The 56,514-nt window shown below is 72.7% G+C and carries 51 protein-coding genes (2 of these 51 cut by a window edge); 21 read left to right on the top strand and 30 right to left on the bottom strand.

Translation table 11 applies throughout. The features are described 5' to 3' along the window. Window positions 1-252, bottom strand: the 5' portion of a protein-coding gene (paaI, locus tag OHB09_RS31275) for a hydroxyphenylacetyl-CoA thioesterase PaaI (protein ID WP_328923077.1). It extends 165 nt beyond the left edge of the window; only the first 252 of its 417 coding nucleotides appear in the window; the start codon lies at window positions 250-252; its stop codon lies beyond the left edge, outside the window. A gap of 316 nt (window positions 253-568) precedes the next feature. Here paaI and paaA point away from each other — a divergent pair, with 316 nt between their 5' ends. The 5 genes from paaA to paaE are packed head-to-tail and all read left to right on the top strand — an operon-like array spanning window position 569 to window position 4,390. Next, a complete protein-coding gene (gene paaA, locus OHB09_RS31280; RefSeq protein ID WP_006139944.1) occupies window positions 569-1,561 on the top strand; it encodes a 1,2-phenylacetyl-CoA epoxidase subunit PaaA in 993 nt (330 codons plus the stop codon). Further along, a complete protein-coding gene (gene paaB, locus OHB09_RS31285) occupies window positions 1,558-1,860 on the top strand; it encodes a 1,2-phenylacetyl-CoA epoxidase subunit PaaB (protein ID WP_006139943.1) in 303 nt (100 codons plus the stop codon). The genes paaA and paaB overlap by 4 nt, the downstream gene beginning before the upstream one ends. A 9-nt stretch (window positions 1,861-1,869) precedes the next feature. Further along, complete coding sequence (paaC, locus tag OHB09_RS31290; RefSeq protein ID WP_328922902.1) at window positions 1,870-2,712, top strand: 1,2-phenylacetyl-CoA epoxidase subunit PaaC; 843 nt, start codon at window positions 1,870-1,872, stop codon at window positions 2,710-2,712. Continuing rightward, complete coding sequence (paaD, locus tag OHB09_RS31295) at window positions 2,709-3,239, top strand: 1,2-phenylacetyl-CoA epoxidase subunit PaaD (RefSeq protein WP_328922903.1); 531 nt, start codon at window positions 2,709-2,711, stop codon at window positions 3,237-3,239. Before paaC ends, paaD begins: the two co-directional genes overlap by 4 nt. Continuing rightward, entirely contained in the window at window positions 3,239-4,390 is a 1,152-nt protein-coding gene (paaE, locus tag OHB09_RS31300; protein WP_328922904.1) for a 1,2-phenylacetyl-CoA epoxidase subunit PaaE, read from the top strand. The genes paaD and paaE overlap by 1 nt, the downstream gene beginning before the upstream one ends. 67 nt (window positions 4,391-4,457) lie before the next feature. Here the strand turns inward: paaE and OHB09_RS31305 are convergent, their stop codons facing one another. The 4 genes from OHB09_RS31305 to OHB09_RS31320 form a co-directional block, all read right to left on the bottom strand. After that, complete coding sequence (locus OHB09_RS31305) at window positions 4,458-6,530, bottom strand: iron ABC transporter permease (protein ID WP_328922905.1); 2,073 nt, start codon at window positions 6,528-6,530, stop codon at window positions 4,458-4,460. 4 nt (window positions 6,531-6,534) lie between these two features. Then, window positions 6,535-7,509, bottom strand: a complete 975-nt coding sequence (locus OHB09_RS31310; RefSeq protein WP_191853661.1) for an ABC transporter substrate-binding protein — start codon at window positions 7,507-7,509, stop codon at window positions 6,535-6,537. Further along, on the bottom strand, window positions 7,506-8,315 hold the full coding sequence (locus OHB09_RS31315) for an ABC transporter ATP-binding protein (RefSeq protein WP_234528452.1): 810 nt from the start codon (window positions 8,313-8,315) through the stop codon (window positions 7,506-7,508). The genes OHB09_RS31310 and OHB09_RS31315 overlap by 4 nt, the downstream gene beginning before the upstream one ends. Before the next feature lie 240 nt (window positions 8,316-8,555). Next, window positions 8,556-9,161, bottom strand: coding sequence for a TetR/AcrR family transcriptional regulator (locus tag OHB09_RS31320; protein ID WP_006139936.1), 606 nt, complete (start codon window positions 9,159-9,161; stop codon window positions 8,556-8,558). A 94-nt stretch (window positions 9,162-9,255) separates the two neighbouring features. Here OHB09_RS31320 and OHB09_RS31325 point away from each other — a divergent pair, with 94 nt between their 5' ends. The 4 genes from OHB09_RS31325 (at window position 9,256) to OHB09_RS31340 (ending at window position 13,460) form a co-directional block, all read left to right on the top strand. Then, on the top strand, window positions 9,256-10,164 hold the full coding sequence (locus OHB09_RS31325) for a carbon-nitrogen hydrolase family protein (protein WP_328922906.1): 909 nt from the start codon (window positions 9,256-9,258) through the stop codon (window positions 10,162-10,164). Next, window positions 10,161-11,543 (top strand): APC family permease, encoded by a 1,383-nt coding sequence (locus OHB09_RS31330; protein WP_191853664.1) that lies wholly within the window; start codon window positions 10,161-10,163, stop codon window positions 11,541-11,543. The genes OHB09_RS31325 and OHB09_RS31330 overlap by 4 nt, the downstream gene beginning before the upstream one ends. Before the next feature lie 189 nt (window positions 11,544-11,732). Further along, a complete protein-coding gene (locus OHB09_RS31335; RefSeq protein WP_040894967.1) occupies window positions 11,733-12,203 on the top strand; it encodes a cation:proton antiporter regulatory subunit in 471 nt (156 codons plus the stop codon). Between the two features lie 6 nt (window positions 12,204-12,209). Continuing rightward, a complete protein-coding gene (locus tag OHB09_RS31340; RefSeq protein WP_191892037.1) occupies window positions 12,210-13,460 on the top strand; it encodes a cation:proton antiporter in 1,251 nt (416 codons plus the stop codon). A gap of 99 nt (window positions 13,461-13,559) precedes the next feature. Here OHB09_RS31340 and OHB09_RS31345 read toward each other — a convergent pair whose 3' ends face one another. Both OHB09_RS31345 and OHB09_RS31350 read right to left on the bottom strand, forming a co-directional pair. Further along, a complete protein-coding gene (locus OHB09_RS31345; RefSeq protein WP_328922907.1) occupies window positions 13,560-15,080 on the bottom strand; it encodes a DEAD/DEAH box helicase in 1,521 nt (506 codons plus the stop codon). 220 nt (window positions 15,081-15,300) lie between these two features. Continuing rightward, the gene (locus OHB09_RS31350) at window positions 15,301-15,504 is read right to left on the bottom strand and encodes a cold-shock protein (RefSeq protein ID WP_030379203.1); all 204 of its coding nucleotides are present in this window, start codon (window positions 15,502-15,504) and stop codon (window positions 15,301-15,303) included. Window positions 15,505-15,846: 342 nt separating this feature from the next. Between OHB09_RS31350 and OHB09_RS31355 the strand changes: the two genes are divergently transcribed. From OHB09_RS31355 to OHB09_RS31365, 3 genes are all read left to right on the top strand, one after another. Beyond that, the gene (locus tag OHB09_RS31355) at window positions 15,847-17,493 is read left to right on the top strand and encodes a SpoIIE family protein phosphatase (RefSeq protein WP_191853666.1); all 1,647 of its coding nucleotides are present in this window, start codon (window positions 15,847-15,849) and stop codon (window positions 17,491-17,493) included. A gap of 344 nt (window positions 17,494-17,837) precedes the next feature. Then, window positions 17,838-18,899 carry a rhamnose ABC transporter substrate-binding protein gene (gene rhaS / locus OHB09_RS31360; protein WP_328922908.1) on the top strand — a complete coding sequence of 354 codons (1,062 nt, stop codon included), beginning with the start codon at window positions 17,838-17,840 and terminating at the stop codon, window positions 18,897-18,899. A 356-nt stretch (window positions 18,900-19,255) separates the two neighbouring features. Continuing rightward, complete coding sequence (locus OHB09_RS31365; protein WP_328727707.1) at window positions 19,256-20,131, top strand: SGNH/GDSL hydrolase family protein; 876 nt, start codon at window positions 19,256-19,258, stop codon at window positions 20,129-20,131. Between the two features lie 94 nt (window positions 20,132-20,225). Here OHB09_RS31365 and OHB09_RS31370 read toward each other — a convergent pair whose 3' ends face one another. The 3 genes from OHB09_RS31370 to OHB09_RS31380 form a co-directional block, all read right to left on the bottom strand. Then, window positions 20,226-21,074, bottom strand: coding sequence for a Cof-type HAD-IIB family hydrolase (locus tag OHB09_RS31370; protein ID WP_328922909.1), 849 nt, complete (start codon window positions 21,072-21,074; stop codon window positions 20,226-20,228). A gap of 115 nt (window positions 21,075-21,189) precedes the next feature. Beyond that, a complete protein-coding gene (locus OHB09_RS31375) occupies window positions 21,190-22,218 on the bottom strand; it encodes a polysaccharide deacetylase family protein (RefSeq protein WP_328922910.1) in 1,029 nt (342 codons plus the stop codon). 25 nt (window positions 22,219-22,243) lie between these two features. Continuing rightward, entirely contained in the window at window positions 22,244-23,266 is a 1,023-nt protein-coding gene (locus OHB09_RS31380; protein WP_328922911.1) for a glycoside hydrolase family 11 protein, read from the bottom strand. Window positions 23,267-23,646: 380 nt separating this feature from the next. Here OHB09_RS31380 and OHB09_RS31385 point away from each other — a divergent pair, with 380 nt between their 5' ends. From OHB09_RS31385 to OHB09_RS31395, 3 genes are all read left to right on the top strand, one after another. Next, the gene (locus OHB09_RS31385) at window positions 23,647-23,880 is read left to right on the top strand and encodes a hypothetical protein (RefSeq protein WP_093594740.1); all 234 of its coding nucleotides are present in this window, start codon (window positions 23,647-23,649) and stop codon (window positions 23,878-23,880) included. A gap of 116 nt (window positions 23,881-23,996) precedes the next feature. Next, window positions 23,997-26,540: a SpoIIE family protein phosphatase gene (locus OHB09_RS31390; protein ID WP_328922912.1), complete on the top strand. Its 2,544-nt coding sequence runs from the start codon at window positions 23,997-23,999 to the stop codon at window positions 26,538-26,540. Between the two features lie 157 nt (window positions 26,541-26,697). After that, window positions 26,698-28,617: an N-acetylmuramoyl-L-alanine amidase gene (locus OHB09_RS31395; protein WP_234528405.1), complete on the top strand. Its 1,920-nt coding sequence runs from the start codon at window positions 26,698-26,700 to the stop codon at window positions 28,615-28,617. A 75-nt stretch (window positions 28,618-28,692) separates the two neighbouring features. Here the strand turns inward: OHB09_RS31395 and OHB09_RS31400 are convergent, their stop codons facing one another. Together OHB09_RS31400 and OHB09_RS31405 are read right to left on the bottom strand one after the other, a co-directional pair. Continuing rightward, on the bottom strand, window positions 28,693-29,589 hold the full coding sequence (locus OHB09_RS31400) for an RNA polymerase sigma-70 factor (RefSeq protein WP_191891418.1): 897 nt from the start codon (window positions 29,587-29,589) through the stop codon (window positions 28,693-28,695). 61 nt (window positions 29,590-29,650) lie between these two features. Then, on the bottom strand, window positions 29,651-30,124 hold the full coding sequence (locus OHB09_RS31405; protein ID WP_093594750.1) for a carboxymuconolactone decarboxylase family protein: 474 nt from the start codon (window positions 30,122-30,124) through the stop codon (window positions 29,651-29,653). Window positions 30,125-30,426: 302 nt separating this feature from the next. On the opposite strand from OHB09_RS31405, the gene OHB09_RS31410 reads away from it, so the two are divergent. After that, window positions 30,427-31,326, top strand: a complete 900-nt coding sequence (locus OHB09_RS31410; RefSeq protein WP_191891417.1) for a DUF305 domain-containing protein — start codon at window positions 30,427-30,429, stop codon at window positions 31,324-31,326. Between the two features lie 300 nt (window positions 31,327-31,626). Next, entirely contained in the window at window positions 31,627-33,516 is a 1,890-nt protein-coding gene (locus OHB09_RS31415) for an arabinofuranosidase catalytic domain-containing protein (RefSeq protein WP_191891416.1), read from the top strand. A gap of 60 nt (window positions 33,517-33,576) precedes the next feature. Here OHB09_RS31415 and OHB09_RS31420 read toward each other — a convergent pair whose 3' ends face one another. After that, window positions 33,577-33,810: a hypothetical protein gene (locus tag OHB09_RS31420; protein ID WP_234527690.1), complete on the bottom strand. Its 234-nt coding sequence runs from the start codon at window positions 33,808-33,810 to the stop codon at window positions 33,577-33,579. Between the two features lie 126 nt (window positions 33,811-33,936). Further along, complete coding sequence (locus OHB09_RS31425; protein WP_191853675.1) at window positions 33,937-34,716, bottom strand: SDR family NAD(P)-dependent oxidoreductase; 780 nt, start codon at window positions 34,714-34,716, stop codon at window positions 33,937-33,939. Between the two features lie 152 nt (window positions 34,717-34,868). Between OHB09_RS31425 and OHB09_RS31430 the strand changes: the two genes are divergently transcribed. Continuing rightward, window positions 34,869-35,045, top strand: a complete 177-nt coding sequence (locus OHB09_RS31430) for a hypothetical protein (protein ID WP_006140083.1) — start codon at window positions 34,869-34,871, stop codon at window positions 35,043-35,045. A gap of 25 nt (window positions 35,046-35,070) precedes the next feature. Here OHB09_RS31430 and melA read toward each other — a convergent pair whose 3' ends face one another. The 5 genes from melA to OHB09_RS31455 form a co-directional block, all read right to left on the bottom strand. Beyond that, on the bottom strand, window positions 35,071-36,408 hold the full coding sequence (gene melA / locus OHB09_RS31435) for an alpha-glucosidase/alpha-galactosidase (protein WP_093594762.1): 1,338 nt from the start codon (window positions 36,406-36,408) through the stop codon (window positions 35,071-35,073). A 142-nt stretch (window positions 36,409-36,550) separates the two neighbouring features. After that, window positions 36,551-37,465: a carbohydrate ABC transporter permease gene (locus OHB09_RS31440; protein ID WP_006140086.1), complete on the bottom strand. Its 915-nt coding sequence runs from the start codon at window positions 37,463-37,465 to the stop codon at window positions 36,551-36,553. Next, complete coding sequence (locus OHB09_RS31445) at window positions 37,462-38,472, bottom strand: carbohydrate ABC transporter permease (RefSeq protein WP_006140087.1); 1,011 nt, start codon at window positions 38,470-38,472, stop codon at window positions 37,462-37,464. Before OHB09_RS31445 ends, OHB09_RS31440 begins: the two co-directional genes overlap by 4 nt. A 10-nt stretch (window positions 38,473-38,482) precedes the next feature. Further along, window positions 38,483-39,823: an ABC transporter substrate-binding protein gene (locus OHB09_RS31450; RefSeq protein ID WP_006140088.1), complete on the bottom strand. Its 1,341-nt coding sequence runs from the start codon at window positions 39,821-39,823 to the stop codon at window positions 38,483-38,485. Window positions 39,824-40,082: 259 nt separating this feature from the next. Next, window positions 40,083-40,940, bottom strand: coding sequence for an endo alpha-1,4 polygalactosaminidase (locus OHB09_RS31455; protein ID WP_328922913.1), 858 nt, complete (start codon window positions 40,938-40,940; stop codon window positions 40,083-40,085). Between the two features lie 322 nt (window positions 40,941-41,262). Here OHB09_RS31455 and OHB09_RS31460 point away from each other — a divergent pair, with 322 nt between their 5' ends. Next, window positions 41,263-42,036: a DeoR/GlpR family DNA-binding transcription regulator gene (locus OHB09_RS31460; RefSeq protein ID WP_040895096.1), complete on the top strand. Its 774-nt coding sequence runs from the start codon at window positions 41,263-41,265 to the stop codon at window positions 42,034-42,036. A 53-nt stretch (window positions 42,037-42,089) separates the two neighbouring features. Here OHB09_RS31460 and OHB09_RS31465 read toward each other — a convergent pair whose 3' ends face one another. The 6 genes from OHB09_RS31465 to OHB09_RS31490 all read right to left on the bottom strand — a co-directional run bounded on the left by OHB09_RS31465 (window position 42,090) and on the right by OHB09_RS31490 (window position 51,265). Next, window positions 42,090-43,745 (bottom strand): MDR family MFS transporter, encoded by a 1,656-nt coding sequence (locus tag OHB09_RS31465; RefSeq protein WP_319351275.1) that lies wholly within the window; start codon window positions 43,743-43,745, stop codon window positions 42,090-42,092. 241 nt (window positions 43,746-43,986) lie between these two features. Further along, the gene (locus tag OHB09_RS31470; RefSeq protein WP_006140095.1) at window positions 43,987-44,652 is read right to left on the bottom strand and encodes a TetR/AcrR family transcriptional regulator; all 666 of its coding nucleotides are present in this window, start codon (window positions 44,650-44,652) and stop codon (window positions 43,987-43,989) included. A gap of 336 nt (window positions 44,653-44,988) precedes the next feature. After that, complete coding sequence (gene gap / locus OHB09_RS31475; RefSeq protein WP_093594772.1) at window positions 44,989-45,987, bottom strand: type I glyceraldehyde-3-phosphate dehydrogenase; 999 nt, start codon at window positions 45,985-45,987, stop codon at window positions 44,989-44,991. Between the two features lie 118 nt (window positions 45,988-46,105). Then, a complete protein-coding gene (locus OHB09_RS31480) occupies window positions 46,106-47,062 on the bottom strand; it encodes a GlxA family transcriptional regulator (RefSeq protein WP_006140098.1) in 957 nt (318 codons plus the stop codon). Window positions 47,063-47,139: 77 nt separating this feature from the next. Further along, on the bottom strand, window positions 47,140-50,352 hold the full coding sequence (locus OHB09_RS31485) for a TIM-barrel domain-containing protein (RefSeq protein WP_040895174.1): 3,213 nt from the start codon (window positions 50,350-50,352) through the stop codon (window positions 47,140-47,142). A gap of 259 nt (window positions 50,353-50,611) precedes the next feature. Next, window positions 50,612-51,265 carry a TetR/AcrR family transcriptional regulator gene (locus OHB09_RS31490; RefSeq protein WP_006140100.1) on the bottom strand — a complete coding sequence of 218 codons (654 nt, stop codon included), beginning with the start codon at window positions 51,263-51,265 and terminating at the stop codon, window positions 50,612-50,614. 156 nt (window positions 51,266-51,421) lie between these two features. Between OHB09_RS31490 and OHB09_RS31495 the strand changes: the two genes are divergently transcribed. Together OHB09_RS31495 and OHB09_RS31500 are read left to right on the top strand one after the other, a co-directional pair. Beyond that, window positions 51,422-51,889: a cupin domain-containing protein gene (locus OHB09_RS31495; protein ID WP_191853679.1), complete on the top strand. Its 468-nt coding sequence runs from the start codon at window positions 51,422-51,424 to the stop codon at window positions 51,887-51,889. Between the two features lie 94 nt (window positions 51,890-51,983). After that, window positions 51,984-52,793 carry an alpha/beta fold hydrolase gene (locus OHB09_RS31500; protein WP_006140105.1) on the top strand — a complete coding sequence of 270 codons (810 nt, stop codon included), beginning with the start codon at window positions 51,984-51,986 and terminating at the stop codon, window positions 52,791-52,793. Window positions 52,794-52,857: 64 nt separating this feature from the next. Here the strand turns inward: OHB09_RS31500 and OHB09_RS31505 are convergent, their stop codons facing one another. The 5 genes from OHB09_RS31505 to OHB09_RS31525 all read right to left on the bottom strand — a co-directional run. Next, a complete protein-coding gene (locus tag OHB09_RS31505) occupies window positions 52,858-53,457 on the bottom strand; it encodes a TetR/AcrR family transcriptional regulator (protein WP_006140108.1) in 600 nt (199 codons plus the stop codon). 162 nt (window positions 53,458-53,619) lie between these two features. Then, entirely contained in the window at window positions 53,620-54,624 is a 1,005-nt protein-coding gene (locus tag OHB09_RS31510; RefSeq protein ID WP_050811183.1) for a bile acid:sodium symporter family protein, read from the bottom strand. Between the two features lie 104 nt (window positions 54,625-54,728). Further along, window positions 54,729-55,409 (bottom strand): hypothetical protein, encoded by a 681-nt coding sequence (locus OHB09_RS31515; RefSeq protein WP_191853680.1) that lies wholly within the window; start codon window positions 55,407-55,409, stop codon window positions 54,729-54,731. Then, the gene (locus OHB09_RS31520) at window positions 55,399-55,914 is read right to left on the bottom strand and encodes a SigE family RNA polymerase sigma factor (RefSeq protein WP_040895101.1); all 516 of its coding nucleotides are present in this window, start codon (window positions 55,912-55,914) and stop codon (window positions 55,399-55,401) included. The genes OHB09_RS31515 and OHB09_RS31520 overlap by 11 nt, the downstream gene beginning before the upstream one ends. Window positions 55,915-56,144: 230 nt before the next feature. Continuing rightward, window positions 56,145-56,514, bottom strand: the end of a protein-coding gene (locus OHB09_RS31525) for a glycoside hydrolase family 76 protein (protein ID WP_234527686.1). 1,499 nt of this gene lie beyond the right edge of the window; the window shows 370 of its 1,869 coding nt (coding positions 1,500-1,869); its start codon lies beyond the right edge, outside the window; the stop codon is at window positions 56,145-56,147.

Here is a 56,514-nt window from a genome sequence, read left to right on the forward strand (position 1 = left end):
GGCCACGAGGACGTCGCCCTCGTGGGCCGGGGCCACGAAGTCGATGCCCGCGCCGGCCGCCACGGTCACCGGGCCGCCGTTGCAGGCGCAGGCGAAGGCCGTGTCGGCGAGGAGGAACAGATAGCCGCCGTGCGCGATGCCGTGCCCGTTGACCATCGAGGCCGTCACCGTCATGCGCAGGACGGCGGTGCCCTCCCCGTACTCGACGATCTCGATGCCGAGCCGCCGGGAGGCCTCGTCCGCCTCGAACATCCTCCGCGCGGGATCCGGTTCCACCTGTGCGTTCCGTGTCACCTGCCGCCACCCGTCTCGTGCCGCCCTTGGCCGTCCGGCGCCGGGACGGCGCCCGACCGACCATTCGGTTTCGGACGGCACGGTCATGTAATCCAGCCATGTCGAGGGGTGTCAAGGGGTGGTGCGTGCCCTCGGGTCTTGCCAGGACCACGGGGTTTCGCCGTAAGATGGACCGAACGAACGGTCGGTTGGCGCAGGTGTCCGCGACCGCGCGCGGGGCGACCGCGTGGGGCCGGGCACGAGGCGAGAGGCACACGTGGCGGAAGGCGGGCAGATGACCACGACGGAATCCGGCGCACCCCCGGCACCGGGCGGCACCGGCCCGGCGGACCTCCAGGAACGCTTCGAGGCGACGATCGCGCGCGACCAGCGCGTCGAGCCGCGCGACTGGATGCCGGACGGCTACCGCAGGACGCTGATCCGGCAGATCGCGCAGCACGCGCACTCGGAGATCATCGGCATGCAGCCCGAGGCCGCCTGGATCACCCGCGCCCCCTCGCTGCGCCGCAAGGCGATCCTGCTGGCCAAGGTGCAGGACGAGGCCGGGCACGGCCTCTACCTGTACTCCGCCGCGGAGACCCTGGGCGTGGACCGCGCGGAGCTGAACGACCGGCTCCTCGAAGGCCGCCAGAAATACTCGTCGATCTTCAACTACCCGACGCTCACCTTCGCGGACGTCGGCGTCATCGGCTGGTTCGTGGACGGCGCGGCGATCTGCAACCAGGTCCCGCTGTGCCGCAGCTCCTACGGCCCCTACGCCCGCGCCATGGTGCGCGTCTGCAAGGAGGAGTCGTTCCACCAGCGGCAGGGGTACGAACTGCTGCGCACGATGACCCGCGGCACGAAGGCCCAGCGCGAGATGGTCCAGGACGCCGTGAACCGCTGGTGGTGGCCCTCCCTGATGATGTTCGGCCCGCCCGACGAGAACTCGCCCAACTCGGCGCAGTCCATGGCCTGGAAGATCAAGCGGCACAGCAACGACGAACTGCGGCAGCGCTTCGTCGACATGACGGTCCCGCAGGCCGAGGCCCTCGGCGTCACCCTGCCCGATCCGGAACTGCGCTGGAACGAGGAGCGCGGCCGGTACGACTTCGGCACCCCCGACTTCGACGAACTGGTCCGCGTCATCAAGGGCGAGGGCCCCTGCAACGCCGAGCGCATGGAACGGCGCCGCACCGCCCACGAGGAGGGCGCCTGGGTGCGCGAGGCGGCCGCCGCCCACGCCGCCAAGCAGGCGTCCCGGAGCAAGCGAGGAATGGCCGCATGAGCGACACCACGACCCCCAGGGGCGACTGGCCGCTGTACGAGGTCTTCGTCCGCGGCAAGCGCGGCCTGAACCACGTGCACGTCGGCTCCCTGCACGCGGCGGACGACCGGATGGCCCTCACCCACGCCCGCGACCTGTACACCCGGCGCAACGAGGGCGTCAGCATCTGGGTGGTGCGCAGCGACCTGATCACCGCCTCCACCCGCGAGGAACGGGACCCGTTCTTCGACCCGAGCGCCGACAAGGTCTACCGGCACCCCACCTTCTACGACATCCCCGACGACGTCCCCCACATCTAGGAGCAGGGCATGAGCGACGACCACGTCTATCTGTCCCTCGCCCAGGGACCGGACGCGGGCGCCGACGAGGGCGACGCCCGCTGGGCCTTCGGCACCGGCTTCGAGGACCCGCTGCACGGCGTGGACACCGCCGTGCCCGCCGGCCTCGACACCGCCGCGCTGGCCGCCCGCTGCCTGGCCCTCGCCGACGACGCGCTGGTCTCGGCCCAGCGGCTCACCGAGTGGACCACCCGCGCCCCGGAACTGGAGGAGGAGGTCGCGCTCGCCAACATCGCGCTCGACCTGCTCGGCCAGGCCCGGCTGCTGTACGCGCGCTGCGGCCAGACCGACGGCACCGGACGCGGCGAGGACGCCTACGCCTACTTCCGCGACGCCGCCGACTTCCGCAACGTCCGCCTCGCCGAACTTCCCAACGGGGACTTCGCGTTCACGATCGTGCGGCTGCTGGTGCTCTCCAGTTGGCGGCTCGCCGGGTTCCAGCGGCTCACCGCCTCGCCCGACCCGGTCCTCGCCGCCGTCGCCGCCAAGGGGATCAAGGAGCTCGCCTACCACCGGCAGTACGCCGCCGAGTGGGCCCTCCGGCTCGGGGACGGCACCGAGGAGTCGCACCGCCGGATGCGGGCCGCACTGGACGCCGTGGCCCCCTACCTCGACGAGCTCTTCGCCGCCTGCGACGTGCGCGAGGAGGTCACCGCCGTGCTCGCCCAGGTCACCGAGGCGGCCGGACTGCCCCCGTTCGAAGGGGCCGCGCTCCCCGGCGCCGGCCGCGAGGGCACCCACACCGCGCACCTCGCCCCGCTCCTCGCCGAACTGCAGAGCGTGGCCCGCGCCCACCCGGAAGCCGCGTGGTGACCGTGCGCACCCTCGACCCGCGCGGCACGGCCGCGGCCGCCGCCCGGCGCGTCGCCGCCCGGGTGCCGGACCCCGAACTGCCCATGCTCACCCTCGCCGACCTGGGCGTCCTGCGCGACGTACGGGTGGAGGAGGACGGGACGGTCGTCGCCGACCTCACGCCCACCTACTCCGGCTGTCCCGCCATGGCCGAGATGCGCGCGGAGGTGGCCGCCCGGCTGCGCGCCGCCGGACACCCGCGGGTCGAGGTCCGTACGGTCCTCGACCCGCCCTGGACCACCGACTGGATCACCCCCGAGGGCCGCCGCACGCTCGCCGCGCACGGCATCGCCCCGCCCGGCCCGGCGCCCCGGCCCGCCGGCGGCCCCGTATCCCTTTCGCTGTCGCCGACGCGGCGCGCGGTGCCCTGCCCCCGCTGCGGTTCGTCCCGCACCGAGGAGACCTCCCGCTTCGGCTCCACTTCGTGCAAGGCGCTGTGGCGCTGCCTCGACTGCCGTGAGCCGTTCGAGCACTTCAAGGAGATCTGATGGACGACGTGCTCCCTGGAGCCCTCGGCCCCGCCCGCGCGACGGGGACCGCCGCCCCGGGGTCGACGGTCACGGCCCGTCGACCCCGCCGCCGCCCCGTCTTCCACCCGCTGCGGGTCGCTTCCGTGGAACGGCTGTGCGAGGACGCGGCCGCCATCGGCTTCGAGGTGCCCGAGGAACTGACCGGGGATTTCGCCTTCGAGCCCGGGCAGTCCCTCACCCTGCGCCGCCGCGTCGACGGCCGCGACGAGCGACGCTCGTACTCCCTCTGCGCCCCCGCCGGGAGCGCGCCGCGCATCGCGGTGCGCGAGGTGCCCGGGGGACTGTTCTCCTCCTGGCTGGTCCACGAGGTGCGGCCCGGCGACACGATCGAGGTGATGACGCCCACCGGCGCCTTCACCCCGGACCTGACCGTGCCCGCCCACCACGTCCTGATCGCCGCCGGGTCCGGCATCACCCCGATGCTGTCCATCGCGGAATCCGTCCTGGCCGCCGACACCCGCTGCCGCGTCACCCTCTTCTACGGCAACCGCCGCACCGGCTCGGTGATGTTCGCGGACGAACTGGCCGACCTCAAGGACCTGTACCCCACCCGCTTCCAGCTCGTCCACGTGCTCTCCCGGGAGCCCCGCGAGGCGGAGCTGTTCACCGGGCGGCTGGACGCCGGCCGGCTCGGCACGCTCGTCGAGGCGCTGGTGGACGTCGAGGGCGCCGGCCACTGGTGGCTGTGCGGCCCCCACGGCATGGTGCGCGACGCCCACGAGGTCCTGGCCGGGCTGGGCGTGCCGGGGGAGCGGATCCACCAGGAGCTGTTCTACGCGGACGACGAACCGGTGCGTACCGCGCGGCACGAGGAGGCGCCCGTCGACGGCCCCGTCAGCCGGGTCACCGTCGTCCTGGACGGCCGGGCCACCACCTTCGTGCTCCCGCGCGGGGCGACCGTCCTGGACTCCGCGAGCCGGGTGCGGCCCGACCTGCCGTTCGCCTGCAAGGGCGGCGTCTGCGGAACGTGCCGGGCGCGCGTCACGGCGGGCGAGGTGGACATGCGGCGCAACTACGCGCTGGAACCGGCCGAGGTGGACGCCGGATACGTCCTCACCTGCCAGAGCCACCCGGTGACGGAGACGCTGACGGTCGACTACGACAGCTGAGGGCGAGTGTCAGCGGTGCGGGAGTCCTCGCGCCCCCGCACCCCTGACAGCCCTCGGGCGTCGGGCCTCACCGACGCCCTCGTACCAGCAGGTACAGGAAGTACGGCGTGCCGACCACCGCCGTCATCAGACCCGCCCCGAGCTGCGCCGGGGCGATCACCGTGCGGCCGAGCAGATCCGCCACGCACACCAGCACGGCTCCGAGCAGCACCGCGACCGGTACGACCCGCACATGCCGGCGCCCCACCAGGGAGCGCGCGGCGTGGGGCGCCACCAGGCCGACGAAGCCGATCGTGCCCGCCGCCGCGACCGCCGTGGCCGCGAGCAGCACGGCGAGCGCGAGGAACCCCAGCCGGGTCCGCCCGAGCCGCAGACCCAGCAGACCGGGCGTGTCCTCGTCGAGCGAGACGAGGTCCAGCTCCGTCCGCCGGACCACGGCCACCACGAGCGCCGGCACCAGCACCGCCGCCACCGGCAGCGCGTCCGGGAACGTGCGCCCGTAGGTGGAACCGGACAGCCAGGTGAGCGCCTTCGTCGCGTTGAACGGGTCGGTCAGCACGATCAGCAGACCGATCAGCGCCGTCGTCCCGGCGGACACGCCGACGCCGACGAGCACCAGCCGGTTCTGCGGGAACCCGCCGCGCGCGGCCAGCCCGAACACGAGGACGCCGGTCACGGTCGCTCCCGTGAACGCCGCGCCCGCCACCCCCCACGCACCCGCCGCCGGCACCGAGGTCACCAGCGCGACGGCGCCGAGCGCGGCCCCGCCGGTGACCCCGAGGACGCCGGGTTCGGCGAGCGGGTTGCGGGTGACGGCCTGCACGAGCGTCCCGGACAGCGCGAGCGCCGCCCCCGCGAGCAGCGCGGCCAGCACCCGGGGCACGCGGGTGTCCAGGACGTAGGAGACCGTCCGTCCGGCGCTGCCCCGAAGCCAGTTGACGACATCGCCGAAGAGCAGCTTGGAGTCGCCCAGCAGGACGGCGGCCACGACGACCGCGACGAGGACGAGGACGAGGCCGGCCACCGTCGCGGCGAACACCGTCCGGCCCGGGATGCGCAGCCGGTCCGGCGCGCCCGCCGAGGCGGTGTCCTTCACCCGCAGCGCCATGCCGACCAGGAACACCGCTCCGACGAGGCCGGTGACGACGCCTGTCGGCACGGCCACCGCGGACCGTGCGGGGACGAGGGCCCGCAGCAGCACGTCCGAGCCGAGCACGAGGCCCGCCCCGGCCAGCCCGGCGACCGGCACGAGCGCCCGGGCCCGGGTGAACGCCCGATGACGGCGGGCCAGCGGCCGCACCAGCGCCGGGGCGCACAGCCCGACGAAGCCGATCGGCCCGGCGAGGGTCACCGAGGACGCCGAGAGCAGTGCGGCGAGCACCACCACGGCGACGCGGGTGCCGCGCACGGGGACGCCGAGCCCGCGCGCGGCGTCGTCGCCCAGGGCGAGCGCGTCGACCCGGCGGGCCAGGAGGAGCAGCCCCGCGGCCCCGATCAGCGCCACGGGCAGCATCTGCAGCACGCCGTCGAAGCCGTTCTGGCTGATGCTGCCCTGGTTCCACTGGTAGAGGCCCTCGGTGCGCTGCGGGAACAGCAGCAGCAGCCCCTGGGTGACGGAGGTCAGTCCGAGGGCGAGGGCGCTGCCGGCCAGCACCAGGCGGACGGTGCCGCCGCCCGGCCCCGACAGGCCGAGGACGAGGGCGGCCGCGGCGAGCCCGCCGAGGAAAGCGACGCCGGAGGAGGCGAGCAGCGGGAGCGAGATCCCGGTGACGGTGACCACGCCGAGCAGGAGGTAGGCGCCGGCGTTGACCGCGAGGGTGTCGGGCGCGGCCAGCACATTGCGGCTGACCGCCTGCAGCGCGGCGCCCGCCATGCCGAGGGCGGCGCCGACGAGCAGTCCGGCGGCGGCCCGCGGCAGCCGGGAGGCGATGACGACCGACGCGTCCCCGGCCTCCGCGCGGCCGGTCAGTGCCTTCCAGACCTCCGCCGGGCCGACCGCCGCCGTGCCCTGGGTGAGGTCGACGAGGGCGAGCGCCACGACCAGGAGGGCGAGCGCGGCAGTCACCGCCGCCGCGCCGGCGGGCCGCGAGGCGGCGGCCGCCGGCGGGCGGGTGAGGGGTGGGGTCGAGGTGATGGTCACGGCACTACTTCGTCAGCGCGTCGACGACGGCGTCGACGTACGCCTCCATCGACTCCGGGCCGCCGAACATCCAGATGCCGTCGGGCAGCCGGGTCACGTGGTTCTTCCGGACGAACTTCAGCGACTTCCACACGGAGTTCTTCGCCAGTCCGTCCGCGAAGGGGTCCTCGCCGTCCTTGTCGTTGGCGATGTACGCGAACCGCACGTCACCGAGCGCGGTCAGGCCCTCCACGTCCGTGCTCGCGAGGCCGTAGTTCTTGTCGCCCTTGACGGTCCAGGCGTTCTTCAGCCCGATCCTCTCGCTGACCGCGCCGATGAGCGAACCACTGGTGTAGGGGCGGACCGTCACCTGGTTGGAGACGACGTACCCGTCGGCGAAGGCGTACTTCGTCCCGTCCAGGCCGGCCTCGGACAGTGCCTTCGTACCCTCGGCGATCTTCGCGTCGAAGGACTTCTTCACCTTTGCCGCCTTCGCCGTGGTGCCGGTGGCCCTGGCGACGAGGTCCAGGTTGTCCTCCATCTGCCCGATCGGGTCGGAGGCGTCCGCGGAACGCAGCGTCAGCACGGGGGCGACCTTGCGGAGCTGCTTGAGGACGGCGGAGGACAGGTCGGTGGTGGCGACGACCAGGTCGGGGGAGAGGGAGGCGATGGTGTCGGTGCTGGGCTCGCCCCGGGTGCCGATGTCCTTGGGCGAGTTCTTCAGCGGGACGGCGGAGTCGTAGTTGGTGTAGCCCTTCACATCGGCCACCCCGACGGGGTCCACCCCGAGGGAGACGATGCTCTCCACGGCACCCCATTCGGTGCCCACGACCCGCTTCGCCGGACCGTCGAGGGTGACCGTCGTACCGGTCGCGTCGGTGAGCGTGATCTTCGCGGAGGTCTTCGCGGCCGGGTCGGCGGCGGGTTCGGTGGTGCCGCACGCGGTCAGCGCGAGGGCGGCTACGGCGGTGGAGGCGGTGAGGACGAGGGAGCGTCTCATGACGGGGAGGGGAGCCTTTCATCACGGGTGTGGTGGCGGCCGAGCGCGCGGGTGCGCAGCCGCCCGGTGAGCGGATCGGTGCCGACCTCGATACGGATGCCGTACGTGCGGGTCAGCAGGTCGGGGACGAGGACGTCCTCGGGCGGGCCCTCGGCGAGCACGCGGCCCGCGCCGAGCAGGGTGATCCGGTCGGCGACGGCGGCCGCCTGGTCGAGGTCGTGCAGGACCACGCCGACGGCGATGCCGTGGTCGTCGGCCAGATCGCGGATCAGGTCGAGGAGTTCGACCTGGTAGCGCAGGTCGAGGTAGGTGGTGGGCTCGTCCAGCAGGAGCACGCCGGTCTCCTGGGCGAGACAGCTCGCGAGCCAGACCCGCTGGAGCTGACCGCCGGAGAGGTGGTCGGCGCCGCGGTCGGCGAGAGCGGTGACGCCGGTGAGGGCGAGCGCCCGGTCGACCGCGGCCGCCCCGCCCGGGTCGTGGCGGCCCCAGCGGCCCCGGTGGGGATAGCGGCCGAAGGCGACGAGGTCACGCACGGTCAGACCGCTCGGCGTGGGCCGGCCCTGGGTCAGCAGGGCGACGCGGCGGGCGAACTCCCGCCCGCTGAGCGCGAGTCCGTCGGCCGGCCCGTCCTCCTCGGGGGCCTCGAGGGTGAGCGTGCCGCCCCGCGGCCGCTGGAGCCGGGCCAGGGTGCGCAGGAGCGTGGACTTCCCGCTCCCGTTCGGGCCCACGAGCGCGGTCACCTCACCGGGGCGCAGGGTGAGGCCCGCGGCGTGGACGACGTCGACGCCGTCGTACGCCACGGTCATCTCTCGAGCCGTCAGTTCATGGCCGCGCGAAGAGAAGCCCGCGGCGGGCGTGTCACCTGCTGTCACGCGATGAAGGTTAGCCTACCCTTACTCATCTTTCGTACGGGTGGCCCACGGAGTGGGACGGGCCGCGCGGGCCGCATCGGGGTGCGCGCGGTGCAGGTCAGGGATGGCGCCGGAGGGCGGAGTGCGCAACTCCGTTCGTCTGGGCGGGAGTTGGCCGAAGGTGCTGTCGAGGGGTCACTCGTCCGGTTCGGACGTCCCCGTCATCAGCCGGGCATGGTGGAGCAGCCGCTCCTGGACCTCCTCGGCCGTCGCCACCCCGGAGAGGACGTCGATGCCGTACCCGTCCTCCAGAGCCACGAAGGAGCGGGCGAGGAAGTCGGCGGGGGCCGCCAGGCGGAAGTCGCCCGAGGCCGCGCCCTCCTCCAGGACCTGCCGGTACAGACCGGTCTGCTGGGCGAGGAAGGCGGTGTTGCGTGCGGCGACCGCCTCGACCCGGAAGGCCACGGGCAGCAGTTCGTACAGCAACCGGCTCGTCGTCTCGGCCTCGCCGGGGAACGGGATGCCGGACGTGACGCAGGCCGAGAGCCGCGCCCACGCGGTGTCGCACGCCTCCACGGCCTCGCGGCGCCGCAGCACATAGGTCTCGGTGCCCTGTGCGAACACGGCGGCCAGCAGGTCGTTGATGTCCGGGTAGTAGTACAGGACCGAGGCCGGCGTCAGTCCCGCCTGGGCCGCTATGTCCCGAAGCCGCGCGTTCGTCACCCCGCGCTCCAGCACGGTCCGTGTCGCCGCCTGTACCAGCTGTGCGCGTCGGGCGGTCTGGTTGCGGGGGCGCGGCATGCCGTCATCCTCTCACGCCCTGGTGGACGGGCCCTTGACGCCTCCGCATTCGTTAATCAAACTTCGTTTAACGAATCACGGAAGGCAGTTCCCCATGGCCTCACCCCTCCCTCTCGCGCTCGTCCAGGCCCCCGCGCCCCCGGCCGGGGACCTCGACTCCTTCGCCCTCGGGCTGGAGCGGCTGGCGCGGCAGCGGCCGGCAGTACGCCTGTACGTCTATCCCGAGCTCCATCTCGCCACCGCCACCCCCGGTGCCGTCCCCGGCGAGGACGGCCCGGCCCCCGAGGAACTGGCCCGGCCCCTCGACGGCCCGCTCGACCGGCGGCTCGGCGAGCTCGCCGGGGACCTGGGCGTCTGGCTCGCCCCCGGCAGCCTCTACGAGCGGGGCGCGGACGGGAACGTCTACAACACCGCCCCGGTGTACGCGCCCGACGGCCGCCGGGTGGCCGCGTACCGCAAGATCTGCCCGTGGCGCCCGTACGAGAAGGTCACGCCCGGCACCGAGTTCGTCGTCTTCGCGATGGGGGAGTACGGTCGGGTCGGCCTCACCATCTGCTACGACGCCTGGTTCCCGGAGATCACCCGCAACCTCGCCCACCTCGGCGCCGAACTCGTCCTCAACCTCGTGCAGACGCCCACCAGCGACCGCGAGCAGGAGACCGTACTGGCCCGCGCCAACGCCCTCACCAACCAGGTGTTCCTCGCGAGCGTCAACGCGGCCACCCCCACCGGGGTGGGCCGCAGCCTCCTGGTGGACCCCGAGGGCCGGGTCCGCACCCAGGCCCCCGCCGCCGAGGAGTGCGTGCTCACCGACGTGATCGACCTCGGCGAGACCGCCCGGGTCCGTCACTACGGCACCGCGGGGCTCAACCGTCCCTGGCGGCAGTTCCGGCCCGGCGACGCCCCGCTCGACCTCCCGCTCTACTCGGGCAGGATCGACCCCAGCACCTGGGGAGCCGGCCACGGCGGCTCACCCCTCACGGAACGGCACGAGAGCTCATGACCACCACCTCCGAGACCGGGACGACGCCGTCCGGTCGCCTGGTGCCCAGGCTCGGCCTGCTGTCCCTCGTCGTCTTCGGGCTGTCGTACATGGCGCCGGCCATCGTGGTGTCGACCTTCGGGGTCATCGCGGGCACCTCGGGCGGCGTGGCACCCACCGCCTACGTGGTCGCCACCGTGGCCATGACGCTCACCGCGCTCAGCTACGGCAAGCTGGCCCGCGACCACCCCGTCGCCGGCTCGGTCTACACCTACGCGCGGCGGCTCCTCGGCTCCCGCATCGGCTTCCTCGCGGGCTGGGCCCTGCTGCTGGACTACCTCTTCCTGCCCATGGTCGCCTGGCTGATCCAGGCCCTCTACCTCCATGTGCAGTTCTCCGCCCTGCCCACCTGGGCCTGGCTGGTCCTCGTCATCGCCGTCACCACCCTCGTCAACGCGCTGGGCATCGTCCTCGCCGACCGCGTCAACAGGGTGCTGCTCTCGCTGACCAGCCTCGGCCTGCTCGCCCTCGTGGTCGTCTGTGTCCACACCCTGGGCGGCTCCTCCGCCTCCGACGGGGCGCACGCGCTGTGGAACCCGGCGGCCTCCCTGGGCACCGTCACCGCCGCCGCCGCGATCGCCGCCTACTCCTTCCTCGGCTTCGACGCCCTCAGCACCCTCAGCGAGGAGGTGCGCGACCCCCGGCGCAACGTCCCCCGGGGCATCCTGCTCACGGTGCTGGTCGGCGGTGGCATCTTCTTCGTCCTCTCCCTGCTCCTGCAGTGGGTGCACCCCGGAGCCGTCTTCGAGGACGACTCCACCGCGGGCTACGAGGTGGCGATCATGGCCGGCGGCAAGGGCTTCGCCAACGTCCTCAACGCCGTCACCCTCATCGGCGGCATGGCCTCCTGCGTCGCCATCCAGGCCAGCACCAGCCGCCTGATGTACGTCATGGGGCGCGACGGGGTCCTGCCCCGGCGCACCTTCGGCGCACTGCACCCGCGGCTGCGCACCCCGCTGTTCAACCTGCTGCTCATCGCGGCGATCGGCCTCTTCGCCACCCAGCTCTCGCTGGAGACCGCCACCTCGTTCATCAACTTCGGCGCCTTCCTGGCCTTCACCCTGGTGAACGTCTGCGTCGTCGTCGCCTGGGCCGGGCACCGTCGCTCCGGCGGTCACCGGTCCGTGCTCGTGCACGTGGTCCTGCCGGTACTCGGCGCCGCGGCAGACATCTACCTGCTCACCAAGCTCAGCCACACCGCCGTCCTGCTGGGCCTGGGCTGGCTGGTCCTCGGCATCGTGTACCTGTGCGTCCTCACCGGCGGACTGCGCCGGGAGCCGCCGGAACTCCACCTGGAGGAGACCTCGCGCGAGGAGACCCCGGTCACCACACCGAAGTGATCCCACGGCGCACGAGCGCACCGACGTGGCCCCGGAGCAACCCTCCGGGGCCCCGTCCCACGTGATCGGCGCCCTGTGTCCGATATGTGCGTGCACCCCACAACTGGATGTCGATAGGTAGACTGTCGACCAAGTGTGGTTCAAGAGATGACAAAAACATGAAGGGGGACAGTGGTGGGCGCTCCACGTATGAGCAGTACGCCATTGCCGGGAATCGGCGTGCGGTACGACCTGACGACGCGGGAGAGGCGGCGGCTCTCGGTGGTGGCCCACCGCGACGGCGCACGGACCTTGAGCGCCTATCGCACGGACGACCCCGACGCCTGCGCGCTGTCGGCGAGGCTCAGCGCGGGTGAGGCGGAAGCGCTGGTGGACGCGCTGCGTCCCGAGCACCACAGCCCCAATCTGCTCTCCACCACCGAGCTCGGGCTGGTCGCGGAACGGGTCGAACTCTCGGCCACCTCGCACTGGAACGGACGCCTGCTCGGCGAGACCCGGATGCGCACCGAGACGGGCGTCTCCATCGTCGCCGTGCTGCGCCGGGCCGAGGCCATCCCCTCGCCCACCCCGCACTTCCGGCTGGCGGGCGGGGACGTCCTCATCATGATCGGGACCCGTGAAGGGGTCGATGCCGCCGCGTCCATACTCGGACGGGAGTGAGCGCCTGTGCACTCTTCTCCTGTCTTCCTGATCGAATTCGGCTGCATCATCCTCGGGCTCGGCCTCCTCGGCCGCTTCGCCGCCCGTTTCCAGTTCTCGCCCATCCCGCTCTACCTGCTCGCCGGACTCGCCTTCGGCCAGGGCGGACTGCTGCCGCTGGGCGCCAGCGAGGAGTTCGTGGCGATCGGCGCCGAGATCGGCGTCATCCTCCTGCTGCTGATGCTCGGTCTCGAGTACACGGCCAGTGACCTGGTCTCCAATCTCAAGACGCAGTACCCGGCGGGACTCGTCGACGCCGCGCTCAACGCGCTGCCGGGCGCGATCGCCGCGCTGCTGCTCGGCTGGGGGCCGGTGGCGGCGGTGGTGCTCGCCGGAGTCACCTGGGTGTCCTCCTCCGGGGTCATCGCCAAGGTGCTCGGCGACCTCGGACGGCTCGGCAACCGCGAGACGCCGACCATCCTCAGCATCCTGGTCCTCGAGGACCTCTCGATGGCCGTCTACCTGCCCATCGTCACCGCGCTGCTCGCCGGATCCGGGCTCGCCGCCGGCAGCCTCACCCTCGCGATCGCCCTCGGCGTCGCCGGTCTGGTCCTGGTCCTCGCCGTGCGGTACGGGCGGCTGGTCTCCCGCTTCGTCTCCAGCGACGACCCGGAGAAGCTGCTGCTCGTGGTCCTCGGCCTCACCCTGGTGATCGCCGGCCTGGCGCAGCAGCTCCAGGTGTCCGCCGCGGTCGGCGCCTTCCTCGTGGGCATCGCGCTCTCCGGAGAGGTCGCCGAGGGTGCGCACCATCTGCTCGCCCCGCTGCGGGACCTGTTCGCCGCGGTCTTCTTCGTCTTCTTCGGCCTGCACACCGACCCCTCCAGCATCCCGCCGGTACTGCTGCCGGCCCTCGCGCTGGCCCTGGTCACCGCGCTGACGAAGATCGCGACGGGGTACTGGGCCGCCAAGCGGGCCGGGGTCTCGGTGCGGGCGCGCTGGCGGGCGGGCGGCACGCTGGTCGCGCGCGGCGAGTTCTCCATCGTCATCGCCGGGCTCGCGGTGACCGCGGGCATCGAACCGTCGCTGGGCCCGCTGGCCACGGCGTACGTCCTTATCCTGGTGGTCATCGGCCCGCTGACGGCACGTTTCACGGAACCGATCGGCCTGCGGCTGACCGGGCGCCTGCGTCCCCCGGTCAACAAGGGCGAGGCGGTCGCGGGCGATGCCGCCGCCCACGAGGCGCTGGACGCGTCCGAGGACACGGCGGCCCGCCCCTGACGGGGACGCCACGAGACACGCCGACGGCCCCGCACCCCCCGAAGGGGGCACGGGGCCGTCGGCGTGTCAGGGACACGGGGGCACCGGGTCCGGCGTGGCTCAGCCTCGCCGGCCGCCGCCCCGGGAGCCGGAGCCGGAGCCCGCGCCCGGGCTGGGGCGGCCGCGTCCCGTGCCGCCGCGTCGGCCGCGACGGGGCGCCGACCCGCGCCGGCGCTCCTCCGGCGCGGCGGGCGCCGGGAGGACGACCGGCACACCCGAGGGCTCGCGCGCCCCGGTGATCCGCTCCCACTCCGCCGCCACGGGCTCGTCGGCCCGCACCCGCGTCGTCCGCGGCGTGATCCCCGCGTCCGCCATCAGACGGGTCATCTCCCGCCGCTGGTGCGGGAGCACCAGGGTGACCACCGTGCCGGACTCGCCCGCGCGCGCCGTGCGCCCGCCGCGGTGCAGATAGTCCTTGTGGTCGCCCGGCGGGTCGACGTTGACCACGAGGTCCAGGTCGTCGACGTGGATGCCGCGGGCCGCGACGTTCGTCGCGATCAGCGCGGTGACGTTGCCGTCCTTGAACTGGGCCAGCGTGCGGGTGCGCTGCGACTGCGACTTCCCGCCGTGCAGCGCCGCGGCGCGCACCCCGACCGCCAGCAGCTTCTTGGCCAGCCGGTCGGCCGCGTGCTTGGTGTCGAGGAACATGATGACGCGCCCCTCGCGCGCGGCGATCCGCGCCGTGGTGGCGTGCTTGTCCTCGTCGTCCACGTGCAGCACGTGGTGCTCCATCGTGGTGACCGCACCCGCCGCGGGGTCCACGGAGTGGACCACCGGGTCGTGCAGGTAGCGCCGCACGAGCCGGTCGACGTTGCGGTCCAGGGTCGCGGAGAACAGCAGCCGCTGGCCGTCCGGGCGGGTCCGGTCGAGCAGCGCGGTGACCTGGGGCATGAACCCCATGTCGGTCATCTGGTCGGCCTCGTCCAGGACGGTGAGGGCGACACTGTCCAGCCGGCAGTCGTCGCGGTCGATCAGGTCCTTGAGGCGGCCGGGCGTGGCGACCACGACCTCGGCCCCGCCCCGCAGCGCGCTCGCCTGCCGGCCCAGCGACACGCCGCCGACCACCGTGGTGAGCCGCAGCCCGAGGGCCTTGGCGTAGGGGGTGAGGGCGGCCGTGACCTGCTGCGCCAGCTCCCGGGTGGGGACGAGGACGAGGGCCAGCGGATACCGCGGCTCGGCCCGCTGCCCGTGCGTACGGGCCAGCAGCGCGAGCCCGAAGGCGAGGGTCTTGCCCGAGCCCGTCCGCCCGCGGCCCAGGACGTCACGTCCGGCCAGCGAGTTCGGCAGCGTCGCGGCCTGGATCGGGAAGGGCGCGGACATGCCCTGCGCGGAGAGGGTGGTCAGCAGCCGCGCGGGCAGGTCCAGCTCCTCGAAGGACTCGACCGCCGGGAGCGCCGGGGTGACGGTCGCCGGAAGGGCGAACTCCCCGTGCGGGGCGGAGGCGCGTCCGCGGCCGCCGCGGCCGGAACCCTGGCCCCCCGAGCGCGGGGCGCTCCCGGAAGCCTGCTGGCCTCCCGCCCGCTGGGGACGGGGCCGACGGCTGCGGGCGGAACGGTTGTCGGTACGGGCAGGACGATTCATGCGGGCCTTCCTCGATGCGGCACGTATCGAGGAATTCCCGCGGCACGAGGGTGCCGTCGGCCGGCCGGTGACCGGCCGTGGGGGAATCGCAAGAATGAGCCGAAGAGACGTCGGACGGACGCCGACGGATATGGGGACGAGCGAATGAGCTGAAGACATACAACGGGCTGGGACCCGCACCCCAGGAGTGCGGGTCCCAGCCGTAAAGAACGCCTCGGCGTCAGGCAGGAACGATGTTCTCGGCCTGCGGGCCCTTCTGGCCCTGCGTGACGTCGAAGGTCACCTTCTGGCCCTCCTGAAGCTCACGGAAGCCGGAGGTGGCGATGTTCGAGTAGTGGGCGAAGACGTCGGCGCCGCCACCGTCCTGCTCGATGAAGCCAAAACCCTTTTCCGAGTTGAACCACTTCACGGTGCCAGATGCCATGTTGAATCTCCTTTGGGGCAGTGCCCGGAGCCGCGTGTGCGGACCGGCGCCGCAGCGACGATTTACCCGACCGAAGACTCGGAAGACCCCGGATGCAATGAAATCCGAAGGCCCCGGAAACGAAAAAAGTGCCCGTCGACGAAGGTCGGAAGAGCACTCGAAGCCTCTGGTAACCAAAACTGCAACAAGGTCAACGGTAGCACAGTTCCGGCCGGGCGCCAGTGCGGCCACGAGTCCGGGACCAGCGGGGGAGTGCTCCGCAGGGCTCTCCGGCGTGCCCTCCGGGGTGTGCCGGGCCCGCGCCGACGTGCCCTCCGGCGCCGGAGGCGGAGAATGGCAGAGATGTCCGGAATGAAAGTCGATGGTGGAGACGGCCTCGGTGACGGCGCGGGGACGGCGCTCGCCGGGGTGCCCGCGTTCGTCGGGGTCGGCGGTGTCGTGTGGGAACCGGCGGCCGGCCGGCTGCACTGCGACGCCACGGCGAGGGCCGTGCTCGGCCTGACCCGCGAGGAGTGCGAGGAGCACCCGGAGGCGCTGGCCGCCCGGGTGCTCGCCCAGGACATGCCCAGGGTGTTCGCCGAGGCGCGCCGCGCACTGGACCGGGAGACCTCCTTCAGCCTCTACTTCCGGCTGCGGCACGCCGAGGGCGATGCCCGCTGGACCCATGCGCAGGGCCGGGTGGTGCGCGACGCCGAGGGGCACCTCCAGCGCGTGGTGGGCGTCGTCCGCGACGCCCGGCCCGACGTGGAGGCCCGTGAGTCCCACACGGCGGACCCCACCGGCGCCCGCCACGCCGACCTCGTGCAGCAGCTCACCACCGCGCTCACGCAGGCCGCCACCGTCGAGGAGGTCACCGAGGCCCTCGTGCGGGCGGGGCTGCTCGGACCCGCGGCGGTCCGGAGCGTCGCGGTGTGCTGCGAGGACCACGGTCATGTGCTGCTGCTGTCCTCCCGCGGCTTCCCGGCCCCGGCGGTGCGCGCGCTGCGCATGAGCCGGGTGGAGGACCCGCTGCCGCTGAGCGAGGCGATCCGCACGGGCCGGCCCGTCTTCCTCGACCACGCCGCCCTGCTCGACGGATACCCGCAACTGCGCCGCCTGCTGCCCCCGCACGACCGCGTCGGCTACGCCGTCCTCCCGCTGACCGCCCAGGGGCGCACCTTCGGCGCGGTCGGTCTGGCCTCCGAGGGCGGCGCCTTCCCGCCGCAGCTGCGCACCGTGCTGCTCGCCCTCAGCGGGACGATCGCCCAGTCGCTGCAACGCGCGCTGCTCTACGACCGTACCCGGGAGATGGCCGCCGGGCTGCAGACCAGCATGCTCCCGGCGCGGCTGCCGCAGACGTCCGCACTCACCCTCGCCGCCCGGTACCGCCCGGCGCCGTTCGCGCACGAGGTCGGCGGCGACTGGTACGACGCCGTGCACCTCTCCCACGGCCGCACCGCCCTCGTCATCGGCGACGTCCAGGGGCACGACGTGCACGCCGCCGCCGTGATGGGGCAACTGCGCACGGCCCTGCGGGCCTACCTCGCCGAGGGGCACTCGGCGCGGGCCGCGCTCAGCCGGGCGGGGAGGTTCCTCGCCGAGCTGGGCACGGACCGCTTCGCCACGTGCGCCCTCGCCGTCCTCGACCCCGCCGCCGACGAGGCCGAGGTGGTCCGCGCCGGGCACCTCGGCCCGCTGGTGCGGCACGCGGACGGGCACTGCGCCTGGTACCCGGTGCCCGGCGGCATGCCGCTCGGACCGTTCCCGGAGGAGGACAGCCCCAGCACCCGCATCCCGTTCGAGGCGGGCGCCACGATGGTGCTGTGCACCGACGGCCTGGTGGAGTCCCGGACGGCCGACATCCAGGTGGGCAAGACGGCACTGCTGCGGTGCCTCCAGTCCGCGCCCGCCCCGCTCGAGACGCTCGCCGACCACCTGCTCACCGCCGTCGCCGATCCCGCCGGCAACGCGGACGACATCGCGTTGCTCCTCGCCCACCGCGCGGAGTGAGGGTCACCACCTCACCGCGCGCCGGGGACGGCGCATTTCGGCCGTTCGCCGCCCGGCCGGCATCCGGCGGTCTCCGTGGCGGGTGCCGTGCCCAGCACGGCGGGTCCTCGCTTGAACGATTCACGCGGGGCGGGAAAGTGCTGCTTTGGACGGCTCCTCCAGGTGTCGTGAAGCAGCCTCCGGTGCAGGGCGTGTGAGCGCACCTTCACGAGTTCCGACCAGTATCGCTTCAAGATCGTTTGACGCGTGTCAGTCGGCCTGTCTACCGTCCGGTAGATCACATTGAAACCTTTCACGCCGTGTCAGCGCGGCATAACTCCCAGCTTCCGTAGAGGACCTGCGTCATGCGCTCGCCGAACGTCCGTCGTACCTGTGTCGCCCTGGCCGCGGCCGTCTCCCTCACCGCGGCGCTCACTGCCTGCGGCGCCGAGGGCGACGGCGACCGGGACGCGACGGCGGAGCCCGACTCCTCCACGAGGACGGGCCTGACGGTCGCCTTCCTGCCCAAACAGCGCGACAACAACCTGTACTTCACCAACGCCGACCTCGGTGCCAAGACGGTCGTCGAGGAACTCGGCTCCGTGTACGAGGACTTCGGCTCCAGCAACGCCACCGACACGGTCGGACAGAACTCGTACATCAAGATGCTCAGGCGGCAGGAGGTCGACGCCCTTGCCGTCTCCGCGGTGCATCCGGCCAAGCTGTGCACCGAGTTGAGGAAGGCGATGAAGCAGGGTGTCACCGTCGTGACCTACGATTCCGACACCCGCCCGGAATGCCGCGACGTGTTCGTCTCCCAGGCATCGGCGGAGGACCTCGGCCGCACCCAGGTGCGGCTCATGGCCGAACAGATCGGCGACCGGGGGCGGATCGCGATCCTGTCCGGCTCCGAGGGCGCGGAGAACCAGAACTCCTGGATCGACTGCATGAAGGACGAGCTGGACAAGCCCGAGCACAAGGACGTCGAGCTGGTCGAGATCGCCTACGGCGACGACGACCCGGACAAGTCCGCCGAGGAGACCCGGCGCCTGCTGCGGAAGTACCCCGACCTCAAGGGCATCATCTCCCCGACGACCATCGGCATCGAGGCCGCCGCGCGCGTGGTCTCCGGTTCCGCCGCCCACAAGGGCAAGGTGCGGGTCACCGGCCTGGGCACGCCCAACGAGATGCGCGCGTACGTCGAGGACGGCACGGTCGAGGCGTTCGCACTGTGGGACCCGGCCAAGCTCGGCGAGCTCACCGCCCGCACGGCCCTCGCGCTGTCCTCCGGGCGGATCACCGGCAGGCGCGGCGAGACCTTCAAGGCCGGCGACATGGGCGAGTACACCATCGACGAGGACGGCGTGATCACCCTCGGCAAGCCGCAGGTGTTCGACAAGGGAAACATCGAGCGGTTCGACTTCTGAGCGGCGCGCCGTTCCCGCGTACGGGTGGGGCACGCGCCCTGACGTGGCGTCATTCGGGGCATCGGCCACGGGGCGCCGCGTCGCGGGGCCGGAGGCATGCCTGCTCGTGGAGGATTGAAGAAGTCGTGTCGCGCTTGTTGACGCCGAGTCGAACAAGGCGCAGATTACTTCTCGGTAGAACCGTTCGGTAACCGCACGGCCCTTCTGCCGTCCTCCCCGTCCTCACCGACGGCGCGCCCGGCGTCCCCGCGCCCGGCCGCCGCCGGCCTCTCTTGAGCCGCCGAGTTCCCCACCCGTACGCCGCCGGGCACCGCCGTGCCCGGATCCGGCCTGCCCGACTCCGAGGAGAGAGCAGAATGCCCAGACGTGCACTCCGCCGTGCCCTGACGGCCGCCGCCACCGCAGTGAGCGCACTGGCCGTCGGCCTGGCCGCACCCAGCGCCCACGCCGCGACGCCCCTGCCGTACGTCGCCCTCGGCGACAGCTACAGCGCCGGATCCGGCGTGCTGCCCGCCGACCTCTCGGCCCCCCTGCTCTGCCTGCGCTCCGAACTGAACTACCCGGGCGTCGTCGCCGAACGCACCGGAGCCGCCCTCACCGACGTCACCTGCGGCGCCGCCCAGACCAAGCACTTCACCCAGGCGCAGTACCCCGGTGTCCCCGCCCAGCTCGACGCCGTCAAGAGCGACACCCGGCTGATCACCCTCACCATCGGCGGCAACGACAACAACACCTTCATCGGCGCCATGCTGGCCTGCGGCACCGCCGGCATCGCCACCGTCGGACTGGGGCACCCCTGCAAGACGCTGTACGGCAGCACCTTCGACGACCAGATCGACGCCCACACCTACCCCGACGTCAAGGCCGCGCTGCAGAAGATCCGCGCCAAGGCGCCGAACGCCCGGGTCGCCGTGCTCGGCTACCCCTGGATCATGCCGGCCACCGCCGACAGCTCCTGCTTCGTGAAGATGCCCATCGCCTCCGGCGACGTGCCCTATCTGCGCGCCCTCCAGGGCCATCTGAACGCCGTCATCGGGCGCGCCGCGCGCGAGACCGGAGCCACCTTCGTCGACTTCTCGAAGACCTCCGAGGGGCACGACGCCTGCGCGCCCAGCGGCACCCGCTGGATCGAGCCGCTCCTGTTCGGCACCAACGTCGTTCCCGTGCACCCCAACGCCCGCGGCGAGCGTGCGATGGCGGAGCAGACTGTGTCGGCCCTCGGTCTGGGCTGACCCCACCGACGGGTGGCCCGCCGCCGCACCACGCCGGCGGCGGGCCACCTCCCGAGGCGACCGGTGCCGCCCTCCGGGCGGACGCCGGGAATCGTCAGACCGGCCCCAGCAGGGCGGCCAGGGTGCTGACCACGCCGTTCTCGGTGTGCGCGGGCGCGAGATGGCGGGCCCGGAGTCTGATGTCGGGGTGGGCGTTGGCCATGGCGAAGGACCAGGTGGCCGTGTCCATCATCTCCAGGTCGTTGAGGTAGTCCCCGAAGACCACCGTCTGGTCCGGTGTGATGCCCAGCCGCCCCTGGAGGCCGCGCACGGCGGCGCCCTTGTTCGCGCCCGGGTTCATCACGTCGACCCAGCGCTCCCCGGAGAGGACGACCTGGTGGGTGACGCCGAACGGCTTCAGCGCGGGCGCCAGACCCTCCTCCGCCCGGCCGAAGTCGTAGAAGGCGAGCTTGATGAGGTCGTCGTCGACGGCGGTGACGTCCTCCACCTGCTCGAGCCGTGCGTAGTAGGTGCGTACCTCGGCGAGGAAGGCGGGGTCGGTGCGCTCGACGTAGGCGGACCGCTTCCCGCAGACCACCGTGCCGGTGTCGGCGCCCCGCGCGGACAGTTCCCGCACCGTGCCGACGGCTTCGGTGACGACGTCGCGGTCCAGCACGTCGGAGCTGAGCTCACGGCCGTCCTGGACGACGTAGGTACCGTTCTCGGCGATGAAGACGGTGTCGGCGGGCGCCCGCCGGAACTGTGCGCGCAGTGTGGCGTACTGGCGGCCGCTGGCGGGACAGAAGACGATGCCGCGCCGTTCCATCCGGCTGAGCAGGGGCCAGAAGTCCTCGGGTATGCGGCCTTCGCCGTCCAGCAGGGTGCCGTCCATGTCGGTGACGACGAGCCGGATGCCCGGTCCGGCGGCGGGCGGCGGGGACGGCGGGTGGTGCGGGGGGTTCATGGACGTCCTGGGTGGGGGGTGTGCGGTCCTCCAGTGTAATAAGGGGTGTTTTCGCAGGTGGGTGGGGGGTGCGGGAGGGCTCCGCGCAAGCCGGCTTGCGCGGAGCCCCGGGTGATCAGGACGTGCTGCAGGTGACCGTCGGCCAGGTCCAGTTGCCGTTGGTCTGGATGGTGACGCCCCAGTTGTTGCCGCTGCCGTTCGGCTTGGCGGTCAGTACCTGCGAGCTGGGGTAGCTCGCGCTGATGTTCCAGGTGGACAGGATTCTGGCGGGGGAGGGCACGTTCATGGTGACGGTCCAGTTGCTGGAGCCGCTCACCGAGACGTTGAGGTTGTAGCGGTCGCTCCACTTGTCGCCGGCGGACAGGGTGGCGTTGCAGCCACCGTTCCCGCCACCGCCACCGCCACCGCCACCGCCACCGCCGCCCGAGCCGCCCCCGTCAGGGGCGACCGCTCGGCCGGTGGACGGGGAGATCATGCCGGCGCACAGCCCTTTGGAGGCCAGCGTCTGCGCGATGCGCGGGATGGCCGAGAGGGTGTTCCCGGGCCACTCGTGCATGAGGATGACCTGCCCGTTGCCGAGCCGGTTGACCGCCTGCACGATCGCGTCGGTGCTCGCGCCGTTCCAGTCCTGCGAGTCGACGTCCCAGATGACCTCGGTGAGCCCGTACTTGGCCTCGACCGACTTCAGGGTGGAGTTGGTCTCCCCGTAGGGCGGCCGGAACAGCTTGGGCGTGCCGCCACCGGCGTTGGCGATGGCCTGCTGGGTCCGGCCCACCTCCGAGTCGATCGCCGACTGGCTCTGCTGGACGAGGTGCGGGTGGGTGTAGCTGTGGTTCCCCACCCACATGCCGGCGTTGATCTCGGCCGCCACCTGGGACGGGTACGAGGCCGCGAACTGGCCCTCGTTGAACATGGTGGCCCGCAGCCCGTTCTGCTTCAGGGCGTTGAGCAGGGCCGGGGTGTGGTCGTTGGACGGACCGTCGTCGAAGGTGAGTCCGACGTACCCGTTGCAGGTCGCCGCCGGGGCGGCCTGCGAGGGTGCCGCGTCGACGACCGCCGTGCCCGCCACGGCCAGCGCGACGACCGCCGCTCTGGCGACCAGGGAACGCAACGCCGGTGGTGCCGTTGCTCCGGTGGTTCTCATGGGACCTCCTCTCGTTCCGCGCGTGTCAGCCGGCGCTGCAACTGACGGTCGGCCAGGTCCAGTTGCCGTTGGTCTGGATGGTCACACCGAAGTTGTTGCCGCTGCCGTTGGGTTTCGCGGTGAGTACCTGGGAGCTGGGGTAGCTCGCGCTGATGTTCCAGGTCGAGAGGATCTTGGCGGGGGAGGGCACGTTCATGGTGACGGTCCAGTTGCTGGAGCCGCTCACCGAGACGTTGAGGTTGTAGCGGTCGCTCCACTTGTCGCCGGCGGACAGGACGGCGTTGCAACCACCGTTTCCGCCGCCGCCGCCGCCACCTCCTCCGCCACCGCCACCGCCGCCTCCGCCACCGGTGTCACCCACGGTGATGTTGGAGTTGCCGCTGCTCTGGTAACCCTCGGTGGCGAGGATCATGTAGTAGTTGAAGCTGCCCATCGGCATGCCGTGGGCCTGCCAGGCGTCGAAGTGGTTGCCGGTGGTGATGGTGCCGCCGGTGCGCTTGGACTGCCGGACGCTCCAGTACTGGTTGAACGTCTTGTTGTCGCCCTCGATCGAGGGGGCGTTGTAGCGCGTCGTCTCGTAGATGTCGTACGTGCCGCCGTCGCTGTTGACCGTGCCCTTGTAGTTGCCGGTGGGCCGGAAGGTGCCCCAGTTGTCGACGATGTAGTACTCGACGAGCGGGTTCGATGTCCAGCCGTAGAGCGACAGGTAGGCGTTGCCGGACGGGTTGAAGCTGCCGGAGTAGGTGACGGCCCGGCGGCTGCCGTTGCTCCAGCCCTTGCCCGCGACGAAGTTGCCCGTGTTGCTCCAGGAGGTGCTGTAGTTCCCGCCGGACCCGGTGTTCATGGAGACGGTGCCCGGGGCGTCGGTCCAGAACGAGTAGTAGTAACCGCCACTGGTGCCGGTCTGGTTCGAGGTGATGGTGTCGGCACTCGCGGTGCCCGACAGCATCAGTGAGGCCACGGCGGCCAGGGCGATGGCCCAGGCTGCCCTGACCAGCAGGGTGAGGCGGCCGGCTTTTCGGCCTCTGGGATGGACGAGCGCGTTCATGTCCGTGCTTCCTCCTGGGGGAGTGGCTGGTGGGGGGTGGGCGGCGCCGGCACGGCCCGTGGGGCTCAACGGCGAACAGTGTTGGCCCGGCCTATTCGACTGTCAATAGTTTCGGTGGCGTTAACGAAACGTTCGGAAGTTTCGCAGGATCCCGGGTGGAGTAAGCGCTGGTCATGTCTTGTGTCGAGCCGACCACCTGGAAAGTCATACTTATCGTCCCGTGTGCTCGACTGGGTCCCGGTCACCTGTATGCGAAACTTTCGAGGCCGCTCGGGTGCCGGTGGGACGTGCCTTTCCCCGGCTTCGGGGGGCCGGTGCATGGAAACCCCGGGGTGCAGGGAACGATGGGGTGAGGACACAGGCGGGGGCGGAGGAGCGCGGTGAGCGAGCGTCGGGACCAGGACTGGACCGCCATGACCCCCGGTGACTTCGACCGGGACGCGCCCCTGTGCCTCAACGTGGGGACCGGGCCCACCCCCGTGCCGGCCGAGCCCGACGAATACGGCACCGCGCCTCTCTTCGGCGACGAGGCACCCATGAGGCGCGCCGCGCCCCGGCCCGCCGGACGCCGCGGCACCCGCGATCCCCGCGGCCGGCAGGGCCGGCTCTTCTAAGGGCTGTCCCGCCAGGGATTGCGGGACAGCCCTTGGGGCACGTTTCGAGAGCCCCGCCCGGCCTGCCACCTTCCGTCCGAAAGGTCCGTAAGGCCCGCCGCGCCTATATTGGCCTGGTGATCAGTCGTCTGGATTACCTGCGCGCCGCCGACGACAGTGTCACCGACAGTGACGTCCTCCGGCTCGCCCTGCAGCACGCCATGGCGGAACTGGGCGCCCTCGGCGGATGCGTCCACGTGCGCGGCGGCGGGGGAGAGTTCCACCTCGTGTCCTCGGCCGGCCTGCCCGCGGCGTCCGTCCGCGCCTGGGAGGTGCTCCCCGCCGACAGCGCCTCCGCGACGGCGCGCGCGGTGAACTGCGACGGATGCGCCTGGGACCCGCCGGGCAGCCGGCCGGCCGACGCCCTCGCGCCGCCGGCCGGCTCCGCCGGACGCGCCGCCGTCCCGCTGCACGACGCGGAGGAGGGGATCGGCGCGCTCACCCTGCTGACCGGCCACCGCGGGCAGCCCTCGGCCGAGGACTGGCGGTTCCTGCGGCAGATCGCCGGCTGGGTCCGCGCCCGGCTCACCGCCCGGCCCCTCCCCGGCCTGGCCGCCCCCGCCCCCGCCCCCGCCCCCGGGACGGGCCCCGCCCCGGAGGCCACCGTGCCCGACGGGGCACACACGCTGGCCCGCGCGTTGTGGGAGGCCGAGGACGCCGTCCTCCGCGTCGACACCGCCTGGCGGATCACCGCCGCCAACCCCGCCGCCCGTGCGTTGCTCGGCTCCCCCGACGAGGTGGCGGCCGACCGTGTCCTGTGGCGGGAGCCCGGTCCCTGGCGGACGCCGGACGCCGAGGAGCGGTGCCGTCTCGCCCTCGCCCGGGGGCACGCCGCCGGCTTCGACGCCGTCCTGCCCGCCACCGGCCGCTGCCACCACGTGCGCGTGCTGCCCGCGACGGACGGGGCGGTCGTGCACGTCATGGAGGCGGGCCCCTGGCGGCTGCGCCAGGCCGACGAGGTGGCAGCCATCCGCGACTCCGCCGAACGGGCCCGCAGGACCGCCGAGCTGACCGCCGCGCTGGCCGCCGCCCGCACCCCCCAGGACGTGGTCGAGGCGGTGGCCGCGCGCGTGCTGCCACCTTTCGCCGCGCAGGGGCTGCTGGTCCTCGTCCGCGAGGGCGACCGGCTCGCGTACATCGGGTCCGTGGGCTACCCGCGTGCCTTCCTGGAACACATGGGCGGCACCCACGGCCTGCCCCTGACCGGCCGCCTCCCCGCCGAACGGGCACTCCTGCGCGACGAGCCGCTGTTCTACTCCTCCCGCGAGGAGTGGCTCGCGGACAACCCGCACGGCGAACGGCCGCCCAGCACCATGCAGGCCTGGGCGTTCCTGCCGCTCACCGCCTCGGGGCGCACCTTCGGGGTGTGTGTCATGGCCTTCGACGCCGAACGCCGCCTCAGCCCCGAGGAACGCACCCTGCTCCTCACCGTCAGCGCCCTGGTCGCGCAGGCGCTGGAGCGGGCCCGGCTGTCCGAGGCCGAGCTCACCCGGGCCCGCGAACTCCAGCGCGACCTGCTGCCCCGGCACCTGCCCCGCCTGCGCGAGGCCACCGCCACCGCCCGCTACCTGCCCGCCGGACAGGGCGCGGACGTCGGCGGCGACTGGTACGACCTGATCCCGCTCTCGGCCGGGCGGGTCGCCCTGGTGTGCGGGGACGTCATGGGGCACGGGCTGTCCGAGGCGGCCACGATGGGACGGCTGCGCACCGCCACGCACACCCTGGCCGCCCTGGAACTGCCGCCGGACGAACTGATGGGACACCTCAACGACATCGTCGCCGAGATCGGCCCCGACGCCTACGCCACCTGCCTGTACGCCCTGTACGACGCCACCACCGGCAACTGCACCGTGGTGCGGGCCGGCCATCCGCCGCCGCTGGTGGTGCACCCGGACGGCCGTACCGCCTACCCGGACATCCCCGACAACCCGCCGCTGGGCGGCGCCCAACCTCCTTTCGAGACGGCGGAACTGGCGCTGCCCGCCGGCACGCTGCTGCTCCTCTTCACCGACGGCCTGGTCGAGTCGCCGCAGCGGGACCTCGACGAGGGCATGGACGAGCTCGCCCGGCTGGTCGAGGGTGCCGACCGCCGCGATCTCGACCGGCTCGCCGACCTGCTGGTCGAACGGCTCCTGCCCGGCGGACAGCCCGTCTCGGACGACGCCGCGCTGCTGGTGGGGCGCCTGCACGCGCTGCCCCGGGCGGACATGGCCTCCTGGCGTCTGCCGGACGGACCCCGGGCGGCCGGCGAGGCCCGCCGGCACGTCCGCGAGCAATTGGCGACCTGGCACCTGGACGAGCTGACCGTCACCACGGAACTGCTGGCCAGCGAACTCGTCGGCAACGTGGTCCGGCACGCCAAGGGTCCCATCGGCTTCCGGCTGCTGCGCACCGGTGCCCTGGTGTGCGAGGTGAGCGACGCCAGTCTCACCATGCCGCGCATCCGGCGCGCCTCCGAGACCGACGAGGGCGGCCGGGGCCTGCAACTCGTCAGTGTGCTGGCGGAGCGGTGGGGCAGCCGGTTCACCTCCTCCGGCAAGACCATCTGGACCGAGCAGCCGCTGGCGCCCTCGCAGGACACGGTCGTGGCGGCATTGCTCTCCCTGGCGGACGCCGACTGAGCGCACCCCGTGCGCCGCGTGGGGCGGCAGGGGCGGGGGCCGGGCGTGTACAGTCCCAGGCGCGTCAACAGCCCTGCGCCGCACGCGTGTTCATCGGCAGGCGGTGCGGCGGTGGCGCGCGAACCCCCACGAGCGCACGGAAGCCAGGTACCGCAAAGTGCATGAACGCAAGCCGCGTTGGCGGCTGCCCCTGACCGTCACGGCCGGTCTGCTGGCCGCGGCGGGACTCGCCACCGTCCCGCCCACCGCCCTCGCGTCCTCCTCGGAGTCCGCGGCGAACGCCCCGGCGCGGAGCGCGGACTCGGCTCGCCAGAGCGCCTTCGCCCGCGCCGCCGCCGAGTACCGCGTCCCCCTGCCGGTCCTCCTCGCCGTCGCCTACCACGAGTCCGCGTGGGAGGCCCCGCGGGGCGAGCACAGCACCAGCGGCGGCTACGGCCTCATGCACCTGACGGACGTGACGCCCAAGATGATGGCCGAGGGCGACGCGGGCGCGGCCGGCCGCGCCGACGTCAAGAAGCTGGCCGCCGACCCCGCCCTGCACACCCTGGACGCGGCGGCCGGGCTGACCGGCCTGGCCGCGAAGGCGCTGCGCGAGGAGCAGGAGGCCAACATCCGGGGCGGTGCCGCGCTGCTCGCCTCCTACGCGAAGGACACCGTCGGCGGCACCCCCTCCGACCCGGGCAAGTGGTACGCCGCCGTGGCGCGTTACAGCGGCTCCGGGGACGAGCGCGCCGCCCGCGCCTTCGCCGACCGGGTGTTCGCCACGATCAAGGCGGGCGCCGAGGAGAAGACCGCGGACGGAGAGCGCGTACGCCTGTCCGCCGCGCCGGACGTCCGGCCCGCCACCGGCCAACTGGCCGCGCTGGACCTGAAGAGGACGACCGCCGGTGACACCGAGTGCCCGCCGGAGCTCGACTGCGCCTTCCTCCCGGCCGCCTCGGCCAACGGCCAGGTCTCGAACCGGCCCGCCAACGGCATCCGGATCGACTCGATCGTCATCCACGACACCGAGTCCTCCTACGAGTCGGCCATCACCACCTTCCAGCAGCCGGGCGGCGGTTCGGCGCACTACGTCATCCGCTCCTCGGACGGTGCCGTGACCCAGATGGTGCCCACCAAGGACCTGTCCTTCCACGCGGGCAACTACTCGGTCAACATGCACTCGCTCGGCATCGAGCACGAGGGCTACGCCGCCGCCGGGGGCACCTGGTACACCCAGACCGAGTACGAGACCAGCGCCGCGCTCGTCAGGTACCTGGCCGACCGCTTCGACATCCCCCTGGACCGGCAGCACATCATCGGCCACGACAACGTGACCGGCCCCAACTCCGCCCTCGTGTCCGGCATGCACTGGGACCCGGGCCCGTCCTGGGACTGGGGTCGCTTCATGCGCCTGGTCCTTGCCCCGCCGGCCGGCAGGCACGGTGTGGGCCCGGTCGGCACCGCCGTGACGATCACGCCCGAGTACGCGCACAACGAGCAGACCGTGCAGGTGTGCCCCTCCGACGACCCCACGGGGAACACCCCGGAGTGCACCGAGCGGACCCAGCCGTCCAACTTCGTGTACCTGCGCACCGAACCCAGCGCCACCGCCCCCCTCTTCGGCGACCAGGCCCTGCACGCCGACGGCGTCGGCACCGACCGGGTCAACGACTGGGGCAGCACCGCGCAGGCCGGCCAGCAGTTCGTCGTCGCCGGGCAGAAGGGCGACTGGACGGCCATCTGGTTCAGCGGCGCCAAGGTGTGGTTCCACAACCCGCACGGCTGCAACACCACCCCCGCCCGCGGTGTGACGCTGGTCGGCGCGGCGGGCACCTCCCCGGCGGCGGTGTACGGGACGAGCTACCCGGACGCCGCCGAGTACCCCGACAACCTCTCGCCCTCCACCCAGGCCCCGTTGAGCTTCTACCAGGTGCCGCCGGGACAGGCCTACGTGGCCACCGCGCAGGCCGAGCCCACCGACGACTACTTCCCCTCCAGCGGCCGGGTCGTCACGGGCGGCAAGAAGATGTACACCATCCAGTACAACCACCGCACCGCGCTGGTCTACGAGGGGGACGTGACCGCGAAGCGGTGACCGAGGCACCCCTGCCGGAACGGACCGGGACCCCCACCTCGCCGAACGGGCGGAGCGGGGGTCCCGGGCCGTTCCTCAGCCGTCCAGCGAGGCCACGTAGGGTGCCAGCTTCTCGGGGTTGAGAATCCACAGGAGCCGCTCGATGCCCTCCGCCGAGACGTCGGCGGACAGCAGCGCCTTCGCCTCCCCGCCGGACGAGACCAGCACCGCCGGACGGCCGTTGGCCTCGACCCACCGCACCTCGGCGCCGGGCCAGAACCGCGGTGCGAAGGCCACGAGCACCTTCGCCACCCGCGTCCGACCGACGACCGGGACGCGCGCCGCGTTGCGGATGCCGCCGCCGTCCGAGTAGTGCACGACGTCGGCGGTGAGGACCCGCTCCAGCGCCGCCAGGTCGCCCGTGCGGGCCGCCGCCAGGAACACCTCGAGGAGCCGCCGGTGCTCCGCCGGGCTCACCTGTTCCCTGCGCTCGGCGGCCAGGTGGCGGCGCGCCCGGCTCACGAGCTGGCGGGCGTTGGCCTCACTGGTCTCCAGGATCTCCGCCACCTGCCTGTGCGGGTAGTCGAAGGCCTCCCGCAGCACGTACGCGGCCCGCTCCACCGGGTTCAGCTTCTCCAGCAGGAAGAGGACCGCCAGCTCCACGGCCTCCGCGCGCTCCGCGCCCACCTGCGGATCGGCCCGGGTGTCCAGCGGCTCGGGCAGCCACGGACCGACGTAGGTCTCCCGCCGGGCCCGGGCGGAGGTGGCCCTGTTGATGGCCAGCCGGGTGGTGACGGTGGCCAGGAACGCCGCCGGTTCGCGCACGCCCGTACGGTCGGTGTTCTGCCACCGCACCCAGGCGTCCTGGAGGATGTCCTCCGCCTCGGCGGGGCTGCCGAGCATGCGGTAGGCGATGCCGAAGAGCTGCGGCCGCGCCGCGAGGAACTGCCGGGTCGCCAGGTCCAGGGAGTCGGCCTCGGCCTCGGTCCGCATACTCGTTCCTTCCGGCGGCGGGGGCGGCCATCGTATCCCCGCCCCCGCCGGCCCGGGCGGCTCAGCCGAACTGGCCGGGCCGGTAGCCACCGGCCGGCTGCTGGTTGATCACGTTGATGCGGTTGTAGGCGTTGATGACCGCGATGAGCGAGACGAGCGCCACGAGCTGCTCCTCCTCGTAGTGCTTGGCCGCGTTCGCCCACACCTCCTCGGTGACCCCGCCGGAGGCGTCGGCCAGCCGAGTGCCCTGCTCCGCCAGCTCCAGCGCGGCCCGCTCCGCCTCGGTGAAGACCGTGGCCTCGCGCCAGACGGCGACGAGGTTCAGCCGTACGGAGGTCTCCCCGGCGGCAGCGGCGTCCTTGGTGTGCATGTCGGTGCAGAATCCGCAGCCGTTGATCTGACTGGCGCGGATCTTCACCAGTTCCTGGGTGGCGGCGGGCAGACCCGATTCGGCGGCCGCCCGGCCGGCCGAGTTGATGTGCTTCAGCACCTTGCCGCCGAGCGGACTGGCGAAGAAGTCGAGCCGCGATTCCATGGTGTTCTCCTGATCGGATGACGGGTTACGCAGAGCTGACCGGACAGCCCGGCAGGGTGTGACACGGCTCGGGGAAGAAAAGGCGCTCCGCGCCGCGGGGCGCCTCTGCCGACGCCCCCGAATGGGTGCCGTGGGCGGGCGGCGCCGGTGCGGCGTGCGTACGTTCGGTGGCGGGCCGACTACCCTGCGCACGCCCTCTCCGGGTGCCCGGGACGTGGCCCCGGGCGGGTGACCGGCCCGTCTCCCATCCCGCTCGCGCACGGGACTCCTCCGTGCGCCGGCCCGGCGGAAGGTTCTCGGAAGTGGCGATATCCCTTGTCCGGCGCGTCACGGTGGTGGCGGCGTGCACGGCGTCCCTGCTCCTCACGGCTGGTACGGCGGCGTGGAGCGTGCCCGCCGCCCCCGTCCTCGCGGTCCCGCACGGCGGCCCGACCCCGCCCGGCGGCGACAGCGGGGAGAGCGCGGTGATGCCGGCCGATCCCATGGCCTACGAGCTCGGCCGCATCCTGGCGTCTCTGGACGCGAAGGAACTCGAGACGACGTTCCTCGCCCAGCTCGTCGCCCAGCACCGGGTCGTCGTCGACCTGGCGAAACTGGAGGTCGAGCGAGGCACCGACGGCGCCGTCCGGGACCGGGCCAGGGCCCTGGTCACCGACCAGGGAGAGCGCGCCGAGCAGGGCGTGAAGTGGCTGCGCGACTGGTACGGCCTGACGCCGGAGCAGGCCGCGGAGAAGGCGCCGGCCGAGGCCCGCGAGGCGATGGCCGCCCTCCGTGAGGGCATGGCCCGGATGGTGGAGGAACTGCGCGGGGTCGACAAGGGCGCGGGCTTCGACACCGAGTTCGCGCGCCGGATGGTGTCCCTCGCCTCCTCCGCCGCCGTCGAGTTCCCCGCCCCGCAGGCGCGCGCCACGCACCCGGAACTGCGCGAGGCCGCGGCCTCCGGCATGACCTCCCAACTCGCCGGCGTCACCGCGCTGATCGGCTGGCTGACCGGCCAGGTCGCCGACGCCCAGGAGAACGGGACGCTGCCGACGCCGCAGACGGCGCCGGCGCCCCAGGGTCTCGCACACGCCGGGGCCGGGGGCACCCAGACGTCGGCGGCCCTGCCGGCGGTGGCCGGCGCCGCGTTGTTCGCCTGCGGGGCGGGTCTCGGCCTGACCCTGGCGCGCCGCAGGCGGGCGGCGGCCGTACGCCGGGGCTGAGCCCCACCGCGTCGCCGGCCCTCGTCCCCGGCCCGCATCCCCGGCCCGCGCCCCGGCTCCTCGCGCGGGCCGGGGCGTGGGCCCCGTCCCACGAGCCGCCGAGGCCGAACATTTGGAGACACTTGCAAAAGTCTGGACAAGGCCAAAGCAACAAATCTTGACGAGAACAACCGCCGCGCGTACGTTCCGCAACGGCCACAGGTGCGTGAAGTCGGCCTGGAAGCCCGCCCGTTGGAAGCTTCGCCCCCACCTTCCGTCGAGGAGTGCGCCGTGCGCGGAACGAGCCGCATTGTCATGCCTATGTCCAGACCCAGCTCCTCCGTCGCCTCCGGCCCGCCGGGGAACACCCGCCGCCCGGCACGCCTGCGCGCCCGCCTGCTGTCGGTCCTCGCCGCCCTCGGGCTCGCCCTCGGCGCCCTGGTCGGCCTCCCGGGTGCGGCCCAGGCCGCCGGCTCCCTGCCGTGCGACCTCTACGGTGACGCCGGCACCCCCTGCGTCGCCGCCCACAGCACGGTGCGCGCCCTCTTCTCCTCCTACAACGGCCCGCTCTACCGGGTCACCCGTGTCTTGGACGGTGCCGCCACCGACATCGGACTGCTGGCCCCCGGCGGCTACGCCGACGCCGGACGGCAGGACACCTTCTGCGGCGGCACGAGCTGCCGCATCACCCGGATCTACGACCAGACCTCGCGCCACAACGACCTCAACCCCGGCCCCGCGGGCACCGCCGGGATGGGCGCGGACCGCGGCGCGGACGCGAGCGAACTCGCCGTCACCGCCGGCGGCCACAAGGTGTACGGCATCTTCACCTCACCCGGCGTCGGCTACCGCTCGACGGGCGCCGCCTCCGGCGTCGCCGTGAACGGGCAGCCCGAGGGCGTCTACATGGTGGCCAGCGGCACCCACGTCGGCTCCGCCTGCTGCTTCGACTACGGCAACGCGGAGAGCACCCCGGCCGACACCGGCAACGGCCACATGGACGCGGTCTCCATCGCCACCACCTGCTACTTCGCACCCTGCACCGGATCCGGGCCCTGGGTCGAGGCCGACCTGGAGAACGGCATGTTCCAGGGCGACAACGGCTCCAACACCGCCAACCGCGGCAACAACAGCACCTATGTGACGGCCGTGCTGAAGAACAACGGGCAGACCCGGTACGCCCTCAAGGGCGGCAACTCCCAGTCCGGCGGGCTGACCACCTGGTGGGACGGCGGGCTGCCCACCCGGGGCGGCTACAAGCCCATGCACCAGGAGGGCGGCATCATCCTGGGCACCGGCGGCGACAACAGCAACTGGAACATGGGCACCTTCTTCGAGGGCGCCATGGTCGCGGGCTACCCGAGCGACGCCGTCGAGAACGCGGTCCAGGCGAACATCGTCTCCGTCGGCTACTCCGGCCAGACCAACGTGCCCAACGGCCCCCAGGGCACCATCACCGGGCCCGGCGGCAAGTGCGTCGACGTGGCGGCCGACGACACCGGGGTCAACGGCGCCGCCGTGCAGCTCTGGGACTGCCAGTCCTACGCCGAGGACCAGCACTGGACCCACAACCCCGACGGCTCCCTCTCCACGATCAGCCGCTGCCTGGACGTCGTGGGGAACAGTTCGGCGAACGACGCCAAGCTGGAGCTGTACGACTGCAACGGGGTGGGCGGTCAGAAGTGGGTGCAGCAGGCGGACGGTTCGCTGCGCAATCCGCAGTCGGGCCGCTGCCTGGACGCGCCGGGCGGCGCCACCGGCAACGGGACCCGACTGCAGATCCACGACTGCAACGGCTCCGCCGCGCAGAAGTTCTCGGTGAACGCCGGCGCGCCGGTGGGCGGGCCTGGCGGTAAGTGCGTGGACGTCGCCGCCGACGACACCGGCGGCAACGGCGCCCCGGTGCAGCTCTGGGACTGCCAGACCTGGGCCGTCGACCAGCACTGGTACCACGCCTCCGACTCCTCGCTGCGCACCCTCGGCCGCTGCCTGGACGTCGTGGGGAACAGCTCGGCGAACGACGCCAAGCTGGAGCTGTACGACTGCAACGGGGTGGGCGGTCAGAAGTGGGTGCAGCAGGCGGACGGTTCGCTGCGCAACCCGCAGTCGGGCCGCTGCCTGGACGCGCCGGGCGGGGCCACCGGCAACGGGACCCGGCTGCAGATCCACGACTGCGACGGCTCCGCCGCGCAGAAGTTCGCCCTGGGCTGAGGGCGACCGGCACCGGCAAGGGGTACGGCGCCGTCCCGGTGCCGTACCCCCGCCGTGCGCTCAGTGCCCGGTCCCGGCGCGCACCGCGTGGCCCACCTTCGCCCGCAGCGCGACGAACGCCTGAGAGCCGCGCGTGCCGATCTGCCCGCGGTCGGCGGGCAGTTCGACCGTGAGGTCGAGGACGACATGGGCGCCGGGGCCGGGGGAGAGGACGACCACCCGGTCGCCGACGTAGACGCTCTCGTCGATGTCGTGGGTGACCAGGACGGTGGTCGTGCCCTCCGCGCGGTGCACCTCCCGCAGCAGGTCCTCCAGGTCCTCCCGGGTCTGCGCGCCCAGCGTGCCGAACGGCTCGTCCAGCAGGAGCGGAGCGGGGCCGGCACACCAACGCGCGGGCCAGGCCGCTCGGCGGCCCGAGGCTCAGTGGACCGAGAACCCGCCGTCCACGAACAGCGACTGCCCGGTGACGTACGCGGAGGCCGGCCCGGCCAGGAAGACGGCCGCGCCGGCGAAGTCCTCGGCCAGGCCGTTGCGGCCGGTCATCGTGCGCGCCGCGAGCTCCGCGACCTTGTCCGGGTCGGACGACAGCCGCGCGTTGAGCGGCGTCATCACGAAACCCGGCACGAGCGTGTTGCAGGTGACGCCGTGGGGCGACCACGCCTCGGCCTGCGAGCGGGCGAGCGACTCCAGCGCGCCCTTGGAGACCCCGTAGGCGCCGCTGTGCACGAACGCCCGGTGCGCCTGCTGCGAGGTGACGTGGATGATCCGCCCGAAGCCCCGCTCGGCCATGCCGGGCCCGAAGCGCTGCCCCAGCAGGAACGGCGCCTCCAGGTTCACGGCCAGGGTGGTGTCCCACACCTCCGTGTCCAGCTCGTTCATCGGGGGCCGCAGGTTCACCCCCGCACAGTTGACGAGGATGTCGGGCTCGCCGAAGACTCCGGCCGCCTCCTCGGCGGCCGCGCGCACCCCCTCGCGGTCGGTCAGGTCCGCGCTCACCCAGTCCGCCCGGCAGCCCTCGGCCCTCAGCTCCTCCACGGTGCCGGCCAGCCTTGCCTCGTCGCGCGCCACGATCACCACCCGCGCCCCGGCCCGGGCCAGTGCCCCGGCGACGGCGCGCCCGATCCCGGAGCTGCCGCCGGTCACCACGGCCACCCGGCCGTCCAGCGCGAACAGGGTGGAGAGGTAGTCCTTCGAGGTCATGCGCGCAGCCTAACCGGGCCGCCGCACGCGGATCCGGCAAGGGGGGCGGGAGACCGCCGCTCATGCCGGGGTGGGTCGCTTCCTCGGATCAACAACCCATATTTGAGCGGCAGTTGAGGGTCGTACCCGGAGTAACAAGATCGAATCTCCGCATGCATCCTTCGCAGAGCCCTCTCGAGCGGGCCCGTCTGGACTACGAGAACCACCTCGGGGCGTGCCGGCAGTGCGACCGGGACCGGACACCGTGTGCCGCGGCGAAACACCTGCGGCGTATCTACAACAACCTCAGCAGGGCGGCCGAGCGGGAACGGGCCCGCCACCGCCCGTGAGGGGCGGGGGCGGGCCCGTGGCACGTCAGTGGCCGAGCGTCGCGCGCAGCGAGGGCTGCAGCAGGTCGGCGTGGGCACGCACCATGTCGTCGCACAGATCCCAGATGCGCTCCACAGGCAGCGTCGCCGCGGTCGCCGGGTCCGTCATGGCGGCCTGGCGGATCGAGCGCGGGTCGTCCTCCAGGGCCGCCCGCACCACCAGGTCGTTCATGCTGAGATAGGTACGGTTCAGCGCGGCGCACTGGGCGGGCAGCGCCCCCACCCGCGTCGGCTGGACGCCCCCGCCGTCCACCAGGCAGGGCACCTCCACGGTCCCGGAGGCGGGCAGGTTGTCGATCAGCCCCCGGTTCGGGACGTTGCCGTAGACGGTGCGCGGGGTGCCCGTGGTGATGCTGTGGATGATCTGCGGGGCGTACTCCATGGTGCCCTCGACGGTGAGCGGTTCCCCCTTGGCGAGGGCGTCCCGCGTCTGCTCGTACTCGGCGATGTTCTCGTCGACGATGCCGAGATAGGCGCCCACCGGCAGCCGCAGCCGCTCGATCTCGCTGTCGTGGTGCAGGTACCACGGCACGTACTCCGAGGAGTGCTCGCTGGTCTCCGTCGGGTAGAAGCCGAGCCGCCGGTACATGTCCACGCGGACCCGGCGCCGCAGCTGCGGGTCCTCGGCGATCAGCGCGTCCAGCTTCGGGTACAGGTCCGTCCCGCCGTGCTCCAGCCGCAGCAACCACGCCTGGTGGTTGACGCCCGCGGCCCGGTAGGTGACCTCGTCGTACGGGACGCCGAGCAGGTCGGACAGATCGCGGACGGTCCAGTACACCGAGTGGCACAGTCCCACGACACGTGTCAGCCCGGTGGCCTGCGTGAGGTACTGGACGTTCATCGCCATCGGGTTGGTGTAGTTCAGCAGCCACGCGTCGGGGCACACCTCGGCGATGTCCTCGCCGAGCGACTTCAGCAGCGGGAAGGTGCGCAGCGCACGGAAGATGCCGCCGACGCCGAGCGTGTCGCCGATGGTCTGGCGCAGTCCGTAGCGGGCCGGGATCTCGAAGTCGGTGCGGGTGGACTCCCGCATGCCGACCTGGACGATGTTGATGACGAAGTCCGCGTCGGTCAGCGCCGCGCGCCGCTCGGCATGGGTGGTGATCCGCGGCCGGGCACCGCCCTCGCCGTCCTGCCCGGTGAGCTTGTCGGCGATGAACTGGGCGGCGCCGCGCGCGGTCTCGAGCCGTTCGGGGTCGATGTCGTGCAGGGCGATGTGCGCGCCCCGCAGCTCGGGGAAGGCCAGCAGATCGGCCAGGAGGCCCTGGGTGAACACGACGCTGCCCGCGCCGATGAAGGCGATCTTCGGGGTGGTGAGGGACATCAGGTTTCTTCTCCGTTGCAGGCGCCGGCGGAGCGGGCCTCGATCGGGGTGGTCCGGGCGGCGGATGGTGTGCCGCCGGGAAGGAGCGGGTCGTAGGGGCGCGGCGAAGCCGTGCCTCGCGCGGGCTCGGCCCTGCGCGGGCTCAGCCCTTCAGGCCGCTGGACGTGATGGACTGGATGAAGGTCTTCTGCGCGGCGAGGAAGGCGAGCAGCACCGGCAGCACGGTGAGCACGTTGCCCGCCATGACCGCGGACCAGCGGGTGTGGTGCTGTCCCTGGAAGGTCGTCAGGCCGAGCTGCAGCGTGTACTGGGTGTCGTGGTTGATGGCGATCAGCGGCCAGCTCAGGTCGTTCCACGTGGTGAGGAAGGTCAGCACCGCCACCGTGCTCAGGGCCGGCCGGGACAGTGGCAGCACGATCCGGAAGAGCACCCGCAGCCGCGAGCAGCCGTCGAGCCAGGCCGCCTCCTCCAGCTCCCTGGGCAGGGAGAGGAAGAACTGGCGCAGCAGGAACACCGCGAAGGGCGTCACCAGCGAGGGCACGATCAGCGCGCCCAGGGTGTCGATGAGCCCCATGCGCTTCATCACCAGGAAGGTGGGGATCATCGTGAGCTGGAACGGGATGGCCATGGTGGCCAGCATCATGCCGAGCAGCAGCTTGGAGCCCGCGAACCGCATCCGCGCGAAGGCGTAGCCGCCGAGGGCGCCCAGCACGAGGTTGGACACCACCGCGGTCACCGACACGATCAGCGAATTGGCGAACCAGCGCGGGAACATGGCGTTGCCGACGACGTACCGGTAGCCGTCCAGATGGATGCCCGAGGGCCACAGGGCGGGCGGGAAGCGGTTGATCTCCGCGTCGCTCATGACGGAGCTGAGGACCAGCCAGATCAGTGGCACGGCGAACAGCAGGCACAGCGGTGCGAGCAGCAGGTGCCAGGCGCTGAACGGCAGCCGACCGCGGCGCCGGCCGGGGAGGCCGTCCGCCGTCCCCGCCGACGGGGCGGCCGGGGAGGATGCGGAGGAGGGGAGGGAGGGGGCGGAGTGCGTGGCCGTCATCGGGTGGCTCCTTGGATGCCGCGGCCGGTACGTGCCCGCAGCGCCCGGGCCAGCCGGGGCGCCGCGGCGAGGACGATCAGGGCGAGCGCCAGGGTGTAGGCGGCCGCGGCGCCGTAACCGGCGGTGAAGTTCTTGAAGGCCTGCTCCCAGATGAAGTACACGATGACCGAGGTGGAGCCGAGCGGCCCGCCCTTGGTCGTCACGTACACCAGGTCGAAGACCTGCAGGGCGTTGATCGTCTGCCACAGCAGCAGGAAGACCAGGACCGGGGTGATCGTGGGAAGGGTGACGTGGCGCAGCAGGTGGCGGCGCCCGGCGCCGTCCAGCCGGGCCGCCTCTATGAGTGAGGCGGGCACGTCCTGGAGGGCGGCGAGCAGCACCACCACGCAGAAACCGGTGCCGCTCCACAGCGAGATCGCGATGAGCGCGTACAGCGCCTGTCCCGGGTCGGTGAGGAAGCCCTGGGAGGAGATGCCGAGACTGTGCAGCACGGAGTTGGCGGCGCCGAACTCCGGGTCGAGGATGAAGGAGAACAGCACGCCCTGGGCGGTCGCCGAGACCACGAACGGGACGAAGACCAGCGTGCGGTACAGGCCCACCAGCCGGATCCGCCGGTTCAGCGCGAGGGCGAGGAACAGTCCCAGGCCGATGCTGAGCGGCACGTACAGCACCGTGTACAGCAGGGTGCTGCGGACCGCCTCGGCGAAGTGCGGGTCCTGCGCCAGGGCGCGGTAGTTGTCCAGGCCGACCCAGCGGCTGGGGGTGACCAGGTCGTCGGCCTGGAAGGACAGCAGCAGCGACCAGAGCACCGGGACGACGCTCAGTCCGAGGATGACGAGGACCGAGGGCGAGATGAACGCCCAGGCGGTCGCGGACTCCCGGCGCCGGCGCTGCCGGACGGAGCCGGAGCCGGCGGGTGCGCCGGGGCGCCCGGCGTCCGCGGCCGTGCGGCCGCCCTGCTTGTCGCCGCGGTCCGCGAGGGTGAGGGGAGTGGGTAGACGGGGCATGGTGGTCCTCTCAACGCGGGATGAGCAGTGCGGCGTTGGCTTCGTCCGCGCAGGTGCGCAGTGCCTTGGCCGGAGAACTGCGGCCCAGGAGCACGGAGACGATCGCCTGGCCGAGAGCCTGGGAGATCTGCGGGTAGGCGGGGTGGACCGGGCGGGCCCGGGCCGTCTCCAGCGCCTTGGTGAAGACGTGCAGCCCCTCGGTGCGCTTCTCCTGGGCACGCCAGGACGGCAGTTCCTCGGTGGCGCGGCTGAGCGGGAGACTGCCGGCCTGTATGTCCCACTGCACGTCGTGCGCGGGCTGCGAGAGCCAGGTGACGAACGTGCGGGCCGCCCGGACCCGGGCCGGGCCGTTGTCGAAGACGGTCCAGGTGTCGGGCCCGGAGATGGTCATCTCCTTGCCGCTGTACGTGGGCATCGGGACCACGTGGTAGTCGATCTTCGCCTGGCGGACGTCGGGAAGCTGCCACGGCCCGGTGGGCACCATGCCCATCCGGCCGGAGGTGAAGACCTGGTACATCTGCTCGCTGCCGGGCTTGGGGTCGATGTACACGCTCTTGTCGCGGCTGAGGGCGGCGACCGTCTCCAGCGCCCTGACCCCGGTGTCGGCGAAGCCGATGTGCTTGCCGTCCTCGGAGACGACGTCGCCGCCCAGGTCCCAGATCATCGGCCACAGCCGCCACACGGTGTCCTCGTCGCCGACGCCGGGCCAGCCGGTGCCGAAGACACCGCGCCCCCGGTCGGTGAGCTTCCGCGCGGTCTCGACGTACTCGTCCCAGGTCCAGCCCGGCTCGGGCAGCGGCACCCCGGCCTCGCGGAACACCTTCTTGTTGCACACCACGGCCAGCGCGTCCAGCAGCGCGGGCGCGGCCCGTACCTGTCCGTTGAGCGTGACGGCCGCGCGGGCGGGGGCCCAGAAGCTCTTCCACGGCAGGGGGCCGTCGTGGAAGGTGTCGGTCAGGTCGACCACCGAGGGGCTGCGGGCCACACTCGCCAGGTCGGAGCCGAAGATGTAGGCGATGTCGGGGAAGGAGCCGGAGGCGAGGGCCGCGGTGATCTTCTGCAGCATGGCGTCGGCCAGCACGCCGCCGCCGGCGTCGACCCGGATGTGCGGGTGGGTGCGGTTGAACTCCGCCACCAGCTTCTCGATCGCGGTCCGTCCGGTGTCCGTCTGCCCGTGCCACAGCTCGATCGTGACCCGTCCGTCGGCGCCGACCCCGTCGTCCGTGCCCGAGCCGCAACCGGCCAGGGCGGTGGTGGCGGCGGCGCCCAGCGCGACCTGCGTGCCCCGGCGCAGGAGTGTGCGGCGGGACGGGCCCGAGGGGGTGCCGAAGGGGCGGTGTACTGCTGCCATGGGTGCTCCCGGGGAGATACGCGGGCGGTGCGGAGATACATCGAGTCACTGCCGTCACGGAGTGGCGGACATCGGCGGTGACATCGCGGAGGGGGAACCGGCACGGCGGCGGCGTGGGGGTACTGCGCGGTGCGGAGAGGCGTAGGTGGGGCGGGGTGGGGCGGAGGGGATGCCGGCGCACCGGGATCGCAGGAGCGCGGTGCGCCGGGCCGGGGGCGGCGGTACGCCGGGGAGGGCGCCCGCCGCGTACGGGGGTCCGTCAGCAGGTCTTGCGCACGTATCCGCTGCTGCCGGGGGCGGTGACGTCCACGTCGCGCATGACGATGCTCAGCCGGCTGCCGAACTTCGAGCACGCCTTGTCGAGGCCGGACTTGGTGTACTCGATGACGACCACGTGGTCGTCGTAGGCCTCGGCGTAGTCACCGCACTCGTCGTACTGGCCGCACTCCTCGGCGACGGCGAAGTCCAGGCCCATCTCCTTGTGCGCGGACGCCAGCTCGGCGGTGTTCTTCTGGCCGATCGCCAGGCCCTTGCCGTGGGCGCGGTCGGACAGCAGCTTCACGAACGTCTTGGCGTTGGCCTTGCTGATCAGGCTCGTGCGGTCGAAGGTGTCCAGGTTGTCCGGCTCGACCGCCTTGAAGCCCTTGGTGGCGCAGGAGTCGATCCAGGTGCCGACCCGGTCGGCGATCCGCTGCCGCTTGTCGGCGGTGCGGATGTCCAGGATCGCCTCGCCCCAGTCCTCGTCGTAGACGACCTTGCCCTTGGAGTCCCGCAGGAGCAGGTCGCCCCACTCGTTCTCGGTGCCGGGCTGGGCCTGGAAGGCGTTGACGTAGCAGATGTTGTACAGACCCGTGGCCGGGGAGGCGGTGTGGTCACGGCTGACGATGCCCACCCCGGTGGGCGGGGTGTAGGGCTGGCCGATCTGGTAGTCGAAGCCGGCGTGCAGCGGCGGCAGTGTCACGGACGCCGCCGCCTTGGGGGCGCGGGCCGTGGCGTTTGCGTCGGCCGTGGTCGAGGCGTCGGCCGTCGAGCACGCCAGCAGCGGACACAGCGCCGCCGCGGCGGCCGTCCCGAGCAGGGCGCGCCTGCGGGACCGGGGGTGAGAAGTGTGGGGCATCTCCTGCGCTCCAGAGAATGTGGGGGCACGTCCCCGCCTCGGACCCCGCCTCCGCGCGGGAGTCCTGGCGACTCAGTCCGGACTTACGGCGCGGGGCCGTGCTACCGGCTGGGCGTACCTCTGGCGCCGGGTGTTCGACCCGTGCGTTGCATGGAGTAAAGCGAGCAGCTTTCGCCATGTCAACAGATCGAACGTGCGCACTTTGCGCACATGGTCAGGGCGGTGCGCACTTCGCGGCACGCGACCGTGCGGTGCGAGCCTCACGCGTACCAGGCAGAAAGGTGGATGTCGGGTCGGCGCACGGCGGTCTATGCTTCCTCGCATGCTGAAGACCGAGCGTCATGCGCGCATACTTGAGCATGTCTCCGCGCGTGGTGCCATGGATGTGACCGAGCTGTCCCGGCTGCTCAAGGTCTCCGGAGCCACCATCCGGCGGGATCTGCAACAGCTCAGCCGGCAGAACCTGCTGCGCCGCACGCACGGGGGAGCGGTACTGGGCGGCGCCGCGCTGCGCGGCGCGGGCCCCGAGCTGCCGGTCCCGCACCGCAGCGGGCACCGCCGCGCGGAGAAGCAGGCCATCGCGCGGGCCGCGGCCGAACTGGTGCCGGAGGGCGCGGTGGTGGGGATGACCGGCGGCACCACCGTCACGGAGATCGCCCGGGTGCTGGCGGCGCGCGGCCGCGTCACGATCGTGACCAACGCGGTCAACATCGCCGCCGAGATGGTGCCGCACAAGAACGTCACGCTGGTCGTCGTGGGCGGCTCCGCCCGCACCGAGAGCTACGAACTCGTCGGCCCCATCGCCGAGAAGACACTCGCCGACCACCACACCGACGTCACCTTCCTCGGGGTGGACGGCGTCGGCGCGGACCACGGGTGCACGACGCACGACCAGTTGGAGGCGGCGACCGACAGGGCGTTCCTCGCCAGCAGCGACCGCACGGTCGTGGTGGCGGACCACTCGAAGATCGGCCGGGTCACCTTCGCGAAGATCTGCCCGCTGCGCGACATCGACCGCCTGGTCACCGACGCCGCCGCGCCCGCGGCCGTCCTCGCGGACATCATGGACGCGGGCGTGGCGGTGACGGTGGTGTGAGAGCCCTCGGGCCCCCGGGGTGCCGGAACCCCGGGAGCCCTTGGAACGCGCGCTCAGGCGCGCTGCTCCGTCGGGTCCTGGTCACCCGGCGCGGGGGCCGGCACCGGCGCGTCGCCGGTCCGCTGACGCGGCAGCTCGATGAGGGCCTCCACCGGGCCGGCGGTCTCGGCGGCGGTCTCGGCGGCGGCCTCCTCGGCGAGGCGCTCCATCCCGCTGGAGGTCTTCAGCGGCTTCTCCTTGAGGAAGACCACGGTGAGGAGCGCGAGCAGGGCGCACGGCGTGGCGAACAGGAACAGGTCGGCCGTGGCCACCCCGTAGGCGTGCTCCACGACGGTACGCAGGGGAGCCGGCAGGGTGCTCATGTCCGGCACGCTGCCGCCGCCGTCCCCGCTCCCACCGCCCGTGGGAGTGATGCCCGCCTCGCGCAGTCCCTTGGCCGTCTCGGAGGCGACCCGGTTGGCGAGGACCGCGCCGAGGACGCTGGTGCCTATGGTGCCGCCCATGCTGCGGAAGAAGGACAGCACGGAGGTGGCGGCGCCGAGTTCGGCGGCGGGCACGTCGTTCTGCGCGGCCAGCACCAGGTTCTGCATCAGCATGCCGACGCCGATGCCGAGGATCGCCATGAACAGGCTGAGCAGGGCGAAGGAGGTGTCCGCGCCGATCGTCGAGAGCAGCCCGAGGCCGACGCTCATGATGACGGCGCCCGCCACCAGGTACCGCTTCCACTTGCCGGTCCGGCTGATGATCTGACCGGCGACCGTGGAGGAGACCAGCAGACCGAGGATCATCGGCAGGCTCATCAGCCCCGCCACCGTCGGCGACTTGCCGAGCGAGATCTGGAAGTACTGCGAGAGGAACACGGTCCCGCCGAACATGGCGACACCCACCAGGAGGCTGGCGACGGTGGTCAGCGTGACCGTGCGGTTGCGGAAGATGTTCAGCGGGATGACGGGCTCGGCGGTGCGGGCCTCGACGAACACCGCGGCGGCCAGCAGGACGACACCGCCGCCGGTGAGCGCGGCGGTCTGCCAGGACGCCCAGTCGAACTGGTTGCCCGCGAGGGAGACCCAGACCAGCAGGGCGCACACGCCCGCCACGATCAGGAACGCGCCCAGGAAGTCGATCCGCACCTCGCGCTTGACCGTGGGCAGATGCAGGGTCCGCTGCAGCAGGGCGATGGCCAGCAGTGCGAAGGGCACGCCGATGAAGAAGCACCAGCGCCACCCCAGCCACGAGGTGTCCACCAGGACACCGCCGACCAGGGGCCCGGCCACCGTGCCGACGGCGAAGACGGCACCGAAGATGCCCGCGTACTTGCCCAGCCGGCGCGGCGGGATGATGGAGGCCATGACGACCTGGGCCAGCGCGGTGAGACCGCCCGCGCCGACGCCCTGGACGACCCGGCTGAAGATGAGCAGGCCCACGCCGTGGGAGAACCCGGCCAGCAGTGAGCCGACGACGAACATGCCGAGCGAGAGCTGCAGCAGCAACTTCTTGTTGAACAGGTCGGACAGCTTGCCCCACAGGGGCACCGTCGCGGTCATCGCCAGCAGTTCCGCCGTGACGACCCAGGTGTAGGAGGACTGGCTCGCGCCGAGGTCCGCGATGATGGTGGGCAGGGCGTTGGACACCACGGTCCCCGCCAGGATCGCGACGAACATGCCCGCCATCAGGCCGGACATGGCCTGGAGTATCTGGCGGTTCGTCATGGAGGTCGGGGACGCCTGCTCGGGCGCCGGTGGTGCGGTCACGGTCTCTTCTTTCGGGGGAGTGATCGGCGGGATGCGACGGGGCCGTGCGGCTCCACGGGGATCCGCGGCGATCGGGGTGAACTCGGGGGAACTCGGATGAGCCGGGAGGGCTCGGAGCGGGCCGGGGCGCGACGCGGCCGAGGCGGTGCGTACGCGGGGCGGGCCCGAGGCGAGGGGCCCTTCGGGGCCGGGCCGCCGGTTACCGCGTGGGCGCCGGGAGGCCCGCCGCCAGCAGTGTGAACACCTGCTGGAACACCTCGGCGAACGAATCTCCTTCGCGGCGGGAGCACCAGTGCTCCACACCGACCCGGACCGCGGTGTGCGCGAGCGCCGCCAGCAGCCGCGGGTACAGCTCCAGGGCCGCGCGCCGCTCCTCCTCGCCGGGCGGACCCGCCCCGTCCGGTACGGCGACGGGGGTTCCGAGCCGGGCGGCCACGGCCTCCGCCAGCGCCGTCTCGTCGGCCATGTGGGCCCCGAGGCTGCGCACCAGCAGATGCGGTGCGGAGCGCAGCACCCCGGCGTGCAGCCCCCACAGTTCGTGGTCCTGCTCGGCGCCGGCCAGTTCGGCCGCGAGCGCGTCGCGCAGGGCTTCCAGGGGGGAGAGTTCGGCGGGGGCCGCGAGCAGCGCGGCGCGCACGCGGTCGGTGGCCTCGCTGTCGATGACGACGAAGGCGTCGTCACGGGTGTCGAAGTAGTTGAAGAACGTCCGCTCGGAAACGCCGGCCGCCGCGCTGATGGCCTCCACCGTCACCTTGTCCACACCGTGCTCGGCGGCGAGACGGATCGCGGCCTCGGCCAGCGCGGCACGTGTGGCCCGCTTCTTCCGCTCCCGCAGCCCGCCCTCGGCGGCGCCTCTCTCCGACATGCTTGCATGGTATGCAAAAGTGCAGGCTCTGCAAAATCAGGGCGATCCGGCCAGGCCCGGCCCCGGCCCGGTCCCCATGGATCCGGACGCGGCCGGACTCGGCAGCCTTCTCGCGGCGGTCGTCGCCGTGCACTTCGCCGTGCGGCCGACCGGCATGCAGCGGCGCAAGACCGGCCGAAGGCCCCCACCCCGCCTCGCCGTTCGCCGGCGTCTCCCCCTGATGCTCCGGCACCCCTCCCGCGCACAACCCGCCCACCACCGTCAGGCCCGGCCCCCGGAAACGCGGCGGGGACCGGCCGCCGTGGGCGACCGGTCCCCGTTGTCCCTGCCGCGGACTCAGCCGGCGGCGAGGAGCTGCAGCGTGTCGATCACGCGGTTCGAGAAGCCCCACTCGTTGTCGTACCAGGCGACCACCTTGATGTGGCGGCCGTCGACGCGGGTGAGCGCCGAGTCGAAGATCGCCGAGGCGGGGTTGCCGGTGATGTCGGCGGAGACCAGCGGGTCCTCCGAGTACTCGAGGATCCCGGCGAGCGGCCCCTCGGCCGCCTTCCGGTACGCCTCCAGCACCTCCTCGCGGGTCACGTCACGGGCGACCGTCGTGTTCAGCTCGACGATCGAACCCACCGGCACGGGGACCCGGATCGAGTCGCCCGACAGCTTGCCGTCGAGGCTGGGCAGCACCAGGCCGATCGCCTTCGCGGCGCCCGTGGTGGTCGGCACGATGTTCACGCCGGCGGCGCGGGCCCGGCGGGCGTCGCGGTGCGGGCCGTCCTGGAGGTTCTGCTCCTGGGTGTAGGCGTGCACGGTGGTCATGAACCCGTGCTCCACGCCCGCCAGTTCGTCGAGCACCGAGGCCAGCGGCGCGAGCGCGTTGGTGGTGCACGAGGCGTTGGAGACGACGGTGTGCGCCGCCGGGTCGTACGCCTCGGTGTTCACGCCGAACGCGAGCGTCACGTCGGCGCCCGCCGAGGGGGCGCTGACGAGCACCTTGCGCGCACCGGCGGTCAGGTGGACGCGCGCGGCCTCGGCGGAGGTGAAGCGGCCGGTGGCCTCGAGGACGAGCTCGACACCCAGTTCCGACCAGGGCAGCTTCGCCGGTTCCCGCTCGGCGAGCACCTTGATGCGGCGGCCGTCCACCACGAGCGTGTCCCCGTCGACGCTCACCGGACGGCCGAGCCGGCCGGCGGTGGTGTCGAAGGCGAGCAGCCGGGCGAGCGTGGCGGGCTCGGTGAGGTCGTTGACGGCGACGACCTCCAGGTCGCCGCCGCGCTCCAGCAGGGCACGCAGCACATTGCGTCCGATGCGGCCGAATCCGTTGATGGCGATGCGAGTCATAAGTAGTGATCCCTCCGTGTTCACCACCAGGTTCGCGCGCCGCGGCCGGACGGGACAGCGGCACGATCGCCACGGTCCGCAAGGATCGTGCCAGCCCGCCGACGGGCACACGCGGGAGCTATTCGCCCTTCGCGAAGGTGCGCCGGTACTCGCTGGGCGTGGTGCCGAGGATGCGCTGGAAGTGCAGCCGCAGATTGGCCCCCGTGCCCAGGCCGACGTCGCCCGCGATCTGCTCCACGCCGCGCTGCGAGCGTTCCAGCAGTTCGCGCGCCACGTCGATGCGGGCGCGCATCACCCACTGCATCGGCGTGTACCCGGTGTCCTCGGCGAAGCGCCGGGAGAACGTGCGCGGCGACACCTCCGCGTGCCGGGCCAACGCCCGCAGGGTGAGGGGCTCGTCCAGGTGGCGCAGCGCCCACTCGCGGGTCGCGGCGAACCGCTCGCCGAGCGGCTCCGGCACGCTGCGCGGCACGTACTGCGCCTGGCCGCCGCTGCGGTAGGGCGCCGCGACCAGCCGCCGGGCGGCGTGGTGGGACGCGGCCACCCCGAGGTCGCCGCGCAGCAGGTGCAGGCACAGGTCGATGCCGGAGGCGGCGCCGGCGGAGGTCAGCACGCTGCCCTCGTCGACGAAGAGCACGTTCTCGTCGACCCGGACGGCCGGATGCTTCGCCGCCAGCGCCCGGGTGTAGTGCCAGTGGGTGGTGGCGCGCCGGCCGTCCAGCAGTCCGGTGGCGGCGAGCGCGAAGGCCCCCGTGGAGATGGCGGCCAGCCGCGCGCCCCGCTCGTGGGCGGCGACCAGCGCCTCGACGACCGCGGGCGGCGGGTCCTCCCGGTCCGGGAACCGGTAGCCGGGTACGAAGACGATCTCGGCCCAGGCCAGCGCCTCCAGGCCGTGCGCCACGTGGTACGACAGCCCGTCGCCGCCGGTCACGAGCCCGGGCGCCGCCCCGCACACCCGCACCTCGTACGGCATGCTCGCGCGGGTGGTGAACACCTGCGCCGGAATCCCCACGTCGAGCGGTTTGGCCCCTTCGAGCACGAGAACGGCGACACGGTGGAGGGCGGGAGCGGACACGGCACCAGACTACGGGGGCGGGGAACGCGAGGGCGGCGGGGACGGGAGGGCTCCCGTCCCCGCCGCCCGGGCGGGTGCTACCGGAAGGTGAGCGTCACCGGCGCGTGCACCGACCGGCTCGGCAGCGTGACGGTCAGCGCCCCCGTGTCCCGGTCGAGGTGGTACGACTTCGGCGAGAGCCGCTTCCCGTTCGCCGACACGCTCGTGGGCGCCCGGTCCCCGGCGCCCACGAGGGACACCGTCCACTGCCGCTTCTTCACCTGGCCGCGGAAGGAGCCCTTCGCCCCGTCGATGGTGACCGTGTGGTGCGTGCCGCTGTGGTGGTACCGGACGGCCGTCGTGGCGCTGTGCCTGCGCCCCGTGCCGGTGCCGTCGTCCTCGTACAGCCGGTAGGAGCCCGACTTCCCGGCCGCGACGGTCAGCGTCACGTCGGTCAGCGGGTTGCGGTCGTGCGAGGAGACGTCGTGGGTGCGGGTCGGCAGGATGCCGCCGGCCCGCAGGAACACCGGCATGGTGTCGAGCGTGGTGGTCACCTTCTGGGTGCTCCCGCCCGTGTACGTCTTGCCGGTGAAGTAGTCCGTCCACCGGCCCGGCGGGAACCACACCGAGGTCGTCGCGGACTCGCCCGGGTCGGTGACCGGGGCGACCAGCACGTCGGACCCGTAGAAGTACTCGCTGCCCGCGGTGGCGTACGCCTGCGCCTCGTCCGGGTACTCCAGGTAGGTGGGCCGGACGATCGGCACCCCGGTGCGGTTGGCCTCCTCGGCGAGCGAGTAGGTGTACGGCACCAGGTTCTCGCGCAGGTTGAGGAAGGCGTCGGCCGACTTGCGGGCCGCCGTGCCGTACTGCCAGGGCAGCCGGTCGCTGTGGTTGCTGTGCAGCCGGTCGATGGGCTGGAAGGTGCCGAACTGCACCCAGCGCGCGTACAGGTCGTCGGGCAGCTTGTGCGTGGTGCGGGTCTGCCCGCCCTCGGTGTACTTCTCCGAACCGGTCAGCCCGGTGGTGTCGTTGTGCCCGCCGATGTCGTGGGTGATCGAGGCCATCCCGGTCGCCGCGGACTCGCCCGGGGTGTAGCCGACCTCCATCTTCAGCACGCCCCAGGTGGAGGAGGTGTCACCGGTGAAGTGGACGGTGGAGCGCTTGTCCGCCCACGGGCCGGTGGGCAGAGCCGCCTGGCCGCTGTACCCGGCGGCCTGGAGCGAGCCGTAGGCCCGGGACAGGACGAAGCCGCGGCCGCCGTTGTTCTTCCCGGTCATCGAGGCGTACTGCTGGTTGATCCAGGCGTCCGGGGTCACGCCAGGCAGCGAGGACTGGGAGCCGTCGCAGCACCAGTCGAGCCACCAGAAGTCGTTGCCCTGCTCGTCCATGGTGCGGTGCAGGTCCAGGTAGGCCTGGAGCTGGTCGGGGTCGCCGAAGTCGAAGACGTAGCAGTCGCCGCCGGCGCCGGCGCTGCCCCCGCAACCGCCCTTCTTCAGCTTGCCCTTGGCGGTGGACTGCGCCTGGGCGAACTGCGGGTCGGAGCCGAGGATGCTCGGGTGAACGTTGAGCGTGTTGTGCAGGCCCTGGGAGTCGGACCAGTCGCGGAAGAAGCCCGTGGGGTCGGGGAACTTCTTCTTGTCGATCTCCCAGCCGCTCCAGTCGTTGACGCCCTTGTAGTCCGTGTCGGTCACCAGCACGTCGAGCGGGACGCCCTCGGAGCGGAAGGCCGGCAGGATCTTCTTCTGGTAGTCCTCGGCCGTACGGTCGATGTACTCCGAGTACCAGACGCCGTAGGCCCACTGGGGCAGCAGCGCGGGCGGGCCGGTGAGCGTGGCCAGGTCGGTGAGGCCCCGCTTGTAGTCGTGCCCGTAGCCGAAGAGGTAACCGTCCTGGTAGGCACCGCCCTTGTGGTCCGGGCGCTGCCGGATCTTCTGCGTGGCGGTGTCGTACAGCGCGGACGGGGTGTCGTCGAGCAGGTACCAGCCGTCCTTGTTGAGCAGGCCGGGCGTGGTGACGGGGGCGGGGCCGCTGCCGTTCACACCGTCGAGGCCGCGGCGGTAGCCGCCGAGCGCGAGGTGCGGCGCGGGAGCGGGGTCCTTCGCGGCGGCCACCGAGACGGTGTCCACGTTGACGTGGCAGCTGGCGTCGTCCGGGCAGCCGAGGGTGAGGTCGTTCTCGCCCTCGGCGAGCCTGACCGTGGCCGAGGTGGTCCGCCAGTCGTCCCAGTCGTCCGTCGCCGGGAACTCGATCGTGCCGCTCGTGCCCTTGGCGGTGACGGTCGCCGTGCGCGTCTTGTGCTGGCCGTCGCCGCCGGTGCCGTTGGCGTAGCGCATCCGCACTGTGTAGTCGCCCTCGGCGGGTACGCCGACCACGTGCGTGGTCACACTGGAGCCCTTGTTGAGTTCGGCGACGAAGCCGGTGCCGGCGTAGCCGGTGTGGTCCGTGGCGCCGCCCGCCGAACCGCCGATCCGTCCGGCCTCGGCCTCGCAGCTCACGCCGAACAGGCAGTCCTTGATCGCGGTGGCGGAGACCGGCGGGTAGGGGTCGCCGGGGCGGACCAGCGCGACGCTGTCCAGGTTGATGTCGCCGGAGTCGGAGGCGGTCCGGGTCAGGGCCAGCGTGTGGTGGCCCGCGCCGAGGTCGACCTTGGCGGTGACGAGCTTCCAGGTGTCCCAGTTCGCGGTCGTCGGCAGGGAGATCTTCTGCGGGGAGCCGCCGTCCACGGTCAGGGTGAGGGTGCGGGTCTCGGTCTTGCCGTCGCCGCCCGTCGAATTGGCGTAGCGCAGGCCGAACTGGTAGGTGCCGGCCTCCTTGACATCGATGTCAGAGGATGCCGAGGCGCCTGTCGCCTCGAAGCCCGCAGCGAAGCCGAGACCGGTGTGGTCGCGGTGGTCGGAGGCCTGGGAGACCCCGTTGAGCTGGAGGTCCTCCGCCTCGCACAACGCGCCGGGCGTGCACGTCAGGCGGTGCCACGGTGTCGTGGTGACCGGGGTGTCGCCGGCCTTCAGGGCCACGGAGAGGTTGCTCGCGTCGAAGGGCCCCGAGCCGACCCGATACCGCAGGGTCACGGCACTGGTCTTGAGGGTGAGCCAGCCGTCGGCCGTCCGTGAGGTGTACGAGGCCGGGGTGAAGCCCGCGCGTCCGATCGCGTTGAACGTCGGGTCGTCGGTGAACTTGCCGTCGGCCGCGTACTCGGTGCGGATCAGCGTCGGTGAGAGGACCTGGAAGCGGGCGTCACCGGAGGTGACCGTCGGGATGCGGTGGCTCTGCGCCCCCTTGGCCGTCGCGGCGCCGGTGCCCGCCACGGTCATGGCGGCGGCGACCGCGAGAACGGTGGCCACCCCGGTGTGTCGTCGTACGGTTCTCAGCCGTCTTCTCGGTGGTGCGGTGCTGGTCATGGACAATTCCGTTTCTCCTGTCGGCAATGCCGCTCGGTCACGCCGGGCGGGCCGCGACGGGTGATCGGCCGCACGACGTGCACATGGCATGGGAGCACGGACCTCCGGTTGATGTCCATGCAAGTGACCTGACGGAATCGGGGAGTTGCGGAGAATCGCCCGGTACCTTGCGCTACGCGTCCGAGGGGACGGCGGCGCTGGTCAGGGTGGTCGCCGTGCGCACCGCGCTGGCGATCGCGTCCTCGGGCGGCAGGCCGCACAGATCGGTGAGGACGAACAGCGCCTCGGCGCTCACCGCCACCGCGAGGTCCCGCTTCAACTGCGCCAGGCGTTCGGGGTCCCGCGCCCCGAGGGTGCCCTCCAGTGGCAGCAGTGCCTGGTCGATCAGCCCGAAGCGGATCCCGGGGCGCAGACTCGCGGCCTCCGGCCGGACGATCGTCGCCGCCATCATCCCGCGCACCGCGTGCTGCCGGGAGAACACGCCGCGGAGGAGGAACTCGGTCGCGTACGCGACCCGTTCGACCGGGTCGGGGCTGCCCGCGACCGGTGCCAGGGCCTCGGCGGGGGACGGCCACGCGCTCGACAGTGCCTCGCCGATCAGGGAGGAGAGGTCGGGGAAGTAGCGGTAGGCGGTGGCCTCGGAGACCAGGGCCGCGCGGGCGACCGCGGGCATCGTCAACTCCGTGCCGGCGGCGATCAGTTCGCGTGCGGCCGTCAGGATCGCCGTCCGGGTGCGCTGCCGCTGGTTGGCACGGCCGGTGCCGGCGGCCCCCTTCGTGCCGGTGTCCCCGCCGGGGTCCGCTCCCGTGCCCGTGCGCGCGGTCATCGAGGGCTCCTCCTGTCGTGGTGGTCCGTGTGCGGAATCCATACTAACGCTTACCTCTCATGATGAGAGTGCACTTGCATAAGGAGAGTGACATCTCTACTCTCGTGAGAGTCAGCTCTCATGACTGCGAGAACACGACTGTGAGAAGAGGTCCTCGTGAGCGCCACGAACCAGCCGTCCGTCGTCGGGCCGGAGGAGGGGGAGAGCGTCCACCTCGGCGGCACCCGCATCCGCATCCTGGAGGACGGCAGCACCACCGACCACCGCCTCGGCATCGGCGAGATCACGATCGCCCCGCGCACCGAGGGCCCGCCCCAGCACCGCCACGCCCAGCACGACGAGGGTTTCTACGTCGTCTCGGGCACCGTCCGCTTCACCGTCGGCGAGACGACGTACGAGGCCCCGGCCGGCACGCTCGCGATGATCCCGCCGGGCGCCCCGCACACCTTCGCCAACCCCGGCGACGAGCCGGCCGTACTGCTCAACACCTTCACGCCCGACCTGTACGTGCAGTACTTCCGGGACCTGCGAGACATGATCGCCGAGGGCCGGAAGGTGACCCCGGAGGCGACCGTGGCCGTGATGAGCCGTTACGCCACGGTCCCGGCGACCGACTTCGCCTGACGGTCCGGACACCGTCCGCGCCGTCCGCCGCCCTTCCCCTCCTGCCCCTTCACCTCTTCTTCCACGGCTCGACGAGCCGGCCAAGGAGCACCGCATGACCCGCACCACCCACACCGTCGCCCTCGATCAGGGCACCCTCGACCTCACCGTCGAGCGGCACGGCGAGCAGGGCCGCCCCTTCCTCCTGCTGCACGGGGGTGGCGGCCCGGCCACCGTCACCCCGTTCGCCGCCCTGCTGGCGGAGCGGCACCCGGCCAGGGTGTTCACCCCCTTGCACCCCGGCTTCGCCGGCACCCCCCGGCCCGAGTGGCTGACCGACGTGCCCACGCTGGCCCGGGCCTACGCGCACCTGCTCGACGTCCTCGACCTGCGGGACGTCGCCGTCGTCGGCAACTCCATAGGCGGCTGGATCGCCGCTGAACTGGCGGCCCTGGGCGGCGACCGGATCAGCAGCGTCACCCTCGTCAACGCCGTGGGCATGGCCGTCCCCGGGCACCCCGTCGCCGACACCTTCTCGCTGACACCGGTGGAGCTCTCCCGGCTCTCCTTCCACGACCCCTCGAAGTTCCGCTTCGATCCGGCGGCGCTCACCGAGGAGCAGCGCGCGACCGCGGCCGCCAACCAGGCCGCGCTCCGGGTCTACTCGGGCCCGCACACCATGGCCGACCCCGGCCTCGCCGTACGGCTGGCGCTGATCGAGCGCCCGGTCCTGGTGGCCTGGGGCGAGAGCGACCGGGTGGTGGACGCCGACTACGGGCGCGCCTACGCCGAGGCCGTGCCCGGCGCGGAGTTCCGGCTGCTGAAGGGCACCGGGCACATGCCGCAGATCGAGACCCCCGAGATGCTCCTGCCGGTCGTCCGGGACTTCGCCGAGGCCCACGCCGAGGTTCAGGCGCGGCGCTGACCGGCGCCCCGGCCGCGGCGGGACCCGCGCGGCCGGCCCGCGCCGGGCGTCCACCGCGGCGGTGTCACGCCCCGTCCCCGCCGGGGTGGTGGCGCAGTCCCGCGACGAGGATCGAGACGAGACGCCGCGCGTCGTAGTCCGGGTCCCGGTCGGCGCCGATGCACAGGTTGCCGACGCCGCGCATCAGCTCGTACGCCCTCAGGCCGGGGCGGATCTCGCCCGCCGCGACCGCCGCGTCCAGCAGCCCGGCGCACACCGGCAGGAGGCGGTCGAGGAAGTGGGCGTGCAGCGCCTGGAAGCCGGGGTCGTCCGAGCGCAGCACCGAGGCGAGACCGTGCTTGGTGACCAGGAAGTCGACGAAGAGGTCGATCCACTGTCCCAGCGCGGTGTGCGGGGAGGGGGTACTCGCCAGCAGGGCGGGACCGGCCTCGGCGCAGGCCTCGATCTGGTGCCGGTAGACGGCGACGATGAGGTCGGCCCGGGTGGGGAAGTGGCGGTAGATGGTGCCCGTCCCGACGCCCGCCCTGGCCGCGATGTCCCGCACCGGCGCCTCGACGCCGGACGCGACGAAGACCGCCGAGGCCGCGTCGAGCAGCGTCTGCTCATTGCGCCGGGCGTCCGCCCGCTTGGACCGGACCGTGGGTTCGTGGGCGTCGGCCACCACGCGGCTCCTCTCGGCGCCCCACCGTACGGGGACTGACCCGTACGGCGGCGCGTCCTGCCGTCTGCTCGGTTCGCCGGGGTCCGCCCCGGCGCTCCCATTTTCCCACCGTCCCTCCGGTGCGCGGGCGGCGCCCCCGGCGGGCGCCGAACGGCGTGCCCCGGGTCAGCCGGCGGCCCCCGCTCCGTGCGGCGCACGGCGGGCCATCCACGCGGCGACCAGGGCGCCGGAGATGTTGTGCCACACGGAGAAGACGGCGGCGGGCAGCGCGGCGAGCGGGCTGAAGTGCGCGGTCGCCAGCGAGGCGGCGAGGCCGGAGTTCTGCATGCCGACCTCGAAGGCCATCGCGCGCGAGGCGGGCCGGCCCAGCCTGCCGAGCAGACCGCAGCAGTAACCGAGGGCCAGCCCGCAGCCGTTGTGCAGGACGACCGCCAGCAGGACGGTCCCCGCGGCCGACTTCAGGGCGTCCGCGCTGCCCGCGACGACCACGGCGACGATCGCGGCGATGGCCAGGGAGGACAGCCACGGCATCGCGCCCAGCACGCGCTCGACGCGGTGCCCGGCGAGCAGCCGTACGAGCAGGCCCGCCACGACGGGCAGCAGCACGGTCTTCAGGATGTCGGTCACCATCGAGCCCGCGTCCACCGGCAGGTACTCGCCCGCGAGCAGCAGCGTCAGCGGAGGCGTCAGCAGGGGGGCCAGCACGGTGGAGACGGTGGCCACGGAGACGGACAGTGCCACGTCGCCCCGGGCCAGGTACGTGACGACGTTGGACGCGGTGCCGCTCGGCGCGCAGCCGACGAGGATGACACCGGCGGCGAGGGCGGGGGAGAGGTGGAGCAGATGTGCGAGCAGCCAGCCGAGCCCCGGCATGATCACGTAGTGGGCGGCGAGCCCGAGGAGCACCACCCAGGGGCGCCGGGCCACACCCCGGAAGTCCTCCAGGGACATGGTGAGCCCCATGCAGAACATCACCACGCCGAGGAGGTAGGGCACGTCGGTGCCGTACCCGGAGAACGTGCCGGGGGAGAGCAGGCCGGCCAGGCCGGCGGCGATGACGAGGAGCGGGAAGACGGTGACGGCCCGGCGGGCGGCACGGTCCGCGGGGGCCGGGCCACCCGTGCCCGTGGGGGAGCCGGTGGCCGGTGCGGGGGACTGGGAGTTGCGCATGTGATGCATGTAAGTGCCATGTATTAACGGGCGGCAACGCCGTCTCGCCATGCGGGCACCCTCTGAGGGTGCGTCTCGGGGGCCGCCCGGACGGGGCCCCTCGGTCACCCGGTGGGCGGTGCGCCGGCCGCGGGCGTCCGCGTGCTCGGCAGCGGGTCCGAGGTGACCTCGATGCGGTCCCCGACCCGGGCGCGCTCGTAGAACCACTTGGCGTCGCCGGCCCGCAGACCCACCCACCCCGTGCCGGTGCCCAGCGAACCGGCCGCCTTCTCCGGGGCGAGGGCCCCCGCGTAGACCTGTGTGTTCCGGGCCGTGCGCAGCTCCACGACGTACGGGACCTGGTACGAACGACGGCCCTTGGTGCCGCCGCTGGGCAGCAGCAGGGGCCGGCGCTTGGCGGTCACCGTCAGCGTGCCGCCGGTCGGGACCGTGGCGAGGGAGGCGGAGTCGATCCGCAGCACCCGGTCCCCGGAGTGCAGGAGGTGCCCGCCGAGATCGAGGGACCCCTCCGCCCGAGAGGGCGCCGGGCTCGCCGCGGAACGGCTGTCGGCGCCGGAGGCGGCGGCCGCCCGGTGCTGACGCGGGGCGGCCTCGTCCTCGTGCAGGGTGAACGCGGCGGCCGTCAGGGCGCAGGCGGCCGTCGTCGCCGCGCCGAACGCGGTCGCCACCCGGCGCCGCAGCAGCCGGCGCCGCGCCCGGCCGCGGATCTCGTCGGGGGGCAGGGGGGCCGCGGCCTCGTGTGCGGTCGCCAGCTCACGCAGCGCGGTGGCCAGCTCATCCGACACGGCCGCTCTCCCTCCAGGCCGGCTCCTCGGCCTCGTCCACCGCCAGCCGCCGAGCCAGCGCCGCCCGCCCGCGCGACAGCCTGGCCTTGACCGTTCCCACGGGCGCACCGGTCTCGGAGGCTACCTGCTCGACACTGAGGTCGCACAGATGGTGAAGGACGATCGCCATGCGCTGACTCTCCGGCAGCTCCCGCAACGCGGCCACCAGAGCGGCGCGCTCGGGCCCCGGGCCCGGATCCGGTTCGGGCGGCGGACTGTGCCGCATCAGCTCCACCCACCGCTTGGCCCGGCGCCAACGGCTGACCGCCAGACGCATGGCCACGGTGCGTATCCACGCCTCCGGCGCCTCGTCGGCCAGGAGCTTCCTACGCCGGTCCCAGGCCCGTACGAACGCCTCCTGCACCACGTCCTGCGCCTCCCCCAGGTCCCCGGTGAAGGCGTAGAGCTGACCGGTCAGACGGGGGAACGCGGCCGCGTAGAAGGCGTCGAACTCGTCCTCGGTCATGCTCTCCACCGAACGTCTCGGAATCCCGTGCGACCCACCCGTCACTTCGCGAACGGATGCCGCGGGTCGCGCACATCGAAGCACACCCCCCGAGGAGGACGGGGAACACGGGTACCGGGATGCGCCGGCCTGGCGGTGTTCGGACGCATCTCACCTGTGGGGTCGTGGTGTTCGGGGTGTCGCGCACGCCCGTGCCGGACGACACGCGGTGTCGCCCGGCACGCGCGCGGTCAGAGACCGTCGGCGGCGGTCAGCGCCTCCAGCGCACTGGCCTGTGTGCGCCAGTCCTGGACGTTCGTGCCGCCGGGTGTGTTCGGTGTGCCGCCGGCCCAGCGCTGGCCGAGGCGGTTGAGGGGATCGCGGTCGGCGGTCCAGATCGAATCGGCCTGCGTGCGCAGGTAGGAGCGGTAGGCGGGTGAGCGGGTGGCGTCCGCGAGGTCGGCGAGATGACGGACGAAGACGCCTTTGAACTGCTTCTGGTTGTCGTCGCAGGTGCTCGTTCCGGTGTCGCAGACCTCCGTCAGGACACCCTCGCGGGTCAGCCGGGAGGAGGACAGGGCCGCGTCCGCGAGACGCCTCGCGGTGCTCAGGTACCGGGCC

Source organism: Streptomyces griseoaurantiacus, assembly GCF_036189845.1.
Taxonomy (GTDB): Bacteria; Actinomycetota; Actinomycetes; order Streptomycetales; family Streptomycetaceae; genus Streptomyces; species Streptomyces griseoaurantiacus.

Coding starts and splice junctions, on each gene's coding strand:
- paaA (WP_006139944.1), top strand. CDS start 569: ATGACCACGACGGAATCCGGCGCACCCCCGGCACCGGGCGGCACCGGC.
- paaB (WP_006139943.1), top strand. CDS start 1,558: ATGAGCGACACCACGACCCCCAGGGGCGACTGGCCGCTGTACGAGGTC.
- paaC (WP_328922902.1), top strand. CDS start 1,870: ATGAGCGACGACCACGTCTATCTGTCCCTCGCCCAGGGACCGGACGCG.
- paaE (WP_328922904.1), top strand. CDS start 3,239: ATGGACGACGTGCTCCCTGGAGCCCTCGGCCCCGCCCGCGCGACGGGG.
- OHB09_RS31310 (WP_191853661.1), bottom strand. CDS start 7,509: ATGAGACGCTCCCTCGTCCTCACCGCCTCCACCGCCGTAGCCGCCCTC.
- OHB09_RS31315 (WP_234528452.1), bottom strand. CDS start 8,315: ATGACCGTGGCGTACGACGGCGTCGACGTCGTCCACGCCGCGGGCCTC.
- OHB09_RS31320 (WP_006139936.1), bottom strand. CDS start 9,161: ATGCCGCGCCCCCGCAACCAGACCGCCCGACGCGCACAGCTGGTACAG.
- OHB09_RS31325 (WP_328922906.1), top strand. CDS start 9,256: ATGGCCTCACCCCTCCCTCTCGCGCTCGTCCAGGCCCCCGCGCCCCCG.
- OHB09_RS31330 (WP_191853664.1), top strand. CDS start 10,161: ATGACCACCACCTCCGAGACCGGGACGACGCCGTCCGGTCGCCTGGTG.
- OHB09_RS31335 (WP_040894967.1), top strand. CDS start 11,733: ATGAGCAGTACGCCATTGCCGGGAATCGGCGTGCGGTACGACCTGACG.
- OHB09_RS31345 (WP_328922907.1), bottom strand. CDS start 15,080: ATGAATCGTCCTGCCCGTACCGACAACCGTTCCGCCCGCAGCCGTCGG.
- OHB09_RS31350 (WP_030379203.1), bottom strand. CDS start 15,504: ATGGCATCTGGCACCGTGAAGTGGTTCAACTCGGAAAAGGGTTTTGGC.
- OHB09_RS31355 (WP_191853666.1), top strand. CDS start 15,847: ATGTCCGGAATGAAAGTCGATGGTGGAGACGGCCTCGGTGACGGCGCG.
- rhaS (WP_328922908.1), top strand. CDS start 17,838: ATGCGCTCGCCGAACGTCCGTCGTACCTGTGTCGCCCTGGCCGCGGCC.
- OHB09_RS31365 (WP_328727707.1), top strand. CDS start 19,256: ATGCCCAGACGTGCACTCCGCCGTGCCCTGACGGCCGCCGCCACCGCA.
- OHB09_RS31370 (WP_328922909.1), bottom strand. CDS start 21,074: ATGAACCCCCCGCACCACCCGCCGTCCCCGCCGCCCGCCGCCGGACCG.
- OHB09_RS31375 (WP_328922910.1), bottom strand. CDS start 22,218: ATGAGAACCACCGGAGCAACGGCACCACCGGCGTTGCGTTCCCTGGTC.
- OHB09_RS31380 (WP_328922911.1), bottom strand. CDS start 23,266: ATGAACGCGCTCGTCCATCCCAGAGGCCGAAAAGCCGGCCGCCTCACC.
- OHB09_RS31400 (WP_191891418.1), bottom strand. CDS start 29,589: ATGCGGACCGAGGCCGAGGCCGACTCCCTGGACCTGGCGACCCGGCAG.
- OHB09_RS31405 (WP_093594750.1), bottom strand. CDS start 30,124: ATGGAATCGCGGCTCGACTTCTTCGCCAGTCCGCTCGGCGGCAAGGTG.
- OHB09_RS31415 (WP_191891416.1), top strand. CDS start 31,627: ATGTCCAGACCCAGCTCCTCCGTCGCCTCCGGCCCGCCGGGGAACACC.
- OHB09_RS31425 (WP_191853675.1), bottom strand. CDS start 34,716: ATGACCTCGAAGGACTACCTCTCCACCCTGTTCGCGCTGGACGGCCGG.
- OHB09_RS31430 (WP_006140083.1), top strand. CDS start 34,869: ATGCATCCTTCGCAGAGCCCTCTCGAGCGGGCCCGTCTGGACTACGAG.
- melA (WP_093594762.1), bottom strand. CDS start 36,408: ATGTCCCTCACCACCCCGAAGATCGCCTTCATCGGCGCGGGCAGCGTC.
- OHB09_RS31440 (WP_006140086.1), bottom strand. CDS start 37,465: ATGACGGCCACGCACTCCGCCCCCTCCCTCCCCTCCTCCGCATCCTCC.
- OHB09_RS31445 (WP_006140087.1), bottom strand. CDS start 38,472: ATGCCCCGTCTACCCACTCCCCTCACCCTCGCGGACCGCGGCGACAAG.
- OHB09_RS31450 (WP_006140088.1), bottom strand. CDS start 39,823: ATGGCAGCAGTACACCGCCCCTTCGGCACCCCCTCGGGCCCGTCCCGC.
- OHB09_RS31455 (WP_328922913.1), bottom strand. CDS start 40,940: ATGCCCCACACTTCTCACCCCCGGTCCCGCAGGCGCGCCCTGCTCGGG.
- OHB09_RS31460 (WP_040895096.1), top strand. CDS start 41,263: ATGCTGAAGACCGAGCGTCATGCGCGCATACTTGAGCATGTCTCCGCG.
- OHB09_RS31465 (WP_319351275.1), bottom strand. CDS start 43,745: ATGACGAACCGCCAGATACTCCAGGCCATGTCCGGCCTGATGGCGGGC.
- OHB09_RS31470 (WP_006140095.1), bottom strand. CDS start 44,652: ATGTCGGAGAGAGGCGCCGCCGAGGGCGGGCTGCGGGAGCGGAAGAAG.
- gap (WP_093594772.1), bottom strand. CDS start 45,987: ATGACTCGCATCGCCATCAACGGATTCGGCCGCATCGGACGCAATGTG.
- OHB09_RS31485 (WP_040895174.1), bottom strand. CDS start 50,352: ATGACCGTGGCGGGCACCGGCGCCGCGACGGCCAAGGGGGCGCAGAGC.
- OHB09_RS31490 (WP_006140100.1), bottom strand. CDS start 51,265: ATGACCGCGCGCACGGGCACGGGAGCGGACCCCGGCGGGGACACCGGC.
- OHB09_RS31500 (WP_006140105.1), top strand. CDS start 51,984: ATGACCCGCACCACCCACACCGTCGCCCTCGATCAGGGCACCCTCGAC.
- OHB09_RS31510 (WP_050811183.1), bottom strand. CDS start 54,624: ATGCGCAACTCCCAGTCCCCCGCACCGGCCACCGGCTCCCCCACGGGC.
- OHB09_RS31520 (WP_040895101.1), bottom strand. CDS start 55,914: ATGACCGAGGACGAGTTCGACGCCTTCTACGCGGCCGCGTTCCCCCGT.